Annotated in this window: 55 protein-coding genes (2 of these 55 only partly in view); 36 read left to right on the top strand and 19 right to left on the bottom strand. The window is 69.0% G+C overall.

Annotated features, from left to right (window positions below; translation table 11 throughout):
- Both AB0I15_RS17130 and AB0I15_RS17125 read right to left on the bottom strand, forming a co-directional pair.
- Nucleotides 1–303, bottom strand: partial view of an alpha/beta hydrolase gene (locus AB0I15_RS17130; RefSeq protein ID WP_358095719.1) — the start only. It extends 927 nt beyond the left edge of the window; only the first 303 of its 1,230 coding nucleotides appear in the window; it begins with the start codon at nt 301–303; the stop codon falls past the left edge of the window.
- 426 nt (nt 304–729) lie between these two features.
- On the bottom strand, nt 730–1,764 hold the full coding sequence (locus tag AB0I15_RS17125) for a LuxR C-terminal-related transcriptional regulator (protein ID WP_358095717.1): 1,035 nt from the start codon (nt 1,762–1,764) through the stop codon (nt 730–732).
- A 142-nt stretch (nt 1,765–1,906) separates the two neighbouring features.
- On the opposite strand from AB0I15_RS17125, the gene AB0I15_RS17120 reads away from it, so the two are divergent.
- From AB0I15_RS17120 to AB0I15_RS17095, 6 genes are all read left to right on the top strand, one after another.
- Nucleotides 1,907–2,248 carry a hypothetical protein gene (locus AB0I15_RS17120; RefSeq protein WP_358095715.1) on the top strand — a complete coding sequence of 114 codons (342 nt, stop codon included), beginning with the start codon at nt 1,907–1,909 and terminating at the stop codon, nt 2,246–2,248.
- Nucleotides 2,249–2,407: 159 nt separating this feature from the next.
- The gene (locus AB0I15_RS17115) at nt 2,408–2,569 is read left to right on the top strand and encodes a hypothetical protein (RefSeq protein WP_358095713.1); all 162 of its coding nucleotides are present in this window, start codon (nt 2,408–2,410) and stop codon (nt 2,567–2,569) included.
- Between the two features lie 217 nt (nt 2,570–2,786).
- Complete coding sequence (locus tag AB0I15_RS17110; RefSeq protein WP_358095711.1) at nt 2,787–3,494, top strand: thioesterase domain-containing protein; 708 nt, start codon at nt 2,787–2,789, stop codon at nt 3,492–3,494.
- Nucleotides 3,491–4,759 (top strand): MFS transporter, encoded by a 1,269-nt coding sequence (locus AB0I15_RS17105; protein WP_358095709.1) that lies wholly within the window; start codon nt 3,491–3,493, stop codon nt 4,757–4,759. The genes AB0I15_RS17110 and AB0I15_RS17105 overlap by 4 nt, the downstream gene beginning before the upstream one ends.
- Before the next feature lie 56 nt (nt 4,760–4,815).
- Nucleotides 4,816–6,648, top strand: a complete 1,833-nt coding sequence (locus tag AB0I15_RS17100) for a non-ribosomal peptide synthetase (protein ID WP_358095707.1) — start codon at nt 4,816–4,818, stop codon at nt 6,646–6,648.
- Entirely contained in the window at nt 6,645–7,442 is a 798-nt protein-coding gene (locus AB0I15_RS17095; RefSeq protein WP_358095705.1) for a leucyl/phenylalanyl-tRNA--protein transferase, read from the top strand. The genes AB0I15_RS17100 and AB0I15_RS17095 overlap by 4 nt, the downstream gene beginning before the upstream one ends.
- Nucleotides 7,443–7,454: 12 nt before the next feature.
- Here the strand turns inward: AB0I15_RS17095 and AB0I15_RS17090 are convergent, their stop codons facing one another.
- On the bottom strand, nt 7,455–8,198 hold the full coding sequence (locus AB0I15_RS17090) for an SDR family oxidoreductase (protein ID WP_358095703.1): 744 nt from the start codon (nt 8,196–8,198) through the stop codon (nt 7,455–7,457).
- Nucleotides 8,199–8,384: 186 nt separating this feature from the next.
- Between AB0I15_RS17090 and AB0I15_RS17085 the strand changes: the two genes are divergently transcribed.
- The 3 genes from AB0I15_RS17085 to AB0I15_RS17075 all read left to right on the top strand — a co-directional run bounded on the left by AB0I15_RS17085 (nt 8,385) and on the right by AB0I15_RS17075 (nt 12,124).
- Nucleotides 8,385–8,843, top strand: a complete 459-nt coding sequence (locus AB0I15_RS17085) for a low molecular weight protein-tyrosine-phosphatase (protein WP_358095701.1) — start codon at nt 8,385–8,387, stop codon at nt 8,841–8,843.
- 48 nt (nt 8,844–8,891) lie between these two features.
- Nucleotides 8,892–9,842, top strand: a complete 951-nt coding sequence (locus tag AB0I15_RS17080) for a tetratricopeptide repeat protein (RefSeq protein ID WP_358095699.1) — start codon at nt 8,892–8,894, stop codon at nt 9,840–9,842.
- A 218-nt stretch (nt 9,843–10,060) separates the two neighbouring features.
- On the top strand, nt 10,061–12,124 hold the full coding sequence (locus tag AB0I15_RS17075) for a right-handed parallel beta-helix repeat-containing protein (protein WP_358095697.1): 2,064 nt from the start codon (nt 10,061–10,063) through the stop codon (nt 12,122–12,124).
- A gap of 522 nt (nt 12,125–12,646) precedes the next feature.
- Here AB0I15_RS17075 and AB0I15_RS17070 read toward each other — a convergent pair.
- The 4 genes from AB0I15_RS17070 to AB0I15_RS17055 form a co-directional block, all read right to left on the bottom strand.
- Nucleotides 12,647–13,342 (bottom strand): hypothetical protein, encoded by a 696-nt coding sequence (locus AB0I15_RS17070; protein ID WP_358095695.1) that lies wholly within the window; start codon nt 13,340–13,342, stop codon nt 12,647–12,649.
- A 48-nt stretch (nt 13,343–13,390) separates the two neighbouring features.
- A complete protein-coding gene (locus tag AB0I15_RS17065; protein ID WP_358095693.1) occupies nt 13,391–13,834 on the bottom strand; it encodes an NUDIX hydrolase in 444 nt (147 codons plus the stop codon).
- A gap of 22 nt (nt 13,835–13,856) precedes the next feature.
- Nucleotides 13,857–14,879 carry a hypothetical protein gene (locus tag AB0I15_RS17060; RefSeq protein ID WP_358095692.1) on the bottom strand — a complete coding sequence of 341 codons (1,023 nt, stop codon included), beginning with the start codon at nt 14,877–14,879 and terminating at the stop codon, nt 13,857–13,859.
- 1,308 nt (nt 14,880–16,187) lie between these two features.
- Nucleotides 16,188–17,258 carry an alkene reductase gene (locus AB0I15_RS17055; RefSeq protein WP_358095690.1) on the bottom strand — a complete coding sequence of 357 codons (1,071 nt, stop codon included), beginning with the start codon at nt 17,256–17,258 and terminating at the stop codon, nt 16,188–16,190.
- Nucleotides 17,259–17,375: 117 nt separating this feature from the next.
- Between AB0I15_RS17055 and AB0I15_RS17050 the strand changes: the two genes are divergently transcribed.
- Entirely contained in the window at nt 17,376–17,759 is a 384-nt protein-coding gene (locus AB0I15_RS17050) for a MerR family transcriptional regulator (protein ID WP_358095688.1), read from the top strand.
- A 76-nt stretch (nt 17,760–17,835) separates the two neighbouring features.
- On the opposite strand, the gene AB0I15_RS17045 is transcribed toward AB0I15_RS17050, so the two are convergent.
- Complete coding sequence (locus AB0I15_RS17045; protein WP_358095686.1) at nt 17,836–18,750, bottom strand: alpha/beta fold hydrolase; 915 nt, start codon at nt 18,748–18,750, stop codon at nt 17,836–17,838.
- 422 nt (nt 18,751–19,172) lie between these two features.
- On the opposite strand from AB0I15_RS17045, the gene AB0I15_RS17040 reads away from it, so the two are divergent.
- From AB0I15_RS17040 to AB0I15_RS17015, 6 genes are all read left to right on the top strand, one after another.
- Nucleotides 19,173–20,327 carry a histidine kinase gene (locus AB0I15_RS17040; protein ID WP_358095684.1) on the top strand — a complete coding sequence of 385 codons (1,155 nt, stop codon included), beginning with the start codon at nt 19,173–19,175 and terminating at the stop codon, nt 20,325–20,327.
- Entirely contained in the window at nt 20,324–20,983 is a 660-nt protein-coding gene (locus AB0I15_RS17035) for a response regulator transcription factor (RefSeq protein WP_358095682.1), read from the top strand. The genes AB0I15_RS17040 and AB0I15_RS17035 overlap by 4 nt, the downstream gene beginning before the upstream one ends.
- A gap of 72 nt (nt 20,984–21,055) precedes the next feature.
- On the top strand, nt 21,056–21,187 hold the full coding sequence (locus AB0I15_RS17030) for a hypothetical protein (protein ID WP_358095680.1): 132 nt from the start codon (nt 21,056–21,058) through the stop codon (nt 21,185–21,187).
- Between the two features lie 62 nt (nt 21,188–21,249).
- Nucleotides 21,250–22,707: an alpha/beta hydrolase gene (locus AB0I15_RS17025; RefSeq protein ID WP_358095678.1), complete on the top strand. Its 1,458-nt coding sequence runs from the start codon at nt 21,250–21,252 to the stop codon at nt 22,705–22,707.
- A 67-nt stretch (nt 22,708–22,774) separates the two neighbouring features.
- On the top strand, nt 22,775–23,488 hold the full coding sequence (locus AB0I15_RS17020; protein ID WP_358095676.1) for a hypothetical protein: 714 nt from the start codon (nt 22,775–22,777) through the stop codon (nt 23,486–23,488).
- Nucleotides 23,485–24,600 carry an XRE family transcriptional regulator gene (locus AB0I15_RS17015; RefSeq protein ID WP_358095674.1) on the top strand — a complete coding sequence of 372 codons (1,116 nt, stop codon included), beginning with the start codon at nt 23,485–23,487 and terminating at the stop codon, nt 24,598–24,600. The genes AB0I15_RS17020 and AB0I15_RS17015 overlap by 4 nt, the downstream gene beginning before the upstream one ends.
- Here AB0I15_RS17015 and AB0I15_RS17010 read toward each other — a convergent pair.
- A complete protein-coding gene (locus tag AB0I15_RS17010) occupies nt 24,579–25,034 on the bottom strand; it encodes a DUF6223 family protein (protein WP_358095672.1) in 456 nt (151 codons plus the stop codon). The two genes, AB0I15_RS17015 and AB0I15_RS17010, sit on opposite strands and share 22 nt — an antisense overlap.
- Nucleotides 25,035–25,248: 214 nt before the next feature.
- On the opposite strand from AB0I15_RS17010, the gene AB0I15_RS17005 reads away from it, so the two are divergent.
- The 3 genes from AB0I15_RS17005 to chrA all read left to right on the top strand — a co-directional run bounded on the left by AB0I15_RS17005 (nt 25,249) and on the right by chrA (nt 28,311).
- Nucleotides 25,249–26,364 carry a histidine kinase gene (locus AB0I15_RS17005; RefSeq protein ID WP_358095670.1) on the top strand — a complete coding sequence of 372 codons (1,116 nt, stop codon included), beginning with the start codon at nt 25,249–25,251 and terminating at the stop codon, nt 26,362–26,364.
- A complete protein-coding gene (locus tag AB0I15_RS17000) occupies nt 26,361–27,023 on the top strand; it encodes a response regulator transcription factor (protein ID WP_358095668.1) in 663 nt (220 codons plus the stop codon). The genes AB0I15_RS17005 and AB0I15_RS17000 overlap by 4 nt, the downstream gene beginning before the upstream one ends.
- Nucleotides 27,024–27,120: 97 nt before the next feature.
- Nucleotides 27,121–28,311, top strand: coding sequence for a chromate efflux transporter (gene chrA, locus AB0I15_RS16995; protein WP_358095667.1), 1,191 nt, complete (start codon nt 27,121–27,123; stop codon nt 28,309–28,311).
- A 26-nt stretch (nt 28,312–28,337) separates the two neighbouring features.
- Here the strand turns inward: chrA and AB0I15_RS16990 are convergent, their stop codons facing one another.
- Nucleotides 28,338–29,246 carry a hypothetical protein gene (locus AB0I15_RS16990; protein ID WP_358095665.1) on the bottom strand — a complete coding sequence of 303 codons (909 nt, stop codon included), beginning with the start codon at nt 29,244–29,246 and terminating at the stop codon, nt 28,338–28,340.
- 109 nt (nt 29,247–29,355) lie between these two features.
- Nucleotides 29,356–30,231, bottom strand: coding sequence for a hypothetical protein (locus AB0I15_RS16985; protein ID WP_358095663.1), 876 nt, complete (start codon nt 30,229–30,231; stop codon nt 29,356–29,358).
- Nucleotides 30,232–30,475: 244 nt separating this feature from the next.
- Here AB0I15_RS16985 and AB0I15_RS16980 point away from each other — a divergent pair, with 244 nt between their 5' ends.
- From AB0I15_RS16980 to AB0I15_RS16960, 5 genes are all read left to right on the top strand, one after another.
- The gene (locus tag AB0I15_RS16980) at nt 30,476–30,607 is read left to right on the top strand and encodes a hypothetical protein (RefSeq protein ID WP_358095661.1); all 132 of its coding nucleotides are present in this window, start codon (nt 30,476–30,478) and stop codon (nt 30,605–30,607) included.
- A complete protein-coding gene (locus AB0I15_RS16975) occupies nt 30,585–31,859 on the top strand; it encodes a YcaO-like family protein (RefSeq protein WP_358095659.1) in 1,275 nt (424 codons plus the stop codon). Before AB0I15_RS16980 ends, AB0I15_RS16975 begins: the two co-directional genes overlap by 23 nt.
- 409 nt (nt 31,860–32,268) lie before the next feature.
- Nucleotides 32,269–32,523, top strand: a complete 255-nt coding sequence (locus AB0I15_RS16970) for a DUF6355 family natural product biosynthesis protein (RefSeq protein WP_358095657.1) — start codon at nt 32,269–32,271, stop codon at nt 32,521–32,523.
- 123 nt (nt 32,524–32,646) lie between these two features.
- Nucleotides 32,647–32,859: a hypothetical protein gene (locus tag AB0I15_RS16965; RefSeq protein WP_358095655.1), complete on the top strand. Its 213-nt coding sequence runs from the start codon at nt 32,647–32,649 to the stop codon at nt 32,857–32,859.
- Nucleotides 32,823–33,386 (top strand): S26 family signal peptidase, encoded by a 564-nt coding sequence (locus AB0I15_RS16960; protein WP_358095653.1) that lies wholly within the window; start codon nt 32,823–32,825, stop codon nt 33,384–33,386. The genes AB0I15_RS16965 and AB0I15_RS16960 overlap by 37 nt, the downstream gene beginning before the upstream one ends.
- 81 nt (nt 33,387–33,467) lie before the next feature.
- Here the strand turns inward: AB0I15_RS16960 and AB0I15_RS16955 are convergent, their stop codons facing one another.
- On the bottom strand, nt 33,468–33,761 hold the full coding sequence (locus tag AB0I15_RS16955; protein WP_358095651.1) for a hypothetical protein: 294 nt from the start codon (nt 33,759–33,761) through the stop codon (nt 33,468–33,470).
- Nucleotides 33,762–33,947: 186 nt separating this feature from the next.
- Here AB0I15_RS16955 and AB0I15_RS16950 point away from each other — a divergent pair, with 186 nt between their 5' ends.
- The gene (locus AB0I15_RS16950; RefSeq protein WP_358095649.1) at nt 33,948–34,700 is read left to right on the top strand and encodes a helix-turn-helix transcriptional regulator; all 753 of its coding nucleotides are present in this window, start codon (nt 33,948–33,950) and stop codon (nt 34,698–34,700) included.
- A 115-nt stretch (nt 34,701–34,815) separates the two neighbouring features.
- Nucleotides 34,816–36,351 (top strand): long-chain fatty acid--CoA ligase, encoded by a 1,536-nt coding sequence (locus AB0I15_RS16945; RefSeq protein ID WP_358095647.1) that lies wholly within the window; start codon nt 34,816–34,818, stop codon nt 36,349–36,351.
- A gap of 46 nt (nt 36,352–36,397) precedes the next feature.
- Here the strand turns inward: AB0I15_RS16945 and AB0I15_RS16940 are convergent, their stop codons facing one another.
- Entirely contained in the window at nt 36,398–36,931 is a 534-nt protein-coding gene (locus AB0I15_RS16940; protein ID WP_358095645.1) for an N-acetyltransferase family protein, read from the bottom strand.
- A 36-nt stretch (nt 36,932–36,967) separates the two neighbouring features.
- On the opposite strand from AB0I15_RS16940, the gene AB0I15_RS16935 reads away from it, so the two are divergent.
- The gene (locus AB0I15_RS16935; RefSeq protein WP_358095643.1) at nt 36,968–37,576 is read left to right on the top strand and encodes an XRE family transcriptional regulator; all 609 of its coding nucleotides are present in this window, start codon (nt 36,968–36,970) and stop codon (nt 37,574–37,576) included.
- Nucleotides 37,577–37,735: 159 nt separating this feature from the next.
- On the top strand, nt 37,736–39,028 hold the full coding sequence (locus AB0I15_RS16930) for an FG-GAP-like repeat-containing protein (protein WP_358095641.1): 1,293 nt from the start codon (nt 37,736–37,738) through the stop codon (nt 39,026–39,028).
- A gap of 80 nt (nt 39,029–39,108) precedes the next feature.
- On the opposite strand, the gene AB0I15_RS16925 is transcribed toward AB0I15_RS16930, so the two are convergent.
- The 5 genes from AB0I15_RS16925 to AB0I15_RS16905 form a co-directional block, all read right to left on the bottom strand.
- A complete protein-coding gene (locus tag AB0I15_RS16925; protein ID WP_358095639.1) occupies nt 39,109–39,948 on the bottom strand; it encodes an ATP-binding cassette domain-containing protein in 840 nt (279 codons plus the stop codon).
- Nucleotides 39,941–41,731 (bottom strand): dipeptide/oligopeptide/nickel ABC transporter permease/ATP-binding protein, encoded by a 1,791-nt coding sequence (locus tag AB0I15_RS16920; RefSeq protein ID WP_358095637.1) that lies wholly within the window; start codon nt 41,729–41,731, stop codon nt 39,941–39,943. Before AB0I15_RS16920 ends, AB0I15_RS16925 begins: the two co-directional genes overlap by 8 nt.
- Entirely contained in the window at nt 41,728–42,663 is a 936-nt protein-coding gene (locus AB0I15_RS16915; protein WP_358095635.1) for an ABC transporter permease, read from the bottom strand. Before AB0I15_RS16915 ends, AB0I15_RS16920 begins: the two co-directional genes overlap by 4 nt.
- Before the next feature lie 69 nt (nt 42,664–42,732).
- Nucleotides 42,733–44,277, bottom strand: a complete 1,545-nt coding sequence (locus AB0I15_RS16910) for an ABC transporter substrate-binding protein (protein WP_358095633.1) — start codon at nt 44,275–44,277, stop codon at nt 42,733–42,735.
- Between the two features lie 118 nt (nt 44,278–44,395).
- The gene (locus AB0I15_RS16905) at nt 44,396–45,541 is read right to left on the bottom strand and encodes a serine hydrolase domain-containing protein (protein WP_358095631.1); all 1,146 of its coding nucleotides are present in this window, start codon (nt 45,539–45,541) and stop codon (nt 44,396–44,398) included.
- Between the two features lie 129 nt (nt 45,542–45,670).
- On the opposite strand from AB0I15_RS16905, the gene AB0I15_RS16900 reads away from it, so the two are divergent.
- From AB0I15_RS16900 to AB0I15_RS16890, 3 genes are read left to right on the top strand one after another with little or no spacing between them, the layout of a single operon-like run.
- Nucleotides 45,671–47,542 (top strand): glycoside hydrolase family 3 N-terminal domain-containing protein, encoded by a 1,872-nt coding sequence (locus AB0I15_RS16900; RefSeq protein WP_358095628.1) that lies wholly within the window; start codon nt 45,671–45,673, stop codon nt 47,540–47,542.
- 16 nt (nt 47,543–47,558) lie between these two features.
- Nucleotides 47,559–48,224, top strand: a complete 666-nt coding sequence (locus AB0I15_RS16895) for a TetR/AcrR family transcriptional regulator (RefSeq protein WP_358095626.1) — start codon at nt 47,559–47,561, stop codon at nt 48,222–48,224.
- Entirely contained in the window at nt 48,221–49,984 is a 1,764-nt protein-coding gene (locus tag AB0I15_RS16890) for a DUF5605 domain-containing protein (protein WP_358095624.1), read from the top strand. Before AB0I15_RS16895 ends, AB0I15_RS16890 begins: the two co-directional genes overlap by 4 nt.
- Before the next feature lie 41 nt (nt 49,985–50,025).
- Here AB0I15_RS16890 and AB0I15_RS16885 read toward each other — a convergent pair whose 3' ends face one another.
- On the bottom strand, nt 50,026–50,916 hold the full coding sequence (locus tag AB0I15_RS16885; RefSeq protein ID WP_358095622.1) for a LysR family transcriptional regulator: 891 nt from the start codon (nt 50,914–50,916) through the stop codon (nt 50,026–50,028).
- Between the two features lie 115 nt (nt 50,917–51,031).
- Here AB0I15_RS16885 and AB0I15_RS16880 point away from each other — a divergent pair, with 115 nt between their 5' ends.
- The 5 genes in view from AB0I15_RS16880 to AB0I15_RS16860 are tightly spaced (at most 40 nt apart) and all read left to right on the top strand, a layout consistent with a single transcriptional unit that may run on beyond the window.
- Nucleotides 51,032–51,823 (top strand): ABC transporter ATP-binding protein, encoded by a 792-nt coding sequence (locus AB0I15_RS16880; RefSeq protein WP_358095620.1) that lies wholly within the window; start codon nt 51,032–51,034, stop codon nt 51,821–51,823.
- A gap of 39 nt (nt 51,824–51,862) precedes the next feature.
- A complete protein-coding gene (locus AB0I15_RS16875) occupies nt 51,863–52,891 on the top strand; it encodes an ABC transporter substrate-binding protein (RefSeq protein ID WP_358095618.1) in 1,029 nt (342 codons plus the stop codon).
- 10 nt (nt 52,892–52,901) lie between these two features.
- Complete coding sequence (locus AB0I15_RS16870; RefSeq protein WP_358095789.1) at nt 52,902–53,732, top strand: ABC transporter permease; 831 nt, start codon at nt 52,902–52,904, stop codon at nt 53,730–53,732.
- Nucleotides 53,733–53,760: 28 nt separating this feature from the next.
- The gene (locus AB0I15_RS16865; protein ID WP_358095616.1) at nt 53,761–54,699 is read left to right on the top strand and encodes a dihydrodipicolinate synthase family protein; all 939 of its coding nucleotides are present in this window, start codon (nt 53,761–53,763) and stop codon (nt 54,697–54,699) included.
- 40 nt (nt 54,700–54,739) lie between these two features.
- Nucleotides 54,740–55,547 carry the 5' portion of an alpha-hydroxy acid oxidase gene (locus AB0I15_RS16860; RefSeq protein WP_358095614.1) on the top strand. 242 nt of this gene lie beyond the right edge of the window, so only the first 808 of its 1,050 coding nucleotides appear in the window; it begins with the start codon at nt 54,740–54,742; its stop codon lies beyond the right edge, outside the window.

Raw genomic sequence — 55,547 nt, 5'->3', positions numbered from 1 at the left:
CGATTTGGCCGGGTACCACAGCGAGACCATGAGTTCGCGGTACTTGACGGTGGGGACCCAGGGGTCGGGGCGCGAGGTGTCCTTCATGTAGAGGGATGTGACGCCGACGGGGTGGGAGCCGGTCGGTGCGGGCAGGTACGGCGTGGCCGTTCGGGACGCGGAGGCGGGCTGGGCCGGGGCGAGTCCGGTGGTGGCCAAGAGGGCGACGAGTCCGGTGATGATGGCCAGCCGTCCACGCTTGCAAGGTTTGCGCAGCTCGCCATGGCCGTTGCCCGGCGCGATCCGGTTCGGGGATTCGATCATGCTGAGTGAATATACACTCAAGATATATACGCGGTGTACACTTCGGCGAATCTGGCAGGCGATGGATCGACGACTCTCCGTGGTTTTCCGGTCTTGTCGAAGGCGAAGTCCTGGTCCGGGCAGTGTTCCGGCAGGGGCGATCGCCGGTACGCCCACGTCGTTCGATGCGGCGATACGTTGGCCGGCACTCCTGGGAAAGCCCGTGCCCGGTAAGCGGCGATCACTTACCGTTTCCCGTTATGCGGACTCCTGCGCTCACAACCGATGTGCTCGTTGGCAGGCACGAGTTGCGGCGACGCGTCGACGAGCTGACCGGCGCCGCGCGTACGGGACATGCGAACGGTGAGAAGCGTGACCGCCGGGCGGGTGAAGCCCGCCTGGCGGGGTCGCCGTCATCAGGTCCAACAGCCAAGAAGGTGACGGGGGTCAGGCACCATCGAGAGCGCGATGGCCCGGCCCTGGCCGGTGCTCGGGGCGGAGCGGGATCCAGCCTCGCTGGATGGCATGGACACCCGCCTGGAATCGGCTGCGGGCGCCGAGGCGGTCCATCAGTTCTGCCGCGATACGGCGGGCGGTGCGCGGCGATACGCCGAACCGTTTGGCGATGGCCTCGTCCGTGAGGCCCGTGGCCAGGAGTTTCAGCATTTCGGCCTGCTGGGGCGTCAGGTCTTCCGCGTCCGAGGGCGGGCCGGCGCCGAGAGGGGTCGCGGCGGACCAGGCGGTTTCAAAGAGGGCGCACAGCGCGGTGAGGATTCCCTCGCCGGTGAGGAGGACGGCACCGGCGCGAGCGTCGGCGGTGTCGATGGGTAAGACCGCCCTGCGCCGGTCGAAGATGATCATCCGTACGGGGAGGGTCACGGCCGTGCGGACCGAGGCTCCCTGCCGGGTGAGCCAGTTGACGTGATCGAGCGTCGGCTGGTGGTTGCGGACGCTGTCCAGATAGATGCTCCGGCTGAGCACACCCCTGCCGAGCAGCTCCTCGTTCGGGCCCCGGCTGGCCCGCAGATCGGCCGCCGTGTGCGCGCCGCCCGGCGCCAGGGTCATGATCTCGGACTCGGTCTCAGCGGCCAGCCGACCGAGCCTGTCCCGGATCGCTTCCGGGCCGATGACCAGTTGGTCGTCCTCTCTGTCCGCGCGTACGCCCGAACACTCCGCGATCAGCCGTGCCGCGGCGGCCCGCGACGCTTCCACGCGGAGTTGCTGGGCGGCCAGTTCGGTCTGCTGGCGCGCCAGCAGCTTCTCCATGGCCGTTTCGGGATCCATGGCCCGGAAACCCCGGCTCTCCTGCTGCAGGGGCTGGATGATGGCCAGCGCGCTGAGCTGGTCGAGGCTGTCCCGGATCTCTCCCTGCGTCGCCCCCAGGCGAGCGGCCAGTTGCGTGACGCCCTCGCCGGGGTGGGCGAGCATCGCGCGGTACACCCGTTCCGCCGCCGGCGAGAGCCCCAGAATCTCCAGCACCATTACTCCTTCATGATCGGGTGACTGGGCAGCTTAGAGCTTGCGGGCGCGGAGTGTGGCCCTCATCGACCTCTTTATGCAATGACCTATTGGTGCCTGCGCGGCTTGCTTGTGCAGAGAAATCGGGCACGCGGATGCTCAAGGCATGTATCTGGTTCACGCTGAGCTGCGGCCGAAAGACGGTGGGATTCCACCCGAGCACACAGGTCAGTTGATCTTCGGGTGCCGGCGCCCGGCCGACGGGATCGAGCACGTGGTGCTCCACGCCGACGGATCGGACGGCGGGCTGGTCGGGCTGTTCGTCCTCGCCCCGTCCGTGGAGGAGGCGGAGCACACGGCGGCGGCGGTGTGCCGGCGAGCGCTGGACAGCTCGCCGGAGCTGGCCGGCTTCCTTCTGGGGCGGTGCGGCGTGCGGATCGTGCCCGAGTATTACGACCAGCGGTTTCGCGACGGCGACCATGGACGAGATATGCCACGGCAGGATTAGGACAAGAATTTCGCCTTCCCTGCCCATGGCCGGTGCGCCAGGTTAGCAATGCGCCGAGGCGAGAGTGAATGGCCGGCACCAGTGCCGCATCACCCGCATCACCCGGATCGCCAGGCGCGACGTCGTTGCTTGGACTTTCATCTCGAAAGGGACGTCACCATGGCCGCGTTTCGCACTGCGTTCTTCCTGACGATCGGCGTCGCTCTCGCGGGGGCGGCGGCGGTGACCGTTCAGCAGCCGGCGGAAATGACGCCGCGCTCGCTGATGGCCGCCGACCAGGACGTACCCGTCACGACACATGACGTGACCTGGGGCGGCTGACGACGGCATGAGCCTGCTCCCCCTCATGAACTCGACCACTTCCGGCTGACGAATCGGAGGACCCCGCCCGATGAGCGTCATGCAAGTCTCTCCGGCACAGCAATCTTCCGGAGACACCGACTTCGACTCCCTCTGGAGATCGACCGGTTCTCCGGCCCCGGCACGTCAGCGGCAGCTGATCCGGCTCTCCGAGGGCACGGGGACTCCGGTCTTCTTCGTGCACTGGGGTTCCGGCAACATCGCGTTCGCCCGCGAGGCCGCCGCCGCGTTCCTCCCGGGCCACCCCGTCTTCGGGTTCGAGGCAGTGGGCCTGTGGAAGGAGGCCCGTCCGCTGTTGTCGGTCGACGACATGGCGGAGCGCTATCTGCGCGAGATCAAGGAAGTGCGGCCGACAGGCCCCTATCTGATCGGCGGTCTGTGCTCGGGCTCCCAGATCGCCTACGAGATCGCCTGCCGGCTCGCGGAGTCGGGCGCGGAAGTCGGCCCGCTCACCCTGGTCAACGCGGCCCGCGGCGAACTGTCCGCCGCGCCGGCCCTGGACCTGGAGGACCTGTACGACCTGCGCCTGGCCACGCTGCGCAGGCAGTTCGCGGTCGCCGATCTGGCAGCCGACCTGCCGTACGTGATGAACGCCATGCGCGCGTCGCGATGGATCGACGATGACATGCCGGCCGGGCACTTCTTCTGGCGGCAACTCGTCTCCGCCGCCGACGCCTACGCGTTCACGCGGTGCGAGCTGCGCCGCTACCAGGGCCCGGTCAACGTCTTCCTGTCCCGCTCCGTGGCCACGGCGGCCGAGGCGCGGTGGAAGGACATCGCTCCCCACAGCGTCATCGAGGCGCTCGACGCCGAGACGAGCGTCGACATCCTCACTCACCCCGGCTTCGTGCACGCCATGCGCCGTACGGCGGAGGCGGTCGCGTGAGCGGCACGGTGACGTCGGAAAGGCGCGCTCCGACGCCTGCCGCGGAGTTCGCCACGGCGGGTTCGCTGTTCGCGCAGAAGAACTTCCTGCTGTTCTGGGGCGGGCAGACCATCTCGAAGGTCGGCAACGGCGCCTACAAGGTCACACTCGGCTGGTCGGTCTACGAGCTCACCGGGTCGACCGCGGCCATGGGCCTGCTCCTGGCCCTGAACGTCGTACCCGAGATCGTGTTCCTGCTCGTCGGCGGCGCGATCGCGGATCGCTTCCCGCGACGTGGCGTCATCCTCGTCGCCGATGGCCTGGCCTGCGTGGTGCTGCTCGGCCTGGCTCTGGCGGCCGCCGCGGGTCACCTGACCCTCGGGCTCCTCGCGACGACGGGTTTCGCGCTGGGCGTGATCAGTGCCTTCTACGGTCCCGCCTACGCGGCGATGAACCGCGACCTCATCAGCGACGGGCAGTTCCGCAAGGCCAACGCGTTCTTCACGGCCACCGACAACCTGGCCCGGCTGGCCGGGCCCGTCCTCGGCGGCGCCCTGTACGCCATGGGCGGCGCCGCGACCGTCTTCACCGTCAACGCGGTCTCCTTCGCCGTCGCCGTGGCCGCCATGCTGCTCACCAGAACAGCGCGCGGACCGGCACCGGTCACCCGGCAGAACCTGCGCCGCGACCTCGCCGAAGGGATCGGCTGCGTACGGCGGACGCGTTCCCTGCTCCTGCTCCTCCTGATCTCGGTGGTGGCCAACTGCGTGTGCCTGGCGCCCTATCTCGTCCTGCTGCCGGACCTGGTACGCGCCGGCGGCAACGGCCTCGGCGTTCTCGGGCTCCTCAACACGGCGGAGATCGCGGCCGTCCTGCTGTCGGCGCTCCTGATCGGCCGTCTGGGCGGCCGTGGCGGCGCGGGGAAGGTCCTGCTGATGCTCACGTCTGCGCTCGGGCTGGCATGCGTCGTGCTGGGCATGTCCGGGAACCACCTTGCGGCCCTGTTCGCCGGTGCCGTACTGGTGGGGGCCGGGCTCTCCTCCAACATCGTCGAGCACACGCTCCTCCAGACGCTCGTGCCGCCCGACCTGCTGTCCCGGGTCTACAGCGTCAACATGGTGTTCTCCTTCTCGTTCCTCCCCGTCGCCTATGCGGTGTCAGGCGTGCTGGCCCGCCACTTCGGCACCCACGCCGTCCTCCTCGTCGGCGGGCTCGCCCTGATCGCGCTGTGCGCGTACGCGTTCTTCCGCCAGGAGACCAAGAGCTTGAACGCCGTCGGCTGGTGATATGACGCCCGGCCGGCGGATCCGTCCATCCTTCGCCATCGCAGGAAGCAGAACTCATGCGCTCCGACATCGAATTCTCGCCGTCTCATGACCCCCGGCGGCCATCGCTCGCACCGCGACGTCCATGTCTGCCGGAGGGGATAGGGCGACAGGCGCTGCGGCACCCTGATCGTCCCGCGTTACTCCAGGACCAGGAGGTGGTGACCTATGGGGAGTTGATGGAACGGGCGTCCGCGCTGGCCGCCCGCCTCCAGGAGGTGGGTGTACGCCGGGAGTCGCCGGTGGCCGTGTGCCTGCCGCGCGGTGCCGACCTGGTGACCTCCGTGCTCGGGATCTGGCTGGCCGCCGGAGCCTGCCTGCTGATCGATCCGGACACACCCCGGTCCCGCCGGGATCACCTCCTGCGGGACAGTGAGAGCCGCGTCGTCGTGACGACCCCTGAACTCGCCGTCGGCTTCCCCTCGGCCCGCACCCTCACACCCGCGGCCGACGGGCATCGGCCGGAGCGCGGAACGCCGGTGGCGGCACGACCAGGCGTGCACGACGACGATCTCGCCTACCTCGTCTACACCTCCGGCACCACGGGCGCTCCCAAGGGCGTGCTGGTCGAGCACGGCAGCCTCGCCGCCGTGGCGGCCGCGCACGAAGACGTGCTCGATTCCCGGCCCGCTCGCCTCCTGTCGAGAGTCGCGCTGAACAGCAGCACCGCCTCGGACGTCTTCTACTCCGACCTGGCCCACCTGGCCTCCGGCCGGACCCTGGTCATCCTGGACGAAGCCACCAGGCGCGATCCGGACCGCCTCGCCCACGGCATTCGCGCGTTCGGGATCGACGTACTGAACGGCACGCCCACCCAGATCCGGGCCATGCTGCTGGCCGGCCACGCGGACGCCCTGGCCGCGCTGAAGACCCTGATCCTCGGTGGCGAACCGATCGACCGGAACCTGTGGGACCGGCTGCGCTCCCTGCCACACGTCAGGGTCCACAACTTCTACGGTCCCTCCGAGTGCACCATCGACGTGACCACCGCCGAACTGGCACGTCACCGGCATCCCGTCATCGGGAGCGAACGGCCCGGCACCAGCGTCTGGATACTGGACGAAGACCTACGTCCCGTTCCTGACGGCCAGAGCGGGGAGATCTGCGTCACGGGTACGAGTCTCGCCCGTGGATACACCCACCCCGGCCCCGCCGAATCGGCCCGGTTCACCCACCTCCACCTTCCCGGCGGGTCCGGCCCGGTTCGCGTCTACCGGACCGGCGACATGGGACGCCGTGACACGGCCGGCGTGCTGGAGTTCCTCGGCCGGACGGACGACCAGGTGTCCATCTCCGGCTATCGCGTCGAGCTCGGTGAGGTCGAAGCCGCCCTGCGCGGTTGCGACGGCGTCCGCGACACCGCCGTCGGCCTGGAGGACGACGGCTCCGGTGAGCGCCGTCTCGAGGCGTGGGTGGTCCTCGCAGAGCACTCAACGCTCGACCAGATCCGGCAGGCGCTCGCGGACCGGCTGCCGCGCCACATGCTGCCGCGCCTCCACGGCGCCGGCGCCATTCCCATGGGCCCCACGGGCAAGGCCGACACCACTGCCCTGCGCGCGGCGGTGACCCAACCTCCCACGACGCCCGCGACGCCTGAGACGACCGAGACGATGACCGAGGAAGCCGTGCACGGCATCGTCGAGTCCATCTGGTGCGACACCCTCGGCGTCGCCGCCGTCACGCCGTCGGACGACTTCTTCGATCTGGGGGGCGATTCCGTCCGGGCGACCCAGATGGTGGTCCTCGCGCGCGAGCGCCTGACGCTCGGGATCCCTATCCGGACGATATTCGACCATTCCGGTTTCGCCGTGTTCTGCAAGGAGATCGACGCCGCAATGAGGGCCCGATGACGGTGCTGACAGCTCCCTCGTTCACCGACCCCTGGACCGATGTCGAGCTCGGTACGTGCCTCGGCGTGCCTCTCGCCATCGGCGGAGAGCTGACACCGGAGACCCTGCTCGGCGCCTACCGCAGGGGGATCTTCTGCCAGCCTCGATCCGACCGCGACATCATCGCGCGCAACGAAGCCACCTACGCTCCTGACGTACGGGCCGGCCACATCCCCGTGCTGCCCGGTCCGGGCAACCCGTACGCCACGCTCTGGTGGTCTCCCGCCAGTCGCTACGCCATCCCGGTCCGGGAGATCAGAGTCAGCCGCTCGCTGCGCAGGCAGATGCGCGAGGCAGGGTGGACCAGCACGGTCAACGCCGACTTCGACGCCGTCATCGCGGGCTGCCGTACCGATCGGGAACCGCGCTGGATCACTGACGAGCTCGTCGAGGCGCTCCGGGCGCTGCATACCGAGGGCTGGATCAGGACCGTGGAGATCTGGCACGGCGAAACACTGGTCGGCGGGCTGTACGGATGCGCGATGAGCAGCGTCTTCACCATGGACTCCGCCTTCCACACCATGTCCGGCGCGGCGAAGACGGCCATCGCCGATCTGGCGGACCGGGTGGCGCCGAGCGGTGTCGAACTGCTCGACGCCCAGGTCCGTACGGAGTACACGGTCCAGATGGGCTCTCGTGCGTTTCCACGTGACACCTATCTTGATTGCCTGCGCCGTGGGGCGTACGAGCAAGGCGACATGGCGATGGAAAGGCGCCCCGCGCATCTCCTCGGCCTCCCTCGCCGGAGCCGGTGACGCGGCCAAGAGTCAGCCGGGATATTGGCGCGAGGAAATGACGGCCAGCTCCACGAGATGCACGTCCGGCGGAGCCGACAGGATGTACCGCACCTGAGCGGCCACGTCTTCCGGACTCAACCCCTGTTCCCGCTGGCTCCGGCCGACATCCGATCGGAGCTTTCCGTCTCGCACCGTCGCGCCGAGATTCGTCCGTACGATGCCCGGCGACACCGTCGTCACCCGGATCCCATCGGCGTGCAACTCTTGGCGCAGCGCGTCACTGAGCGCATGGACCGCATGCTTCGTCCCCGAATACACCCCGTGTACGGCTCCCGCGACGCGACGGCCGCTCATGGAGCTGATGTTGACGATCTGGGGGTGCCGGCCGAGCCGCAGAAAGGGAATCGCGGCTCGGGTGACGGCCAGCAGCCCCAGGACGTTGACCTCCAGCATGTCCCGCCAGTCCGCGATCTCCCCATCGGCCACCCTGCCCAGGCGGAAGACACCGGCGTTGTTCACCAAGACGTCAAGGCCGCCCATCTCACGTGCCGCGTCCTCGACGGCATGCGTGACCGAGGGCGGGTCGGTCAGGTCGGCCGTGATCGCCAGTCCACCGCTGCGTCTCGCCACACCCTCCAGCCGCGCCGTGTCGCGAGCGAGCAGCGCCACCCGCGCACCGTCACGGGCGAGGTGGTCGGCCACCGCCGCCCCGATGCCTTCGGAGGCCCCCGTGATCAGGACGCGCCTGCCTCGCAGATCCGCCACGATCAGCATCTCCTTTCCGCCCGCCAAGAGCGCCATCGGTCATGTCCGCGGCATCAGGGTCATCTCGTGCGAACGCGATCATCTTCCCAAAACGACACAACGCTGGGTAAGATCCGCGAGGAACATGATCATCAGAGACAGAGACGTGACCAGCGAGAAGATCAGATCGCACTCCGAGGAGAGTGAACGACCAGGATGCGCCTCTGCTTCATCTGCAAGGGAAACATCTGCCGGTCCCCGGTGGCGGCGAACATGTTCGTCCGGCAACTGAGCGACCTGGGCATGACCGGGATCATCGTCACCAGCGCGGGTCTGATCGATTACCACGCCGGAAAGCCCATGGACCCGCGGTCCGCGCGCCTCCTCGAAGAGCGCGGCATTTCAACCGAGCACATCGCCAGACAGGTCACCGGCGATGATCTCACCGCGGATCTCCTGATAGCCATGGATTCGAGCCATCTCAGCGCTCTGGCGGAGAGAGGTGCCGACCGCGATCGCGTGCGCACCCTCAGATCGTTCGACCCGCAGGCCGCCGGTCAGTTGGACATCCCCGACCCCTATTACGGGACGCCCGACGACTTCGCGGAGATGTTCAGGCTGATCGAGCGCGCCACGCCCGGCCTGATGCGATGGGTGACCAACGCCGCCCGTTGAATTCGAACTCCGCCGGCGGGAGTGTCAACAGTGAGGGATTCAGATCATATGACAAATTCCGATCTCATCCGAAGCAGGGACGAAGCAAAAGAAATCGCGGCACGCGGCGATCACCAGCGCGCCGTCGACATTCTGACGAAGCTTCTTCCGGATTTCGAGAAGCACATGGGCGTCGAGCACCTGGAGACGCTCCGGCTGCGCGACCAGATCGGACTATGGACCGGCGACGCGGGCGACCCGCGCAAAGCAGTGTCACTGCTCCGTGAGTTGCTGGCGGAAAGAAATCGAATCTGCGGGCCGGAGCACCCCGACACGCTCTACACGAAGGGAAGCCTGGCGTATTTCATCGGCGAATCCGGATCCTACGCCGACGGTGCTCGCCTGCGGAAAGAAGTACTCCTGGCCGAGCAACGCGTGCTGGGCCCCACCCACCCCCAGGTGTTCGTCACCCGCAACGGCGTGGCCGCGCTCATCGGCCATGCCGGAGACCCCGCCCAAGCCGTCGCGCTGCTCGGCGCGCTGCTGCGCGAGCGCGAGGAACGGTTCGGCCCCACGGACTCCGGAACGCTGAGAACCCGCCACGAACTGGCCCGCTGGACCGGCGTGAACGGCGACGCGGAAACCGCACGGACCTCGTTGGCGAAGCTTCTCCCGATCCGGTCCGAGACCCTGGGCGAGGAGCATCCACACACCCTCACCACGCGCCACGAACTGGCCCGCTGGACCGGAGAGGCCGGCGCACCGGCCGAGGCGGAGTCGATGCTGCGCGAACTGCTGCCGGTCCGCGAGAGAATCCAAGGTCCGACGCACCCACGAACCTTGGCGACCCGCTACGAACTCGCCCGTTGGGCGGGGGCGAACGGAAACAGCGCCGAAGCCCGAGAGATGCTCGCCGATCTACTCCGGCTGCGCCACGCGGTCCTCGGAGCCGAACATCCCCACACCGTAGCCACCGAGCGGTTGCTGGCGCGGCAGTCGGCGGTGACCGGGCGCTCGTAAGCGGTGGCCGGCCAGCGCGGTGCCGCACCCTTCGTGCTGTGCGGCGACTCGGCCCGCCCCGGCCAGGGTGTGCACTTCCCGTCACGGCCAAGCCGGATCCCCAGGTCAAGGTGGCCATCGCCGTCATCGACCCAGGCGCTTGTCGAAGATCGCCTGACCGCAGGTGATCTTCGACGCTACTCTACGCGGGCAACGTCACCGGTAGAATCGGGGAATCCATGCGACGTTCCGTCGTCGTGAGCGCGTTACTCGCCGTGGTCACCATCGTCAACATGTTGGTCGGGCAGGCCGCCAGTGCCGCCGTACCGGCAGAGAGCGCAGCCGGCGGATGGTACACCGAATTACCGGCCGCTTTACAAGTCTGTGAAAACGCTCCATGGAACGGTGGACCGTCCAGCGCGCCGTCAGGCGCCATAGTGGTCCCGGCGGGCGACAACACGGGCTTCGACTTCGACCAGGTCGGCAAGACTTACTGGTTCGCCCCGGGCACGCACACTCTGGGCGCGGAAAAATACAGTCAGATAACCCCTGGTAGCAACAGCGTCTATATAGGGGCTCCAGGCGCCGTCCTGGACGGCATGAACGCCAATCTTTACGCCTTCTCCGGCACCGCTTCCAACGTGCGCATCGCCTACCTCGAGATCCGCAATTTCGGCCGCGGCAAGGACAACAACAACGAAGGCGTCATCAACCACAACTCAGGTAGTGGCTGGCTGATGGAGTACCTCTACGCGCACCACAACGACGGCGCGGCGGTGTTCCTCGGAGACACCAACACGATCCGCCACAGTTGCCTGAAGGACAACGGCCAGTACGGCGTCAGCATGTACAAGGACCAGGTCGAGGGCGACTCGGCGATCAAGGACATCGTCGTGCACAACAACGAGATCGCCGGCAACAACCAGGACGACTGGGAAGCCGAGATCGAAGGGTGCGGCTGCACCGGCGGCGTGAAGTTCTGGGACGTCGAAGGCGCCACCGTCACGGAGAACTACGTACACGACAACCTGAGCGTCGGTCTCTGGGCCGACACCAACAACATCGACTTCCTCTTCGACCGCAACTGGATCGAGCACAACGAGAGCATCGGCCTCTGGTACGAGATCAGCTACAACGCCACCATCAGCCGCAACGTCTTCAAGCGGAACGCCTGGGTCAGCGGCAACGAGAACCTGGGCTCGCCTGCGCCGGCGATCTACATCTCGGAATCAGGCGGTGACGCCCGGCTCGCACACGACACGAGCGGCAGCCCGGATCTCAACATCAACGACAACTACTTCGAGGACAACTTCTCCGGCATCTCGATCTTCGAGAACACCAATCGCTTCTGCAACTCCAACGGGAACACCAGCAAGAGCTACTGCACGCCGTTCGTCGCTCCCACGGTGATCCCGCCGCCGTACGACTACGACTATCTCGACCCCATCAACGCCACCCACCCCTGCTACACGTCCATCGCGAATGAGCCTTACCGCAGCGACTGCCGCTGGCACTCGCGCAACGTCAAGGTGTTCGACAACGAGTTCCGGTTCAACAAGTCGAACGTGCCCTGCGCCGGAACCTACTGCGGTGCGCAGGCCCTGTACGCCCAGGGCGAGAACAACCTGCCGTGGATGCCGTACACGGTCGCGGAGATCCAGCAAAGCGTCATGCTCACCGGCGGCAACAGCTTCCACGACAACACCTACGTCGGTGATTGGAAGTTCGCCAAGGGATGGGGCGAGACGATCTCATGGAACGCCTGGCGCTCGGCACCCTACAACCAGGACGCGGGCAGCACCCTCAATGGCGTGACGGAACCGCCTCCCGTACCCAATGCCCTCGACGTCGACACCGCGACGCTCGAAGGTTCGGTCGGCCAATGGAACGCCTGGTACCGAAGCTCTGTGCAAAGAGTCGCCAACGCGGCCCATGCGGGCGCCTACGGGTTGCAGATCGATGTCACCGAGGGCGGAGGTTGGGGTGTGAACCTCGGCAACTGGCCCGGATTCACGGCCACCCCGGGTGCCAAGCGGCTCAGCCTGTGGGCCAAACAGGGCACTCCCGGGATCACTGCCGCGACTCTCAGCGTGCTGTGGCTCGACGCCGACCAGCAGCTTCTGCGGACCGATCAAGTTCCGCTCAGTGGGCTGAGCACGAGCTGGCAGGAGTTCACCGCACAGCTCACCGCGCCCTCGGCGACCGCCACCGTCACGCTGGAGGTGAGGAGCGCCAGCGGCAGCGTCGGCAACTCACTCCACCTCGACGACGTCGTGGTGGCCGACCAGCAGTCACAGTCCTGACATTCACGCCCCGGCCCGCCCCCCTGAACGCTTGGCCCGAGCCCATGGACCAGGGCTAACGCCGATATCGGTTGGTTAGAGCCGAGGCGGGGATTTCAGGGCTTTCGAGAGAGCAGAACGGAGATCCGGTTGAACGGATGATCTTCCACGACCATCCGCCACATCTACCGGATCTCCGTTGGGTGCGGCTCCTCCGTGGCGCTTCGTTCAGGCAATGCGAACGAGTAGCCGTGTGAAGCACTCCGATGACCATCCTCCGTGAGTTCGTGAATTTCTAAGGGCCGTTGAGCGCGAACCGAAGGGTAGAGACCGACGGAGGGCGCTGCGGGGACTGGGTTCACCTCAATGCTGTGCGGACTTTTGCGAAGAAGGCGGATCCGTCGCCGTTCGTACAAGAAACTGCTGGTGCGCATCGCTACACCGGTTACCATGACCGATCCTACGAAATCAACCGGTTTACCTCGCCGAGGTCAGCCTCCTGATCGCCATCTGAACCTTGCGCGCCCTGGTCGGCTGATGCCGTCAGGTGTTATTCGCTCGGGGGAGCAGGGATGTGCTGTGCTTGCCATAGGCAACAGAACCGTAGCTCTCCACCAGATGGGCAAAAGTTCTGGGAAGGTGGCTTCTCAGATCGTATATGCGGTGCGATACGCCAGTCTCGGGGTCATAGCAAATGCTGTAGTCCCGAGCCGGTGGCCCTTGGATGAGGACGGTGTAGGTGTGTGAGTCGACGTGGTCGATTCGGTGGATGTCCTCATGCTCGAGGAACATCGTCTGGCCTTGCTCGATCCTCGACTGTCCAGTGAGCACCAATGGGTGATCGTCATTGAGGTAGGCCATGAACGCCGACACGTTGAGCGCCCCCGATATGACTCGGGAAATAAAGCTGTACCGATGATTGTGAACGGAGGTTGCGAACCCGATGGCGTACGCAAACACCTCCGGCGGCTTGTACTCGTGAAGCCACACGGTGTAGCCGTGCGGCTGGCGTCCAAGAAACCATTTGTAATGGGTGCTTCGCTCCACCGAAAAGTCGATTATTCGGTCCATCTGCTCGGCGGTCAATGAAGTCAGCCAGACGGCGAGCTCTTCGGCCAGGGACGCCGGTTGCAGCAGCACTCGCGCATCGCACAATGCGACTTCTGGCTCCTTGCGCCAGGGGAGTGAGTCGAGTATGGGGAAACCCTTGATGGGACATGCGTCCTTGAAGAGATTCATTCCTTCGACCCCCTGACTGGAGAGCGGCTCCCGGACCCCTGGTCCGCCCTAACTTCGCATGTGGCGAATGGCTTTAAGAAGCACGCTGCGAGTGAATTCGTCCAGAGGGACTGGCGGTCGATTGACCTGCTGGATGGGCATCCACAGATAGTCCATATTCGATTTATCCAGCAGTCTGACGTTCGAGTTGTGGGCCATCACAATGAAATCGAATTGTATATGGTGGACGAGTTGCTCATAGTATGTGCTCTCGAACCAGCGCATCCCTATGTTTTCTCGTACATCTCCATGGATTCCTGCTTCTTCGTACAACTCGCGTCTGACCGCCTCTTCCAGGCTCGCCTCTCTGGGAAGTATCTTGCCGGCCGGGATGGACCATGACCCGGGCTTGAACCTCTCCTCCAGGCTTCGACGAAGCAGGAGAACCCGATTGTTGTGGAAGGTGCTGGCACTGACGAGGACTCCGAAAACCTTGTCCAGTAGCGGAGCCATCACGCTTTGTTCTGGATCCCTGTCAGGGGGATCGTGGGTTGCCGAGGAAGTCTTCGAACGGTTCCGAGAAGGTGGCATGGGTGCTCCTCCAATGTTGCAGGTCATGGAGAGTGCAGGGCCGACCCGCGAGTACGGCGACTTGGTCACACAGTTCACTCTCGCTCGTGTCTGAATTAAAGCGAATCTTCAGGTCTGCCAGATTGTGGCGACGATGGAATTCCTGCGCCAGTACGTCGCAGAAAAAAGTTCCCCTGGCGAACTTCAAGGTCTCGGGGAAGCGCCTTTTCGTCGATTCTGGGCCTTGATACCAGGACACGTACACGGCATCGTCGAGGAGCTCTATACGCGTTGCCGCAGTTTCCTGGACGAAGGCTATGTCCGGCGAACAGAAGAGTCGGCAATCATAGAGGGCGACCACCGACATCAGTATCTCCTGCCTGATGTCTGCGGAAATATCCTCAACAGAGAGCCGGGATCCGCTCTCCTGATCCATCCGCTCCGCTGCCCGTGCGTTCAAGACGCGGCTCGATCGTGGATCGAGCATGATTATCTTGACGTCCCGCAGATTACCTCTTGGCGCCTTCTTCAAGCGTGTCGGAACATACTTCCCACTGGTTCCCCGGAAGGCGTAGGACGCTGTTCGCTGGAGGCTAGCGCTTACATCCTCGTTGAACTCTCTGATCAGTTCATTGCTGGCAGGATAGGTAGTGGTGGGCATGTACCGCTTCTCGTATCCTGCTAACTTGTCTAACATTCCTGCGGAAAGTTCGGAAATGCTTTTCTGGATTGCCGCCGAAGCATCGTGTTGCTCCGACCTGAGATTCTCTATGAGGATGCGTTGTTGTAGGTTTCCGCTCAGCCATGAGAAGATGAAGGCGAATATGACAGCCGCGATCAGGTTGAGGCCGATGGACGAAAGGATCGATCCCTTTCGCAATTCATCATCGAGAAATGCCATAATGATGCCGGCGGACAGGCATACGACAAGAGCGAGCCAGAACGCATAAAGCTGTAGTTTTCGGTGCTCCCAGTTCGCTTTCACCATGAGGCTCCCTGGGTACTACGCTCGTCGTCGGTGGCTTGGATCGAGCTGGCCGCTGATCCATCGCGTTCAGTGGCACTTCAACGTGTGACCATTATGCATGCAGCGCGCGGTGTGTGGAAGTAGCTTCTGGTGGCTGGACGTGAATAGCTAGAATGCGCCAGGTGGCGGGTTCTGCGATGCTTGGCACAATACTGCTCACCTCTGCCCCGCGCCGCCCCCGTTTGTGCGCTCTGCGAACGGTTCATGAGGGGTGGACGCCGGCCAAGTGGTAAGTCGATCATGACACATTGCATAGTGATTATTTCCCAGGTGGACAGGCTTGGGCTCGTTGACCTGCGGCTGCATCTCACAATAGGGGCATGACGAAAACACGTTCGATGGTGGAAGGGCTTTGCGTCGGCCCGAATTGTCACATTTGTCGATCCAGCGCTTGAGGTGCCGCGTGGATCTGTCGTTGTGCTCCTTTATGCACGGTGCCGAGTACGCATACAGGCTGGCAGGCGGTTTCGCGCCCCGCCGAGCGTGTCACGCCATCGACTGGTGCTTGCCAGGAGCAACTCGTCGTCGATCGGGATGGAAGGGCCTCGAGAATAGTCGCGCGACGTGATGGTCTCCAGCCAACAGCCGAGGCACCATCCGGCACCGCGGACGGGCAAAAATCACCGCCACGAGCGCGAATGCGGCGACGAAGGTTTTCTGGTGCGATCGGGGACGTCTGATACTCCAGCCGTACATGGTGATCTTGCTGCTGTGCTTGGGCAGGGCTTCGGCGTAGTGGAGATTTGCCCGTTTCAGACGAGGCCGAGAATGGCGAGGTTGCGAGCGGCGTCCCGGAATAGGCGGCGGGCGGCTCCGGCGAGGGTTCGGCTTTAATCAGGTACAAGGCATCGATGGCCAGGTTGCGCAGAGTGGCCTGTACCGCGTCAGAACCGGTGCTTATGGCCTGAGCTGAGGGTATCCGACCGCACTATGATACTCGTTGATCGCTCCACTGAGGATCTTGCGGCGGTCGATCCAGCCTTCGATCGGTGCCGTCGCCTGTCCGTGCTGATCGGATGGTTGTTGCCCGCGCTTGGTGAGTCGATGGCGGCCGTAGTGATCGATGTACTCCTCCAGGGCCGTGCGCAGGTGGCGACACCAAGCTGTACATCGGCTTCGCAACACATAGGGACGCTGACGGTGACAATGTCGTCCTGCGACGGCGCCACGGTGTTCTGGTCGCGAAGCTTACCCTCGGCGGCGCGAGTGTGCCGCGCGTACTGGGTGTCCCCCGGCACGCCGAACTCTGGATAGTTCTCGACGACCTTCTCAGGCTGTGTACTGGTACGTCGAGTAGGTCAGGTAGCCCGTGTCGCCGCCTTGGTAGTACGTGGTCTCGTCGGCGGGGGCGATCGGGAGGTCGTTGCGCAGTCGTTCGACCAGGTCGGGGTTGGCGAGGAAGGCGCGTCCGAAGCTGATGAGGTCGGCCCCGAGCCCGAGCCAGTGGTCGGCGTCGGCCCGTGCGGCCTGCTTGGGTCCGATTCCGGGCACCGGGTTCATGATGAGGGTGCCGGGCCAGGCGCGGCGTAGGCCGATCAGCGTCTCTTCGTCGGTCGTGGCTTCGAGGTGGACGTAGGCGACCCCTAAACGGGCCAGCTCGGTCAGCAGCGCAGTGTAGAGCTCGGGGACGTCGGTCTCCTCCACGCCCCAGAACGTCGCGCCCGGGGAGAGGCGGATGCCGGTCCTGGCGCCGCCGACGGCCTCGACGGTTGCGGATGCCGCCTCCACGGCGAACCGGATCCGGTTGGTCACCGAACCTCCGTAGAGGTCCGTGCGCAGGTTGGCGTTGGAGGAGAGGAACTGCGAGATCAGGTAACCGTTGGCACCGTGGAGTTCGACGCCGTCGAAGCCGGCGTCGATGGCGCGGCGGGCGGCATCGGCGTAGGACTGGGCGTGCTCAGGGACTTCGGCGGTGTCCAGAGCGCGCGGGGTGGGCGCCGGCTGGGGTCCGGTCGGGGTGAACACGTGGCCGGCGGCGGGGACGGCCGAAGGGCCGATCGGCCGCGTACCGGTGGTGTCGGGATGCGAGACCCGTCCGCCGTGCATGAGCTGGGCGAAGATCCGGCCGCCGTTGGCGTGCACGGCGGCGGTCGCCCGGCGCCACGCGGTGACCTGCTCGTCGGTGTGCAGCCCCGGCGTACCCGGGTTGGACTGGCCGATCGAGCTTGGCTGTACGCCCTCGCTCACGATCAGGCCGGCCGTCGCCCGCTGGGCGTAGTACGTCGCCATCGACGGTGTCGCCAGACCTCCGGCGGCGGCTCGGATCCGCGTCATCGGGGCCATCACCACCCGGTTGGGCAGCGTCAGGTCGCCGAGCTGATAGCTGGTGAGAAGGGTCATCGCGTCAGGACTCCTCGTTCCGTGGCGCCCAGGTCTCGGGCACGACGGTTACGCTAGAACCTCACATCCATGTCAGAGGCAAGACGCTGTGTCGCAGGTCACAACCCGGAGGACGATGTGCGCATCGGGGAGCTCGCGTCTCGGACCGGAGCCAGCGTCCGGTCCCTGCGCTATTACGAGGAGCAGGGACTGCTCGCCAGCACCCGCAGCTCCAGTGGGCAACGGCACTACACCGACGGCGAGGTCGAGCGGGTCGTGTTCATCCAGCGGCTGTATGCGGCGGGCCTGTCCAGCCGGACCATCGCCGAGCTGCTGCCCTGTGTCGAAACGCCCAGCGTGGAGAATTCCGACGCCGCGCTGGAGCGGATGGTGCAGGAGCGCGATCGGCTCTCCGAGTACATCACCGATCTCGTCCACACGCGGGACGCGCTCGATGGGCTGATCGCCGCGAATCGAGCACATCGCAAGGGTCTGCGGACGCGGACGGCCATGGCCGGTTGACCCGGGCTCACGCATCTCAGCAGGGCGAACAAGGCTGTGGGCAGCGGTATGGGCTTGGCCCGGGTGCGGTGGCTGCTCAGCCGCCACTCGACTGGCGGGCGGCCTGTGCGGTGACGCGTTCGATGGCCTGGACGGCGACGGCAGGCTCATCGACGTAGACGTAGTGTCCGCTGTTCCTGGCCGTGCTCAGCCTGCTGTCGCCGGACAGCGCGAGCCACTTGCGCTGGCCCGCGGTCCACGCCTGCTCCAGGCTCGGGCCGTAAGTGGGGACGGCCTCGAGGTACGGCTTGCCGTGCTTGACCACCTCCACCGGGATGTTCCCGGCGGAACGGACCTCCCCATCCGTGATGACGAGCTTCTCGGGGTTCTCACCCTGGAAGACCGCGAGGTTCTGGGCGCGCAGGTCGGCCGCCGGACCCGTGGCGGACTCAGGGATCGACTTCTTGATGTCGGCGATCATCGTGGGTGATGTGGTGTCCAACAGGACCAGCCCCTTGACCCTGTCCTGATGGTCGGGGGCGTACCTGGCGGCGATCAGTCCGCCCAGCGAGTGCCCCGCCAGGACGACCGGGCCGTCACCGGCGACGCGGTCGAGCACCCCGGTCAGGACCTTCCCGGTGCTGGTGAAACTCTGCGGGCCGTCCGGTCGGTCACTCGCGCCCGCGCCGAGCCGGTCGTAGGAGCAGACCCGGTGCTGTTTGCTCAGCGTCTTCTGGAGGGCGGCCAGCTTGTCCAGCCCGTCGCCGCCTCCGTGCATCAGGATGACGACCGGCCTGCCCTGCACCGGGTCGCCTGAGCAGGACACGTTCACCGACCGGCCCGCGACGTCGATCTTCTTGGTTCCGGAGATCAGGTCGGCATCGGCTTTGCGCGTGGTGGGAGCGAAGGGGTCCCAGTCCTCCATCGAGTCGTTCCCGCAGCCGGCGAGTCCCGTGCCGAGCACGGCGCCGCACAGTGCGACCACAACGGATGACTTGATCTTGCGGAGCATGATGTCCCCCAGTGAGAGGAGTGACGCCGGGATGGTTCACCCGGCGGTGTGGTGGGAGGGCGGCCGAAGCGCCGTGACCACGCAGCAACGCTAGGGAACCGACCGCCCCCGAAGCGTCACCGCACGGTGGACATTCGCCGGTAGCTCGCACAGGGGACAAGCGCGCCGCGACGAGTTCGGATCCTCCGCGTTCGGGATGGTGGGGGACAGGGGCGCGTCCCCCGTGCGAGCCACCGGTGAGTGTCCACTGAGGGGTGACGATGGCGGACCGTCGATTCCCTAGTGTTTCTGGGTATCCGCGGCATTCCGGTCGGCGGCCGTTTGTGAAGGACGCTCGTGAAGGACGCTGCAAAGGGAATCGTCATGCGACTGGTGAAGCGGCTCGTGGCCGGGCCGCGCGGCGAGGCCGTTAGGCTCGCCCGATGATCGATCTCCGCCGGGTCCAGGATCTGTGGCGGCGGTGTGACGTCACGGTCCGGGATTTCCCGTTCGCCTTGTTCCTGACCGTCGTGTCACTCCTGCCGGGGTTCCAGGGCAACGGGACGCAGATCGGCGAGCTGCCGACCCGCCCCTACGACGCGCTGGCCGTCGTGGTGGTCGCCCTCGAGTGCCTCCCGCTCACCGTGCGCCGGCGGTGGCCGGCCGCCTGTCTGGTCCTGGTGTCGCTCGGTTTCGCCCTCGATCAGCTCCTCGCGTACCACGCGCTGGCGGGCACCGCGCTTCCCATCGCGCTCATCAGCGCGGGCGCCCATCTGGAACGTCATCGGCGCGTCACCGTGATCCTCCTGTCCGCCGCGTACGTGCCGCTGATGGTCGCGCTCGCCCGGCTCGGCTCGAACGAGGGGCCCGCGGACATCGCGCTGCTCTACCTGACCCTGGTCCTCGCTTGGGGCATCGGGACCTGGCTGCGCTCCACCCGGGCCGCCGAGGCCGAACGACGCCGCCACATCGCCGAGGCCACCCGCGCCGCCGAACGCACCCGCATCGCCCGCGAACTCCACGACGTCGTGACCCACCACGTGACGGCGATGGTCGTCCAGGCCGAGGCCGCCCGCTACCTGACCGCCGCGCCCGAACGCCTCGACACGGCCCTGAGCGCCGTCACCGACACCGGCCGGCGGGCCATCGCCGACCTGCGCCACCTGCTCGACCTGCTCAATCCCGACCACGACACCGACGTCAGGACGCCGTCCGCCGGCGACGTGCGCACGCTCGTGGAACAGACGCGCCAGGCGGGGCAGCCGGTGGAGTTCGCCGAGGAGGGCGACCCTGCGGAGTCGGCCGGCAGCGCAGAGTTCGTGGCCTATAGGGTCGTGCAGGAAGCTCTGACGAATGCCCTCAAACACGCCCATGGCAGTCGCACCGTGGTCCGCGTGCGCTACGGCGAAAAGGAGATCCTCGTGGAGGTCGGCACCGCTGGTTCGGGCTCGCGGACCCGCTCTCCCGGCGGGAGCGGGCGGGGCCTGGCCGGGCTCCGCGAGCGGGTCGGCGCCTTGGGCGGCGAGTTCAGCGCCGACCGGCAGGCGGACGGCGGCTTCCTCGTACGAGCCCTCATCCCCGCCGGGAGCCCGTCGTGAACGCACCGATCCGGGTCCTGGTCTGCGACGACCAGGCGCTGATCCGCACCGGGTTCGCCACGATCATCGACGCCCAGCCCGACCTCGAGGTCGTGGGCGAGTGCGGCGACGGTCTCGCCGCGGTCGAACTCGCCCCCCGGCTGCGCCCGGACGTCGTGGTGATGGACGTGCGCATGCCGGTCCTCGACGGCATCGAGGCGACCCGCCGGCTGGCCGGCGCCGGGGTGGAGCCCTCGGTCAAGGTGCTCGTGGTGACGACGTTCAACCTGGACGAGTACGTGTACGAGGCGCTGCGCGCGGGGGCGAGCGGGTTCCTGCTGAAGGACGCCCCACCGGCGCAACTGCTGCACGGCATCCGCACCGTCGCGTCGGGCGCCGCGCTGCTGGCCCCCGAGGTGACGCGGCAGCTCGTCGGCCGGTACGCGTCCCGGATCCGCCCCACCGGGGGCACGCCGGACGACGCCGCGCTGACCCCGCGCGAGCTGGAGGTGCTGCGCCTCATCGCCGACGGCCGGTCCAACAGCGAGATCGCCGCCACGCTGGTGATCAGCCCGGAGACCGTCAAGACGTACGTGTCGCGCATCCTCGCCAAGCTCGGCCTGCGTGACCGCGTGCAGGCGGTGGTGTACGCCTACCGCAACGGCCTGGTCACCTGAGACCCACCTCCCCGAAGGTGGCGCCTCACCAGTGACGCCATGTCATGACTTCACCTGCGGGAATGTCATGGCGTGGTCGTGACGTGGCCGCACTGGCAGACGCGCCCGGCGACGGCTGAGATGGACGGCATGTCCTCTGACGACCTGCCCGTTCTGGAGAAGCACATGAAGCGCTCCCGTACGGCCGCCTCGGCCGCGACGTGACGGTCCTCGCTGTTGCCCAGGCCGCTCGACGCGGTCACCCCTCGGTAAGGAGAAAACGTCACATGCGGAGAATCCTGTCAGGCGCCCTCGCCGTCGCCACGGCGGCGACGACCCTGATTCCGGGGGCGGCGACCGCGGCCACACCGGACACGCCGCGGTGGGGCGCGTGCCCGGCGGACGCCGCCCTGTCGGGCCTGGAGTGCTCGACGCTCCAGGTGCCGCTGGACCACCGGAATCCGGACGGGCGGAAGATCGAGATCGCGATGTCCCGTCTGGCGAGCAAGGACCCGTCGAAACGCCGCGGCGTGCTGCTGCTCAACCAGGGCGGACCCGGCGGCGCGGGACTGGGCTTCGTGAACGACCTCGTGTCCGCAGGGCTGCCGCGAAGCGTGCTGGACGCCTATGACGTGATCGGGTTCGATCCGCGCGGCGTCGGCCGCAGCACGCCGGTGACGTGCGGCCTGACGCCGGAGCAGCAGGCGCGGGGCAACGTCCCGCCGTACGCGGCCACCGCGGCCGACGTCACGAAGCGGGCCGCGGAGGTGAAGGTCATCGCCCGGCAGTGCGCCACGTCGGAGACGGCGTGGATGCTGCCGTACGTCACCACCGCCAACACCGCCCGCGACATGGACCGCATCCGGCAGGCCCTGGGCGAGTCGAAGATCTCCTTCCTCGGCTACTCGTACGGCAGCTACCTCGGCGCCGTGTACGCGACGCTGTTCCCGCAGCGCGGCGACCGGATCGTGATCGACGGCAACCTGCCCCCGAGCGGCCTGTCCTTCCAGGACAACGACGTGTTCGCCCGGGGCCTCGAGGACCGGTTCCCGGACTTCGCCGCGTACGCCGCCGCCCACCCCGCGTACGGGCTGGGCGACACGCCGGAGGAGGTGACCGCCAAGTACTTCGACCTTGCCGGACGGCTGGACAAGGCGCCGGCCGAGGGAGTGGACGGCGCGTTGTTCCGCATGGTCACGTTCGGCTACCTCTTCCGCGACGCGCAGATGCCCACGCTGGCCGGGCTCTGGCAGTCGCTCGACACCGGACAGGCGCCGCCGTCCGGGGCGGCGGATGATCCCGTCCCGGACGCGGACAACGCGCTGTCCAGCCACCAGTACGTGGTCTCCGGCGACTCGCGCTGGCCCAGGTCCGTCCGTGCCTACCAGCGTGCCGTCGAGGCCGACCGGAAGCGCTATCCGATGTTCGGCGCGGCCGCGGCCAACATCCGGCCGTGCGCGTACTGGCCGTCCGACCCCGTCGAGCCGCCGGTGCGCATCGGCGACCTGGGCCCGTCCAACGTGCTCATGATGCAGAACCTCCGCGACCCGGGGACGCCGCTGACCGGCGCGCGGAAGTTGCGGCGGGCGTTCGGCGACCGGGCCCGGATGGTGACGGTCGACCAGGGCGGCCACGGCGCCTACCTGTTCGGCGGGAACACGTGTGCGAACACCGCGGCGACGACATTCCTCACCACCGGGCAGCGCCCGGCGCGAGACCTCACCTGCGCGGCACAGCCCTCCTGAACCATTCCGATCTCCTCGGCACTTCATTTTCAAACATCAAGTACTTACCTCTGCTAGATTTGGATCCATGGAGGCCGAGGAGGTTTGGGATTTCCTGCACGAGACGGGATTCCTGCACGCCCTGCACCAAGCGCACGAAGAGGCCACGCTGGCGGTGCTCGGAGCGCTGAGCCGAAACGCCGGCTTCAAGGAACGCTCCTACGGGACATCGTCGTTCGACGTTTTCGAGTCACGGCTCGACCGGGTCTTCCACATCGGCGAGGACCCCGCTCCCGGTGACCCGCTGAGGGGCCAGGTCGTCCGCGACGATCTCAACGGCTCACCGGGATGGCGGCTCGGCAAATACCGGGTCCTGCTCAAGCGCCACCGGTTCGGGGAGGTCCACGTCCTTCGGTGGGATCGCGACAGCCCCACCAAGCAGGACGTCGCACGCCAGACCTACACCGAAAACCCGCAGATGGCCTTCGACTTCGGAGACTCCTTCCCCCTCCCTCCCGAGGCGTCCGAGGTCGTGACCCTCGTCGCCGCCCACAGCGCGGCGGAGGCTCCCCTGGAGCTGGAGTTGTTCGTCGGCCGGCCGCGGTTCAACTCCGACGGGGGCGAGGCCTGGTGGTGGGTCCGGAAGATCACGCCGGAGGCGTTGGGCCCGGATCCGCGCAAGTCCACCTTCCCCGAGCAGCAACCCTTGTGGGCCGACCCCGCCGAAGACGTGCCGGTGCTGCTTCGCGATCACAAGGTCGCCGGACAGCGGCAGCACACCCTCAGCGAGAGCGGACAGTGAACGATCGACGCCCTTCGTCGGCGAGCCGTCGGCTCGCCGACGCCCGCGCCTTCTTCGACCCGCAACGCCTCGCCATCGGCCGGCGGCTGCGGGGGCTGCGCAAGAACCAGCTCGCGGCCCTCGTCGGAACGACCCCGACGGCGGTGGGGCAGTATGAGGCGGGAACGCATCGACCGTCCGAGCGCACGCTGTCACAGCTCGCCCTGGCGCTCGGCGTTCCCGTCGAGTTCTTCACCGTCGGTCACGGCGCACGGGCGGTCGACAGCGCGCACGCGCACTTCCGTTCGCTCCGGTCCACCAGCCAGATCGAACGAGACCAGGCCCTGTCCCATGGCCACCTGGCGGCCGGCATCGTCGCCCTCCTCGAACACTACGTGGAGCTGCCCGACGTCTCGATCCCCGAATATCCGGTGTGGCCCGAAGAGATCGCCGGAGAGGGTCCCATCAAGGCGGCGCGTCTCGCCCGCCAACTGCTGAACGTTCCGCGAGGGCCGATCAGGCACGTCGTACGTCTGCTGGAGCAGCATGGTGTCGTCGCCCTCCATCTCCCGCCCGTCAGCCGGCGGCTGGACGCCTTCAGTGTGAGCGCTCACCCTCGCCCCCTCGTGCTGCTCAATCCGGCGAAGGGCGACTACTACCGCAATCGGTTCGACGGCGGCCACGAGCTCGGCCATCTGATCATGCACGCCGACGCCGAACCCGGCAGCCGCATCGTCGAGGACCAGGCTCACCGCTTCGCGGCCGAGTTCCTCATGCCGGAGGAGGAGATCGCCGAGCAGCTTCCGGCCATGGCCCAGTGGGACCGCCTCGCCGCGCTCAAGGCGCAATGGGGGGTCAGCATGGCCGCGCTACTCTACCGAGGGCGAACGCTGGGAATCATGCGTGACGTCACCTATCGGAACGCGATGAGCACCATGAGCAGCCGCGGCTGGCGGCAGCAGGAGCCCGGCGTTCGGCCCCCGCTCGAACAACCGACCCTGCTGACCAAAGCGGTGGAGCTGCTCACCGAGGCGGGCATCGGTCGTGACGCCCTGGCGGAGCAGGCGCATGTCAGCAGAGGCGACTTCGACCTGCTGGTTCCCGAACGGCCCTACCCGCCACCCGCACTGTGATCCGAGGGCCGCGGGCGTGCCCGGCGGGAGCGGCCCAGAGTCAGCCCGCCGACGGCCACGCTGATCAGCCCCACCGCCAAGGCCAGGTAGCCCCCGACTATTCCGTAACCGGTGCCGGGCCCGCCGTCGGCGGCGGCCACGACCAGCCCGCCGATGACCGCGCCGGCCAGTCCCGCGGCCAGGGCCACGATGGCCCCGTTCCGTCCGGTGCCGGGGCCGCCCCGGCGGGCGGAGCGGGTCAGGGTGAGCCCGCCGATGACCACGCCGGCCAGCCCCAGCAGCGCGGCCACCACTGACCAGAGCCGCCCGGCGGTCAGGGTGTAGGCGCTGACGGGGTCCGGCTGGACCAGGACGTCCGCGGTCGCCGGCGCGGCGAGCCCGAGGGCGCCGATCAGAGCGGCCCCGGCCACGGTAAGCACGAATCGGACTGGCATGAGGTGCCCTCCTCCTACGACGGGGTGTCACCTGATCATGTCCGCCGGGTCCGCCGCCGGTCGTCCGGCGGACGCGGACACTTCGCGCTGCCGCCGCTGCCGCAGCCGGCTACCGCCGCTGCCGCAGGAGCCGCGAAGCTACCGCGGGTGCGGTAGCCGGCCGATCGTCCGCGCGCAGGAGTCGTCCGCGCGGGCATCGGGTTAAGGTGCGCGCATGAGCACAGGACGACCCGGGGTCACGGATTGGGCGATCGCCGTCGGTGTGGCGGCGACGCTGCTGGTCACCGGCCTGTCCGGGGGGCACTCCGGCACGTACCTCGATCTGCTCGGCCACGCGCTGCTGCTGGCCGGCGGCCTGGCGCTGGTCGTGCGCCGCCGGGCTCCGGTTCCCGTCCTGGCCGTCACCGGGCTGTGCGCCGTGGGATACCAGGCGGCCGGTTTCGACGTGCCGGCCATCGCGTACCTCTTCGCGGTGTACGCCGCCGTACGGGCGGGACACCGCACCGTCACGGTGGTGGCGAGCGTGACCATGCTGGCCGCCCTGCCCCTCGCGGCCCTGGCCTCGGGCCTGCACGACACGGGCGAGGCGTTCGCCCAGGCCCGGGGCGCCCTCGAACTGGCCTGGCTGATCGCGGCCGGTGCCGCGGGTGAGGCGCTGCGGCAGGCCGAGCGGCGGGCGGACGAAGCCGAGCGTACCCGGGAGGAGACCGCGCGGCGCCGGGCCGACGAGGAGCGGCTGCACATCGCGCGGGAGCTGCACGATTCGCTCACCCACCAGATCTCGATCATCAAGGTGCAGGCCGAAGTCGCCGTCCACGTGGCCCGCAAGCGGGGCGAACAGGTGCCGGAGGCGCTGCTGGTGATCCAGGAGGCCGGCCGCGAGGCGACCCGGGAGCTGCGCGCGACCCTGGAGGCGCTGCGCGACGACGACACGGCCCCACCGCGTGGGCTCGACCACGTCGCGGAGCTGGTGGAACGGGCCCGGACGAACGGCCTGGACGCGACGCTGACCATCGAGGGACAGCGCCCCGACGTGCCGGCGGCGGTGGACCGGACCGTCTACCGGATCGTTCAGGAGTCCCTCACCAACATCGCCCGTCACGCCGCCGCCGCGACGGCGTCGGTCCGGATCGACTACCGTCCCGACACCCTGGAGGTACGCGTCGACGACGACGGCAAGGCCACCCCGGGCGCCGCACTGGTGCCCGGCGTCGGACTGCTCGGGATGCGCGAACGCGTCACCGCCCTCGGCGGCCGGCTGCGGGCGGCGCCGCGCGGCGAGGGCGGCTTCACCGTCCAGGCCGAACTTCCCGTGGACCGGACGTCATGATCCGTGTCCTGCTGGTCGACGACCAGCCGCTGCTGCGCGGCGGATTCCGCGCGCTGCTCGACCTCGAGGACGACATCGAGGTGGTGGCCGAGGCCGGCGACGGGGAGCAGGGACTGGCGCTGGCCAGGGAGCACCTGCCCGACATCGCGCTCATCGACATCCAGATGCCGGTCGTCGACGGCATCGAGGCGACCCGGCGCATCGCCGCGGACCCGGCCCTGGCCGGGGTGCACGTCGTCATCCTGACCAACTACGGCTTGGACGAGTACGTCTTCAACGCGCTGCGCGCCGGCGCGGCCGGCTTCCTGGTCAAGGACATCGTGCCGGAGGACTTCCTGCACGCCGTACGCGTCGCCGCGCGCGGTGACGCCCTGCTCGCACCGTCGATCACCCGCAAACTGATCAACCGGTACGTCACCCAGCCGCTCCCCACGGGCTCCGGCACGGGGCTGAAAGAGCTGACCAACCGCGAACGCGAGGCGGTCGCCCTGGTCGCGCAGGGCCTGTCCAACGACCAGATAGCCGACCGCATGGTGATCAGCTCGCTGACCGCGAAGACCCACGTCAACCGGGCCATGACCAAGCTCCATGCCCGTGACCGCGCCCAGCTCGTGGTCTTCGCCTACGAATCCGGCCTGGTGGTCCCACGCGGCTGCTGACGCCGCCTGCCCAGGAGAATGGGCTTGCCGATCGCCCGAAGGACACGCACAGGGCATCAGCTCAATGTCGAGCCCACGTCAGAGGACGGCCACAGTGATGGACGAACATCCCCCCGATGATCCCGGCGGGGGCAGGCCGGACGGGACCGATGCGTCCTGGCGCGCGGTCCGGGAGGTGGCGCTGGTGTTCCTCAAGCTGGGCGCCATCGCCTTCGGCGGCCCGGCCGCGCACACCGCGATGATGCGCGACGAGCTGGTACGCCGCCGCCGCTGGGTCAGCGACGAGCGCTTCGTCGACCTGATGGGCGCCACCAACCTGATCCCCGGCCCCAACTCCACCGAACTGGCCATCCACCTGGGCTTCGACCGGGCCCGCGGGCGTGGCCTGCTCGCCGCCGGGCTGTGCTTCATCCTTCCGGCCGCGCTCATGGTCACCGCGCTGGCCTGGGCGTACGTCACCTACGGCAGCACGCCGGCCGCCGAGGGTCTGCTGTACGGCATCGTCCCGGTGGTGATCGCCGTCATCGCCCATGCCCTGTTCGGCCTGCTGCGCACCGTCCTCACGACCGTGTGGCTGGGCGTCCTGACCGTCGCCGCGCTGGCCGCCTACCTGCTCGGGGTCAACGAACTGCTGATCCTCGCGTCCGGCGCGCTGCTGGCCGCCGCCGTCCACCTGCTGCGCCGGAGCGCCGGCCTGCACGGCCTGCTCGCCGCCCCGCTGCTCATGGCCGGCGGCCAGCCGCTGTTCGGCGATCCGACGGGCGGCCAGCTAGCCCAGTTGTTCCTCACCATGCTCAAGATCGGCTCAGTGCTGTACGGCAGCGGGTACGTCCTGCTGGCCTTCCTCCAGGGAGACTTCGTCGACCGGCTCGGCTGGATCACCTCCGGCCAGCTCATCGACGCCGTCTCCATCGGCCAGGTCACCCCCGGCCCGGTCTTCACCACCGCCACCTTCATCGGCTACCTGATCGCCGGCCCCATCGGGGCGTTCCTGGCCACCGTGGCCATCTTCCTGCCGTCCTTCGTCTTCGTCGGCCTGCTCACCAAGATCACCGACAGGCTGCGTTCCACCGCATGGACCTCCGCCCTGCTCGACGGCCTGAACGCCACCGCGCTGGCGCTCATGGCCGGAGTCTCCTACCAGCTCGCCCGTACCGCGATCGTCGACCCGCTGACCACGGCCATCGCCGTCATCGCCCTGGTGCTGCTGTGGAAGACCACCATCAACAACGCCTGGCTCATCGCGGGCGGCGCGGCCGTCGGCCTGGCCCACACCCTGCTCACGTGATCCTGGGTCCTTGAGGGGATGCCGGGTCACGACGCGAGCAGATCCAGGCCGAAGCCGATGACGAACAGCACCACGGCGATCTTGCGGAAGGCGTGCAGCGGGCGGGTGCGGTCGAGCAGGTGTGTGGCGAGGTATCCGGCCAGCAGCGCGGGCACTTCACGGGCCAGGCCTGGAAGTGCCGCGAGGTAGGCGCCTGCCGACGACATGAGCGTGAGGAGGCCCACCACGAGCACGCCATGGAGGAATATCCATTCCAGCGAGAACCCCACGGTCACGTAGGAGACGATGCTGCCCAGCAGGGCCACACCGACCACCGCGGCCAATCTCCCCAATTTCCTTTGGCCCAGCTCGTACAGGGCTTTCTCCCGCGCCGACAGATGCTCGTTGAAGAACGCGTCGACCTGCTCGCCGATCTTCTCGGTCTGTACGTTGGACAGCCGGCCATCCGTGCGGACGTCCAACCCGGCCAGCACCCGCTCACGGAAGTCGAGGTAATCCTCGAGGGTGAAGGGCGCGTCCTGGCCGAAACCGCTCGGCAGTCGGGTGTTGAGGGACACGGCGCCATCCCCGGCCCCGCCCCCCACCACGAACCGGACGTCGACGAAACTGTCGTAGAGCTTGCCTCGCAGAGCGGACAGCCGGTACGGGCGGAGCCTCAACTGCCGCTGCGCTTCGCGTTCCCTCAGCCGCCGGCCGGCCTCCCGCCCCGTGGCGCGCAGCCTGTCGGGATCGAGTAGATCGATGATGACGGCCAGCCCCGCCGCGAACTGCAGCACTTTGCCGATCCGGCCCCAGATGAGAACCGGCACGTCCCAGAACAGCGGCAGCGCGTCGACCTGCTTGCCCGCCAGCCACAGCGCCCACAGGTGACGAGCCGGCACTACGACCACGACCGCACCGGCAAGAACCGAAACGACGATGATCCCGTTGAACACACGCCCGGGAGGAGGTGACGACACCCGGCAATCTTCGGCCGTATCCGTCGTCCGTGTCCATTGCGGGCGGAGCGCCGGACACGACCTGACCTGGGCACGGGGGCATGCTCTAGGAAGCGAGCAGGTCGAGGGCGAAACCGTAAGTGAACAGGAACAAGCCGAACCACCGCAACGGGTGAGCGGGACGTTCGCGGTCCAGTAGCCTGGCGAGCCCCGCACGCCATCCGCGTGCCCGGTGCAGCCGCGCGGTCTCCTCGGCGGTGAGGCGCTCGGTCATGAGATCCCACACCATGTCGTACAGCCGCTTCTCGTCATTGGAGGTGATCGCCCGCCCGTCCACCTCGCCGCTGAACCGGGCATGGAGAACGTGGTAGTCGAGCAGGCTGAACGGCGCTCCGCCCGGTACGTCGGCCACGCTCCCGGCATCGACCAGGACGGGATCACCCCGCTGCAACCGCTGGATGCCTCCGATGGGCGGCCCCGGTTGCGGCGGGTGGGTGACGATGTGCTCGTACAGCCAGGCGGCCGTCCGGATGTAGGTGTCGGTGCTCCGTCGCTCGTCCATCTTCGGGTCGATGCCGCGCTGCCGGAGCCTGGCCCGCTTGCCCGCCTCCCGCAGCCTGTCCGGATCGGCCAGGTCGAGCAGGACGACCAGGCCGGCGACGAACTGCAGCCCCTTGCCGATCCGTCCCCACCACAGCATGGTGGTGAAGCCCAGCCGGGATTTCTCGGTGCTCACGCCGTTCGCCCACCGCGCCAAGACGGGTTCCAGGCCGTTGAACGCCGCCCAGCCGACGCTGATCAGGATGACCAGCGCGTACAACGTCCGCCGTCTACGCCTGCGTCCTTCAGCGGCCAGTCGCCTCCCCCATCGAGACCAGAGCACGACCACCACCACGCACACGGCGCCACCGCCGATCGTGACGAGCACGTCCACCGCAAGGCCGCGTTCCACCCTGACCAGCGTCGCCACGACGACGATCATCAGGGAGATCCATATCCCGACGACGCGCACGGTTCCCCACCAAAGCGCGTCCGCGCGGCGCCGTCCACCGGTTCGCGCGTTTTCGGGGCCGCGTTTCCCCGCAGGATGTCGTCCAATCCCGCCGATGAGGCATTTTTACCGGCTCTTCATAACGAAATATGTCATCAAAGTAGAGGCAAGCAGACTTTTCTGGGGCTTTGTCGAGGTGGAGCTAGAGTGAGCAGCAAAAGGAGGCGAATGCGTCATGGGAAATACGGTGGATTTTGTCACCCCTTCGCCCACGGAAATCCTGCAGTATCTGACCGTTGTCGAGCTCGACTGGCTGGAAGAGTTGCTGTCCGCGATGACCGATCATGATGCGCGGCCGCACTCCTGAATTCTGCGAGGTCGAGCGGGCGGTCCCGTTGGACGAGGCCCGACGGCGGGCGGTGACGGCGCTCGGCGCGCTGGGCCTGCGGGCCGATCTCGTGGACGCGGGCCCTGGGCGCGATCCGACCGCCTGGTGGTGCCGGCTGCTCGACGGTGCGGGGGAGGCCGCGCCGGTCGCGTACGGGATGGGGAAGGGGCGCCCGGAGGAGGCCCGCGTCGGCGCGTTGTTCGAGGCCGTCGAGCACTTCCTCACCGGCCCGGCCCAGTTCGATCCCGCCGTCGTGGAGCAGGCCGCGCCCGCCCGGATCGCCGGCGGGCCTCTCCAGGCGGACCCCTGCGCGCTGCTGCTGGCCGGGATGCCCGGCCGGCGGATGGCCTGCCTGCGCTACCGCGCACTCGACGGGGGCGAGGCGGCGCTGGTGCCGCTGTTCCTGTTCGCCCCGTGGTACGTCGAATCCGGTGGCGCGCGGCTGCGTGAGCTGGCCGGGGACGACTGCGACTACACCCACCTGATGCGCTACAGCTGCAACAGCGGTTCGGCCATCGGCGTGACGGCGGCCGAGGCGCTGCTGCACGCCCTCAACGAGGCCATCGAGCGGGACGCCCTGTCCCTGCTCCTGGTGCGGGCCTTCCTGAGCGGGAGGGAGTTCCGGCCCAGGGTGATCGACCCGGGGACGCTCCCGGACGGCCCCGCCCGGGCGTACGCGACGGCGCAGGAGGTGACCGGGTCACCGGTGCACCTGCTGGACATCACCACCGACGCCGGGGTGCCGACGATGCTGGCGTACACGGCTCCCACCCCCGGCCACCAGCACCGGCGCGGCGCCGGGACCTCGCTGAGCCCTGCCTACGCCGCCTGGCGCGCCCTCACCGAGCTCGTCCAGATCACGCTCGGCGAGAGCCTGCCGAGCTCCGGGCCCCCGGCGCGCGGCGACCTGTCCAAGCTGGCGGCGCACCCCGCGCTGCACGCGTGCGGGCAGTTCGATCTCACCGGCGTCCTGTCCGGGGCGCGGGTGGTCCCCTTCCAAGGGGACGCCGCGCCGGCGGGGCCTCCTGCGGTCCAGTTGCGGAAGGTGGCCGCGCTGCTCGGCGCACGGGGCCACGCCGTCTACCACCGTACGGTGTGCGCCCTTCCCGGCGAGGTCACCGCCGTGCACGTGGTCGTACCGGCCTTCGAGCGGTTCATGCTGATCACCGACGGCATCCTGGTCGTGCCGGGGCGCAGGGGCCGGGCTGTGGTGACCGGGGACGCCTGCTGATTCATGCCACATCGGCCCTCGGCACCTGTGGATGAGGACGCCGCCCTTCGACAGCGGCGTGACAGTTCGCGGGCAGGGTGCCGAAAGGGGTGATTGTGCACACTGATGCCAGGTCGCTCTTGGGAGGCGGGAGGAAACGGTGCCCGAAGGCTGACCAGACGGTGATCAACCATCCTGCGACCGGCTGCTTCAACGCCGGCACGGCTTCACGCCGGTGATGGTCGTTCCCGACGCCGCCCTACTTCCCGGCCGAAGAAGATCTGATATGGCGGCGAATTCGACATGCCCTGTGGGTGTCTTTTCGCCGGCAGTCTGGGCTTTTCTCAGGTGGAGCCCGGTAATCGAGAAAGGGTAGTAAATGTCGAGGAAAGTTCGCACTACTCTCGCCGGCCTCGCGGTGGTCGCCGGTATGTTCGCCGTCGGCTCGGCTCCGGCGCAGGCCGCGACGTCGGCGACCGCGGCCGGAGCCGCCGCGGATTCGCCGTGCGGCTGGTTCATTTCCAGCGGTCTCGCGAAGTACAACCACTGTGACTATAACAGGGTCGTCATTCGCGTGAGCCGGCTGATCGGCTCCGACTTCGACAAGTGCGTCGGTCCCGGCGTCACCACTCTGGGCATTCATCCTGCGGTCAACGGCGCGTGGTACGCCGGCCGGACCTGCTAGGCGAAGCGCGACCACAAAACTTCTGGGCCTCACGTCGTGGGTGCCCGGCCGCACGGGAATGGCTCCGCATCCGCGTGGGCCATTCCCGTACGGCGCCAAGAACGACTCGTCTCGGAGGCTCAAATGAACCTGCTCGCCGGCTTCGCCGACCGCTTCGTGCAACTCGTCGTGCCACGTACCACCGCCGCGGCCGTGGTCGTGCAGTTCTGTTACTGCGCCAAGCCCAACCCGTTCGAGCGCAAGAACTACTATCGGCCCTGTGAATGGGTGGGCCAGCCGGGCGCCGGCGGATATCTGAAGTGCGGCAACTGCTTCAACTCGGGGATCGACTGCTGACGGCGCGGAAAATCGACCGGCAATTGATCCGAGCGGTGTCGACGCCGCACCGCTCGGATCAGTTCCGCCGGTGGAGGCTGGGAAGCGCAGTGATGTTCATCGTGATCCTGGCGGGACTCTTCTACGCCCGCCGCCGCCTGCTGGTCGTGCTCGTCAACGGCCCGAGCATGGAGCCGGCCTACCGCCACGGGGATCGCCTGCTGGCCAGGAAGTGCCGGCCGGGGCGTGTCCAGGTCGGCGACGTGGTCGTCCTGAACGGGCTGCGGCATTCACGCGCCGGCCTCACGAACCAGCCCTTCACGCCGGCCTCTCCTCATATGCTGAAAAGGGTCGCGGCGGTCGGCGGCGATCCGGTGCCGCCTGAGATGCTGGGCAGATCTGACACGACCACGGGGATCGTGCCTCACGGCCATGTCGCGGTGCTCGGAGACAACGCCCAGGTGAGCGGAGACTCCCGGCACTTCGGATTCATCGATGCGCACCACATATCAGCGGTGGTGTTTCGCCGGATCAGCCGGGGACCATAGCCCGCTGCCGTCCGGTAAAGCCGCTTCCTGTTCGTCACCGAGCAAGAGAAGCGGCTGTACCGGATTGTGGTGTCGTCGGCGTCAGGACTCCCGGGCCGGCGGGCAGAAGGCGCCGGCGGGGTAGCAGTACCAGAAGTACCAGAAATTCACGAAGCTGTTGTAGTGACAGTTTCCGGAACGTGGGTCGGTTTGGTAGCCGGCCGCGCGCTTGATGCCCAGGCTGGCGTTGCACAGGAAACTGTTGGTGTAATCCTCGAAACGATTCTCCGCCATTATCCCTGACTGTGCCGACGGGGCAGCCTGGGCGGTGCCGGGAACGAGTGCGGCGGTTCCCAAAGCGATGGCGAGAGCGCTGATCTGGATGAGCTTGCGCATCGAAATCCCTTCTGGAGCGGAATAGAGGCGAAACGAGCCCTGGTCCGGTACGGAAAGCTTCGCTCGTCACCCTAGGAGAGGGGGTGCCTCGCCCCTCTGTCTTCCGCCTGTCGCTGCGGGCTACCTCGGCCGGGAATCGCCACGACGGTGAGAGCTTGCGACAATCTCATCCGGAAAGGAGGCGCGATGTCGCAGCACTGGCGCGGCTGGTGTGTACTCCGCCCCGGCGTCCTGCTGTACGGCGGAACCATCGGCACGAACCAGTTGCACGCGCACCACGCGGTCCACCTGATCGTCTCCGCGGAGCCCTTCACCATGGCCGACGCCTTCGGCCGGCGACTGACCACCCGTAGCGCGGTCATTCCCCCCGACACCGGCCACACCATCGTCACGGGAGCTCGCGGGGCCCTGCTGGCTCAACTCGAACCGGACAGCGCGCCAGGCCGTTCCCTGCTCGCCCGTTCAGGCGCGGGAGCCGCCGCCTCGACCTGGAGGCCGCCCTTCCCCCACCTGGCGCACGCCGGCACCACGGAGCCTCCCATGGAAGCCGCGGCCGCCCTGAAGCTGGTCGAGGACTGGACGGGCCGGCGTGACGCCGAAGAGGTCCCGATGCACCCGGCGGTGGAGATGGCGATGGCCGTGATTCCCACGCTCCTGGCCGGAGGGCCGGTACGGCTGGGCATGGTCGCGGACGCGGTGCACATGTCCCCGAGCCGGCTGGCGCACCTGTTCAGCGCGCAGGTGGGGATTCCCCTGCGGCCCTACGTGCGCTGGCAGCGCCTTCAGCATGCGATCAGGCTGGTGGCCGCCGGAGAGTCGTTGACGATGGCCGCCCACGGCGCCGGATTCACCGACGGGTCACATTTCACCCGGGTCTTCAGGCACAACTTCGGCACCGCGCCCTCCACGCTGGCCGCCGCCATTGACTGGCTGCCCTGAATCGGCACGTTCGTACAAGCGCCGACCGCATCGGTGCCGCATCCTGTGGGGCGTACGAACGTCCTCCGCGACACAGCCAGGGTGGGTGTTCGAACCCCCCGAGGAAAGGGCCGCGATGCTCAATCTGTCGATCATTCTGGAAGACAGCGCCCGCCATGTTCCGGACCGCACCGCACTGGTCTTCGGCGACCTGCGCCTGCCGTACTCCATGGTGGACTCCGTCGCGAACCAGGTGGCCAACCTCCTGGTGGCCCGGGGGATCGGCAGGGGTGACAAGGTCGCGCTGCTCTGCCCGAACCTGCCCTACTTCCCCTTCGTCTACTTCGGCATCCTCAAGGCCGGGGCGACCGTGGTCCCGCTCAACGTGCTGCTCCAGCCGCGTGAGATCACCTACCATCTGACCGACAGCGACACCAAGGCGTTCTTCTGCTTCGAGGGCTCCGCCGAGTTGCCCATGGGGGCGCGCGGGCGGGAGGCCTTCGACGCCGCCGAGGGCTGCGAGCTCTTCTTCGTCCTGCCCGCCACGCCGCTGGCCACCGAGTCGGAGCACGGCGAATCGTTCTGGGCGGCGCTGGGCGGTATGTCCGAGGAGTTCGAGACGGTGCAGACCGCGCCGGACGACACCGCGGCCATCCTCTACACCTCCGGCACCACCGGTCAGCCCAAGGGCGCCGAGCTGACCCACATGAACATCCTGACCAACACCATTGTCAGCGACGAGATGTTCCCCGCCGACCCCGACGGCGACGTCGCGCTCACCGTGCTGCCGCTCTTCCACTCCTTCGGCCAGATCGCGGTCATGAACGTGAGCCTGCGCCGCCGCGCCACCCTCGTACTCCAGCCGCGCTTCGAGCCCGGCGAGGCGCTGGAGCTCATGCGCAGGGAGAAGGTGACGATGTTCGCCGGGGTGCCGACGATGTTCTGGGCGCTGCTGTCGAAGATCCACGCCGACGGGGCCGAGGCGCCCTCGACGCTGCGGGTGGCGGTGGCGGGCGGGGCCTCCTCCCCGGTCGAGGTGCTCAAGGACTTCGAGGCCACCTTCGGCATCCCGATCCTGGAGGGGTACGGCCTGTCGGAGACCTCCCCGGTGGCCAGCTTCAACCAGCTCGGGCGGCCCACCAAGCCCGGCACCGTCGGCTACCCCGTCTGGGGCGTGCAGATGCGGCTGGTGGACGACGACTGGAACACCATCGAGGGCGAGGGCCCCGGCGAGATCGCCGTCCGCGGGCACAACGTGATGAAGGGCTACTACAGGCGGCCCGAGGCCACCGAGGAGGTCCTGCGGGACGGCTGGTTCCGCACCGGCGACATCGCCACCCGCGACGAGGACGGCTACTACGCCATCATCGACCGTACGAAAGACATGATCATCCGGGGCGGCTTCAACGTCTACCCGCGCGAGCTGGAGGAGGTGCTCATGACGCACCCGGCGGTCTCGCTGGCGGCTGTGGTCGGCGTGCCCCACGGCTCGCACGGCGAGGAGGTCAAGGCCTACGTCATCCCGGCGCTCGGGGCGACGGCGAGCGAGGACGAGCTCGTCGCCTGGTGCCGGGAGAACATGGCGGCCTACAAGTACCCGCGGATCGTCGAGTTCCGCGAGAACCTGCCGATGACGGCGACCGGCAAGATCCTCAAGCGCGACCTGCGCTGACGGCGACCTGCCGGTGCCGGGAGCGTCTCACACCGCGGGCCCCGGTCTAGGCGGGCGCCGGCCGCAGGGGGCGTTGCATCAGCGTGGTGTCGATCGAGCGGCCGTGCTTGAATCCGACGCCGGTCAGGCGGCCTGTCTCGACGAAGCCGAAGCGGCTGTGCAGCGTCGCCGAGCCGGGGTCGCCGGTGTCGGCGATGACCGCGATCATCTGCCGCATCCCGGCCTCGGTGGACCGGGTCACCAGCGTGCCGAGCAGGGCGGTGCCCAACCCCTGGCCGATGTGGTCGGGGGCGACGTAGATGGTGTCCTCGACGGTGTAACGGTAGGCCGGTTTGGGACGCCAGGGGCCGGCGTAGGCGTAGCCGGCCACGCCGCCGGGCATGTCGGCGACCAGGAAGGGCAGGCCACGCCCGGTAAGCTCGTCCAGCCACCGCTGCCAGTCCGTCATCGCCCGGGGTGTCTCGTCGAAGGTGGCCACGCTGTGGGTGACGTAGTGCGCGCTGATCTCGGCGACGGCCTTCAAGTCTTCGGGAGTCGCCGGGCGGATGACGGCCGAGGGCTTCACCACGGTCTTTCTCATTTCTCTATAGCGAAATTCCGTGTTATTATAGCGTAAATGGTGGATCTTGTGGCTCTGGGCGGCCGGCTCCAGGAGCTTCGGCACAGCCGGGCCCTGACCCTTCAAGAGCTGGCCGAGGCGGCCGACGTCAGCGTGAGCATGCTGAGCTCGGTCGAGCGCGGCCGGAAGGCCCCCACGATCGTCATCCTCGGCCGCATCGCCGACGGCCTGGGCGTGCCGCTCGCCGAACTGGTCGCCCGGCTCGAGGACAATCGCGTCATCGTACGTCGTGCCGCCGACCAGGACACCGTCGACGAGCCCGGCGGGTGGCGCCGGACGATCGTCACGCCCGTGGTCCCCGGCGTGAATTTCGAATGGATCCGCACCCTGCTGCCCGTGGGCTGCGACGCCGGGCGGTTCGCGGCGTACGCTCCGGGCTCGCACGAGTACGTCGTCGTCGAATCCGGCACCCTCCGGCTGACCATCGGCGACCGGGCCATCGAGCTGAACCAAGGCGACTCGGTCTACTTCGCCGCCGACGTCGACCATGCCTACGCCAATGCCGGCCCGATTCCCTGCTCGTACCATGTCGCCGCGCTCATCATGCGCCCACGAGCCGCCCAGCCGGGCCGCGCCGCCACTGCTCCCGCTCGTCCTTCGTCGTAAGAGGGCTGGTCGCGACATACCCGGCGCATACCCACGGTACCTACTGTCGGGTAACGTCTCGACACGCGCGACGGAGCCTGCTCCCGAGTGTCGGGCCTTCTCCGCAAATCCCTTTGCGAAAGGTACGACGTGCTGAAAAGACGCTTAGCCGGCGCAGCCATGTTCCTCGCGGTCGTCGCCGGTGGCCTGGTCACGGCATCGACCCCCGCCGCCGCGGCCCCCGACTTCCAGTTGCCCTTCCCCTGCGGCCAGAAGTGGCGCCTGAACACCTGGGACTCGACACACGCCCCCTCACTGGACATGGTCCGTGAGCCACAGTCGGCAACCGAGGGCTCGCAACTGGTCGCGCCCGCCGCCGGCAGGGTGAACCAGTCCTTCTACCACTCCAACGCCGGCAACGTGATCCAGATCGATCACGGCGGCGGCCACTTCACCACCTACCTCCACCTGCAGTCGCGCTCCGTGGACGTGGGCGACCAGGTCACGCGGGGCCAGAACATCGGCCGGGTCGGGCACACCGGGCCGACCTCGAACGGCAGCCCGCACCTGCACTACGAGCAGGGCTACGACGCCAACGGCGACGGGTCCGCGAGCTGGGGCTTCGAGGGTGCCGAGCGCGTCACGGCCAGGTTCGACGGCAGAGCGTACGGACCCGCCCCGGGCGGCGAGTGGCGCAACGTCGAGAGCCTCAACGGCTGCCGGAAGCCCAGCCTGTCCGGCGCGGACTTCAACTCCGACGGCATCGGCGACATCTTCTCCGCCGCCACCGGAACGCTGAACGTGTGGAACGGCAGGGGCGCCAACAACTTCACCGCCCGCGGCGAGATCGGCGCCAACTGGGGGCAGTACAGCAGGCCGATCGCCGGCGACTTCAACGGCGACGGGATCAGCGACCTGATGGCCGTCAAGGACGGCACCCTGCACGTGTGGAACGGCAGGGGCGCCAACAACTTCTCCGGCGCGATCGCCCTGGGCCCGGGCTGGACGCCGTACGCGGGCACGCTCATGAACCTGGGCGACGTCAACGGCGACGGTCACACCGACATCGGCGCGATCGCCGACGACCACCTGCACCTGTGGAACGGCAGAGGCGCCAACAACTTCTCCAGCCGCATCGAGGTCGGCGCCAACTGGTCGGTCTACAGCCGGCCCATCGGCGGCGATTTCAACAGCGACGGCATCGGCGACATCGCGGCGGTCAGGGACGGCACCCTGCACGTGTGGAACGGCAGGGGCGCCAACAACTTCTCCGGCGCGATCGCCCTGGGCCCGGGCTGGACGCCGTACGCGGGCACGCTCATGAACCTGGGCGACGTCAACGGCGACGGCCACACCGACATGGCGGCCGTCCTCAACGACCACCTCCAGGTCTGGAACGGCAGGGGCGCCAACAACTTCGCCAGCCGGATCGAGCTCGGCCCCGGCTGGACGCAGTACTTCCCCGGCGCCTGAGGGCTCCACGCCGGGAACGCGCAGGCGTCTTCCAGGCCGTCACGAGGTTCGCGACGGCCTGGAAGACGCAGGTGCCGGCCCTAAAGCTCCGCCTGCTGCGCGAGCAGCCGGTGGCGGTCGGCCCGGTTGGCGGCCTGCCGGCTCGGATCCGGGACGGGGGCCGCGAGCAGCAGGCGCCGGGTGTACGGATGCTCGGGGCTCGACGTCACGACGTCCCCGTCCCCCTCCTCGACCAGCCGGCCCTGATACATGACGGCCACCCGATGGCTGATGTAGCGCACCACGCCCAGGTCGTGCGACACGAACAGGTAGGCCACACCGAGCGACTCCTGCAGCTCGATCAGCAGGTCGAGCACGGTCGCCTGGGTCGACAGGTCGAGTGCCGACACGGGCTCGTCGCAGACGACGAGCTTCGGCCGCAGCGCGAGGGCCCGGGCGATGGCGACCCGCTGGCGCTGGCCGCCGCTGAACTCCCGCGCGTAACGGTCCACGGCGTCCTTCGGCAGCCGGACCTTGTCGAGGAGCTCGCGTACCTGGGTCTGGGCGGCCTGACGCCTGACGCCCGTGACCCAGAGCGGCTCGGTGAGGATGTCGCCGACCGTCATGCTCGGATTGAGCGAGGTGTAGGGGTCCTGGAAGATCACTTGCAGGTCGCGGGCGAGCCCGCGACGGTCGCGGCGCGAGGCGTGCCCGATCTCGCGGTCCTCGAACCGGATCGAGCCCTCGGTCACCGGAGCGAGGCCGAGGATGGCGCGGCCGAGTGTGGTCTTGCCGGAGCCCGACTCGCCGACCAGACCGACGGTCTCGCCGGGCCGCACGTCGATCGAGACCCCGTGCAGGGCGCGGAACGGTTTCGAGCGGAGCCCCTTCGACGGGTACTCGACGACGAGGTCCCGGACCTCGAGCAGTGATTCAGGCACGACCGTCCCCCGTAGCCGCCGCGCGGGCGAGCCGAGCCGGCCGCCCGTCGAGCATCGAGCCGAGCAGCAACCGGGTGTAGTCGTGCCGTGGCGTGTCGAAGATCTCCTGGGCGGGCCGGTCCTCGACGATCTCGCCCTGCCGCATCACGAGGACGCGGTCGCAGACGTCGGCCACGACACCGAAGTTGTGCGTCACGAACAGCACGCCAAGACCTTTCTCCTGCTGCAGGTCACGGAGCAGGTCGAGGATGTCGGCCTGCACGGTGACGTCGAGTGCCGTGGTCGGCTCGTCGGCGATGAGCAGTTCGGGGTCGCAGGACACGGCCCCGGCGATCAGGACCCGTTGCGCCATACCGCCGGAGATCTCGTGCGGGAAGGCGCGGTACGTGCGCGCCGGGTCCGGGATGCCGACCCGGGCGAGCAGGTCGAGCACGCGGTCACGCGCCGCCGCGCGGGAGAGACCGAGGTGCACCCGGACGACCTCGCTGAGCTGGTTGCCGACCCGGAACGACGGGTCGAGGTTGCTCATCGGCTCCTGCGGGATGTAGCCGATCCGCCGCCCGCGCACGGTGCGCAGGAACGACGCCGGGCGGCCGAGCAGCGGCTCGCCGGCGAGCGCGATCGCCCCGGAGGTGACCTCGCCGCCGGTGGGCAGCAGGCCGAGCACCGAGAGCGCGACCTGGGTCTTACCCGATCCGGACTCGCCGACCAGGCCGACGACCTCGCCGCGTGCGACATCGAGCGAAACCCCGTGCACGACCTCGACCGAGCCGCCGCCGTAGGCGACGCGCAGGCCGCGGATCGACAGCAGCGCGTCCGGCGGGCTCTCCCCGTTCCCGGCCGGCGGGCCGGAGGGCGGCGCGTCCGGTGCGGTCCCCGCCGGGGGAGCGGCGACGCGGCGGCGCCGGGCCGGTTTCGCGGTGCCCGCCTGCAGGGCGTCCCGCAGGCTGCCGGCGAACAGCGCGAGGGCGGCCGAGGTCAGGAAGAGGGCGAGGCCGGGCCACGACAGCATCTGCGGAGCCTGGAAGATGTTGAGGAAGCCCTCGTTGAGCATGGAGCCCCAGCTCGCGGTCTGCGGGTCGCCGAAGCCGAGGAACTCGAGTCCGGCCTGGATGTTGATGCAGATCGCCAGCACCATCGCGCTGTGCATGATGAGCGGGCCTCGTACGACGCGGAGCATGTGCCGGGCGATGATCCTGGTGTCGCTCAGACCGGACACCAGGGCGGCGTCGATGTAGAGCTCGTTGCGCACCCCGCTCGCCGTGGCGCGTACCAGGCGGTAGGCGCCGGGCGCGAGCATGACGCCGAAGATGACCATCGACGTCCAGATGGAGGGGCCGAACACCGTGCGCAGCGCCAGCAGGACGATGATCGCGGGCAGCGCCTGGAGCAGGTTGGCGGCCCACGAGGAGACCGAGTCGAACGTCCGTCCGTAGTAGCCGGCGATGAGTCCCGCCGGCAGGCCGATGACGAGCGAGGTGAGCAGGGCGATGCTCGCGCCGAGCAGGCTGACCTGGGCGCCGTACAGCAGCCGGGAGAGCAGGTCGCGGCCGGCGCTGTCGCCGCCGAGCGGGTGCGCGGCGGAGATCGGCGCGAAGATGTCGTCGAGCGACGACCGGCCCGGGTCCTGCGGGGCGAGCACGGGCGCCAGCACGGTCGCGAGCAGGATGAGCAGCAGGACCACCAGCGAGATGATCCCGAGGGGGTCGTGCAGCACCTTGCCGATGACACCACGCCGCGCCGGGGCCGCGGGGAGGGCCGGGATCGAGACGATCTGGCTCATGAAAGGCGCACCTTCGGGTTGAGAAGACCGATGGCGAGGTCGACGACGAGGTTGACCAGCACGACGATGGCGGTCATCACCAGGACCACGCCCATGATGACCGGCACGTCGCCGTTGACCGCCGCGTTCGTGGCGGCCAGGCCAAGCCCGGGGAGCGCGAAGATGCGCTCGACGAAGACGGCACCGCTGAGCGTGCCGATGAAGGTGAGCGCGACGACCGTCAGCGCCGGCGCGCTCGCGTTGCGCAGGACGTGCGCGACGACCCGCCAGGACGGCAGGCCGCGCGCACGGAGCGTCCGTACGTAGTCCTGCTCGAGGACGTCGATCACGGCGCCGCGCACCTGCTGCGCCACCCCGGCGACGGCGCCGACCATGAGTGCGACGACGGGCAGGGTGATCGACGCCAGCCACTGGCCGGGCGAGGCGGTGAAGGGGACGAATCCCGTCGCGGGAAAGAGCCGCAGTTGCAGCGCGAGACCCGACACGAGCAGCAGCGCGAGCCAGAAGCCCGGCACCGCGAAGCCGACGATCGCGAGCACCTGGAGCGCGATGTCGACGGCGCCCCGGCGGAGCGCGGCGGTGACGCCCAGGGCGAAGGCGAGCAGCGTCGAGACCAGGATCGAGCCGATCACGACCGTGAGGGTGACGGTGGCCCGGCTGGTGAGCAGGGAGCCCACGGGCTCCGCCGTGAACCAGGAGCGGCCGAGGTCACCCACGGACAACTGCCCCACATAGTCGATGAACTGCACGAACAGCGGTCTGTCGACACCGAGGGCGGCCGACTTGGCGGCGATCTGTTCGGGCGTCGCGTTCTCACCCAGGATCTGCCGTGCGGCGTTGGCCGCGTTGCCGTACATGAGCAGGAACGTGAGGGATGGGACCACCAGGAGCACCGACAGACCCGCGCCGGTTCTCTTCGCGAGGAACGCCAACAACTTGACTGCCTTTCCGGCGCCGTCTCCGGGCGGACCGAGGCCGGCCCGTCCGGAGACGGCGCGTTCCTACTCGCCGGCGGGCGCGTAGTTGTAGATCGACGGAATGTTCTGGTCCTTCTGCAGCGTCACGCTGACAGGGCCGGCCACGAAGTACTGCTCCTCGAGGAACAGCCAGGGGTCGAACCAGACGTTGTCGACGAGGAACCTGTTGATCTCGCCGATGATCTTGGCATGGTCCTTCTCGGCCGCGGCCGGGTAGGACTTGATCAGCTTGGCCAGCTCGGGGTCGGTCGTGTGCAGCGGGTTCCAGGTGGCCTTCTCGACGAGGTAGTTGTTGATCACTTTCCAGTCGGTCGGGCCCGCGCCGAAGATGGCAGGGGACATCGCGTACTTGCCGCTCTGCAGGCCGGCGAAGTACTGCGGGATCGTGCCGAGGTTGTCGAACTTCACGCGAATGCCGAGCGCGCCGAGGCTGTTCTTGTAGTTCTCCATCGCGGCGGGCGTGGTGTTCGCGTTGATCGGCAGGGTCAGGTCGAAGCCGGCCGCGTGACCCGCCTCCGCCATGAGCTTCTTCGCGGCGGCGACGTCGTAGGCGTACGCGCTGTTGAGGGCTTCGTCGTACCCGGGGGAGGACTGCCGGAAGACCTGGGCGTTGGGCACGCCGGTGTCCGCCATCAGGGCCCTGCGGATCTGTGGCACGTTGAACGACATGGCGATCGCGCGGCGGACCCGCTTGTCCCCGAGGGCCGGGACGATCGAACCGGTGCGGTCGTAGAAGATCGTGCCCGTCCACGAGATGCCGGTGTCCGGAGTCAGATGCTTGATGCCCGCGGCGGTGGCGGCCTTGCGGTTGTCGGCGCCGGTGAGGTTGGCGGCGTCCACCTGGCGGCTCTGGAGCGCGTTCAGCAGCGACACCTCGTCAGGGAAGATCTTGAACACGACCTTGCCGAACTTCTGCAGCCCGGAGTTCCAGTACTGCTGACGCGCGGTGAAGGTGTAGGTCGAGCCCTGCACGGTCGCGGCGGTGTCGAGCACATAGGGGCCCGAGCCGACCGGGTTCGTGGCCAGGCTCTGCGGGTTCTTGAGCGCGGCGGGGCTGGCCATGCGACCGGCCGCGTCCGAGAGGTTGTAGAGGATGTCGGGATCGGGCGAGGCGTAGGTCAGCGTGACCGTGTCGGCGTCGACGACCTTGACCGAGTCGAGCAGGCCCAGCTCGCTGGAGAGCGGGCCGGTGCCCTCGTGGAAGTGCTCGAGGTTCGCCTTCGCCGCCTCGGCGTCGAAGGGGGTGCCGTCGCTGAACGTGACGTTGGGGCGCAGGTTGAGCGTGATCGAGGTGTTGTCGGCGGCGAGCTTCCAGTCGGTCGCCAGCATGGGGGCATAGGTGCCGTCCGGCTTGCGCAGGATGAGCGAGTCGTAGGCGGCCTGGGCGTAGGGGACGAAGTTGGCGTCGCCGACGCCGGCGGGGTCGAACGTCTGCGGCGCGATGATGCTGCCGAGGGTCAGCGTGCTGGTGGCGGCGCCGCCGGCGCTCTGCGGCTCGGTGCCGGCACAGCCGCCGACACTCATGGTGACGCCGGCGGCGAGGGCCACCGCGACGGTACGGATGTGCATGAATTCTCCCTTGTAGGCCACGTCAGCCCGTGGCGCGGCGGCGACGGCGTGGCCGGTCCTTGCTCGGCGGCCGAGCGGTCATGCGTGGAGGAGGGCGGTCATGCGTGCAGGACGGTGGTCATGCGTGCAGGACGATCGACCGCATCGCCTGGGCGATGCGGAGGGCCCGGGCGTCGCAGCCGCCGGGCGATGGCATGCGGCGGACGATGTAGCCGAAGCTGATTCCGGTGTCCGGATCGTGGAAGCCGAGCGCGCCGCCCATGCCGTCGTGGCCGAACGCGCGGAACCCGCCGAAGTGGAGCCCCGGGACGGGCTTCTGGAAGACGATGCCGTAGCGCCGCTCGATCCCGATCACCTCGTCGATGCCGGCCACCTGGGGCTGGGCCAGTTGCGCGATGGTGCCGGCGGACAGCAGCGGCGCGCCGGTGAGGCCCACCGTGCTCTCCGCGAACAGGGCCGCGATGCCGCGCGCGGACGCGCTCGCGCCGGCGGCCGGCATGCCGACGGCGCGGTCGCGCCGGGCCTGGCGGCGGCGCTCGTCCTCGCTCGCGGGTGCCGCGCCGCCCGCCATCACGTAGCCGCCGAGCTGGCCGGGCGTACGGGGAAAGGGCGGGCCGGCAGCGGGCGGGCCGGAGATCGCCGGGCGCATCGGCAGCAGGTCGAGAGCGCGCGGTTCGAGCTCCTCGGGAAGCCCTAGATAGAAGTCGAGGCCACGCGGCCCGCGGATCTCCTGCTCGTAGAACTCGGCGAGGGTACGCCCGGTGATGCGGCGCACGATCTCGGAGCCGAGGACGCCGATGGTCACGGCGTGGTAGCCGAAGGCGGAGCCGGGATGCCAGAGCGGGCGCTGCGCGGCGAGCAGCTCGGCGCCGCGCACCGTGTCGGCGAGCTCGTCGTAGGTCAGGCGGGGCACGGCCTGCGGCAGGCCGGCCTGGTGGGAGAGCACCTGGCGGACGGTGATCGCGGCCTTGCCGGCGGCGGCGAACTCGGGCCAGTACCGCGCCACGGGGGCGTCGAGGTCGATCCGGCCGCGTTCGAGGAGGAGCCCGATGCTCACGGCGATCGTGTTCTTCGACACGGAGTAGGGGACGAGCAGGCTCTCCCGGGTGATCTCAGGGCCCATCGCGACGTCGAGCACGAGCTCCGTGTCCACGTACGCGGCGATCTGGACGTCGTCGTCGCGGAACTCCTCGGCGACGCCGTCGATGAGCGGGCGGAACGGGGCGGCGACGTACCCGTCGAAGCTCGTCGTGGGGACTGTCATGCGAGGGCTCCCAACGTTGTCACCGTGGCGTGTGACCAACAGTTAGGGAAAAATACTGACCAATGGTAAGTATGTCAACGATGCCCGGACATGCCGGGCTTCGCGTGACCAACGAAGCTGGAGTCGCACATGCCACCTGCCTCGCCGGCAACCCCCGCTGACGCACTGACCGCACGGAACGGCACCCGCTTCAGAGACCTGAACGGCAACGGCACGATGGAGCCCTACGAGGACCCGCGGCTCCCCACGGCCGAGCGGGTCGCCGACCTCGTCGCCCGCCTCTCGCTCGCCGAGAAGGCCGGCCTCATGTTCCACACCCAGGTGGTCGCGACCGCCGACGGCCAGGTCTCGGACGTGCCGATCCGGCCGGGCCGGGCGGGGGCCGCCGGCCTCGTCGGCGGCAAGCTCATCACCCACCTGAACGTCACCGAGATGCCCGGGTCACGCGAGATGGCGCGCTGGCAGAACGCGCTGCAGGAGCTCGCCGCGCGGAGCCCGCACGGCATCCCGGTCACCCTGTCGACCGACCCGCGCCACGGTTTCGAGCACAACGCCGCCGCCTCCTTCGCGGCGGCCGAGCTCTCCGCCTGGCCCGACCAGATCGGCTTCGCCGCCATCGGCGACGCCGATCTCGTCCGCCGCTTCGGCGACGTCGCACGACGGGAGTACCTCGCCCTCGGCATCCGGGCGGCACTGCATCCCTCGATCGACCTGGCGACCGAGCCGCGCTGGGCGCGCCAGTACACGACCTTCGGCCAGGACGGCGAACTCGCCGGCCGCCTCGTCGTGGCGTACCTGGAGGGGTTCCAGGGCGCGGCCCTCGGCCCCGGCAGCGTCGCCTGCGTCACGAAGCACTTTCCCGGCGGCGGGCCGCAGCGCGACGGCGAGGACCCCCACTTTCCCTACGGGCGCGAGCAGGTCTACCCCGGCGGACGCTTCGACGAGCACCTCGCGCCCTTCCGCGCGGCGATCGCCGCCGGCACCGCCGGGCTCATGCCGTACTACGGGATACCGGTGGGCCTGGAGCTGGCGGGCGAGCCGGTCGAGGAGATCGGCTTCGGTTTCAACCGGCAGATCATCACCGGTCTCCTGCGCGAGCGTCTCGGCTACGACGGCGTGGTGTGCAGCGACTGGGGCCTGGTCACCGACGCGCTGTCACGCGACGGGAGCCGTGGCCTGCCCGCACGGGCCTGGGGCGCCGAGGAGCTCACGGCTCGCGAGCGCGTACGCCGCATCGTGGCGGCGGGCTGCGACCAGCTCGGCGGTGAGGAGTGCGTCGAGATCCTCATCGACCTCGTCGAAAGCGGCGACATCCCCGAGTCGCGGATCGACGAGTCCGCGCGCCGGCTGCTCGCGGTAAAGTTCGATCTCGGCCTGTTCGACGACCCGTTCGTCTCGGAGGACGAGGCCGCCGCCGTGGTGGGCGCGCCCCGGTTCGTCGCCGAGGGGCTGGCGGCCCAGGCCCGCGCCATGGTCGCGCTCACCCCGCTCGACGCGTTGCCGGCGCGGCGGGCACGGCTCCACCTCGACGGTCTCGACCCGGCGGCCGCGACGGGGGGCACCGAGATCGTCGCGGACCCGCGCGCCGCCGACCTGGTCGTGGTCCGGATCGCGGCGCCGTGGGAGGAGCGGGACGCGTACATGCTGGAGAGCGGCTTTCACGCCGGCAGCCTCGAGTTCGCCGCCGCCGACGTCGCCCGGATCCTCGCCCTCGCGGAGATGGCGCCGACGGCTCTCGTGGTGCGGCTCGACCGGCCCGCGATCCTCACGCCGTTCCTCGACGCCGGGATCACGGTGCTGGCCGAGTTCGGCGCCTGCGATCGCGCGGTGCTCGACGTCGTCCTCGGCGTGGCGAAGCCGGAGGGGCGGTTGCCGTTCGACGTGCCGCGCTCGATGGCCGCGGTCGAGACGAGCCTTCCGGACGTCCCCGGTGACACCGCCGACGCACTGTTCCGCGCCGGATACGCTGCCAGCAGCATCGCCGGGACCCCACGGACCTGAGATGAAGGGAACACCGTTGCTCGAAAGGGAAGCGCCCACGCCGTCGCGCCCCCGTCCCTACGACAGCCCCGGCCCCTACGAGAAGGGGCGGGCGAAACGCCGGGAGATCCTCGACGCCGCGCTGGAACTGATCGCCGCGAACGGCTACGGCAACACGAGCATCCAGCAGATCGCGGACGCGGCGAACATCACCAAGGCAGGGCTGCTCCACCACTTCGGCTCGAAGGAGAACCTCCTGACCGAAGTGCTCCGCCGCCGCGACGAACGCGACACCGCCTCCTTCGCGAGCGGCGACGACGCAGGTCCGCGCATCACCCGCATCGTCCGGCACAACAGCGAGGTGCCCGGCCTCGTGGAGCTGTACTCGGCGCTGGTCCAGGAAGGAGTCAACCCGGAGCACCCCGCCCACGACTACTTCGGCGAGCGCTTCCGCCGGGTCGCCGGAAACGTGCGCGCCGACATCGAACACGCCGCCGGCGCGGGCGAGCTGCGCCCCGGGCTCGACGCCGGGACGTTGTCCCGCATCCTGATCGCGGTCGCGGACGGCCTCCAGCAGCAGTGGCAGTACGACCGCTCGATCGACATGGCCGAGCACCTCGACTACCTGTGGTCGCTCCTCGGTACGGCCCCGCCACCGCCACCGCACGCCGGCGGTTCCGTCACCCCGGGCGGCCCGGCATGAACGAGCGGAGATTCGGGCCGCACACCCCGCTCGCCGACCTCCTCGACCACGCCGAGGCCCGCGGCATCGTCCGGCGCGTGCTGCCCGGGGTCGTGAACTCGCCGCTGCTCGTGCAGTTGAGCCGGCGCGCCCTCGGCGACATCACGGCCGCCGGCCCGCACGCCCGGCTCACCCCCGCGCAGCTCGACGACCTGTGGCGCGAGCTGGCCGCACTCGACGCCGGCGCCCCGCGTGTACGCACCGACCCGCCGGCGATCGCGCCCGACCCCCACCACGAGCCGGCCGGCACGCCGCGCGGTTCGGCCCAGGTGATCTCCGCACCCGCCACGGGCGAGGTGTGGGCGACCTGGGAGCTCGCACTCGCCGGGCCGGGCCACGGCAATCCGTTCGTCGACGTCGACGTGCGCGCACGCGCGACCGCCCCCGATGGGTCGGCCCGGCGGCTCGGAGGCTTCTACGACGGCGACGGGCTCTGGCGCATCCGGCTGCTGCCCGACCAGGCCGGACACTGGACCGTCACGACGGAGGCGACCACGCCCTCCCTCGACGGCGTCACGGTGGAGCTCACCGTGGCGGCCGGCGCCGGGCGGGGACCGGTCCGGGTGGCCGACCGGCATCACTTCTCGTACGCGGACGGCACCCGTCATCTGCCGCTCGGCACGACCGCGTACGCCTGGACCCACCAGAGCGAGGAGCTGCAGGAACAGACCCTGCGCACGCTGGCCGGCTCGCCCTTCACCAAGATCCGGATGGGCGTCTTCCCGAAGTCGTACCTCTTCAACGCCAATGAGCCCCCGCTCTACCCGTACGAGCGCGACGGCGACGGCGACTGGGACTTCACGCGCTTCGACCCCGCCTGTTTCCGCGCCTTCGAGCGCCGGATCGAGGAGCTCGCGGCGATCGGCGTCGAAGCCGATGTCATCCTGTTCCACGCCTACGACCGCTGGGGCTTCTCGGACATGGGCGCCGCCGCGGACGACCGGTACCTGCGCTACCTGGTCCGGCGGCTGTCGGCGCTGCCGAACGTCTGGTGGTCGCTCGCGAACGAGTACGACCTGCTGTTCTCGAAGACCGTCGCCGACTGGGAGCGGCTGGCCACGATCGTCGTCGAGGAGGACCCGGTCGGTCACCTGCTCTCGATCCACAACTGCTTCGGCTTCTACGACTACGGCCGGCCGTGGATCACGCACGCGAGCGTGCAGCGCATCGACGTGTACCGCACCGCCGAGAACACCGACCAGTGGCGCGAGCAGTGGGGCAAACCGGTCGTCATCGACGAGTGCGCCTACGAGGGCGACATCGACCAGGGATGGGGCAACATCACGGGCGAGGAGATGACCCGGCGGTTCTGGGAAGGCGCGGTGCGCGGCGGCTACGTGGGCCATGGGGAGACCTACCTCAACGACCGCGAAGAGCTGTGGTGGTCGAAAGGCGGCGAACTCGTCGGCTCCAGCCCGGATCGGATCGCCTTCCTCAAGCGGATCATCGAGGAGTCACCGACCGGTGTGCTCGACCCGCTGCCGGGCGACTGGGACACCCCCTGGGGCGGCGTGGCCTCGCGCTACCTGGTCGCCTACTTCGGCTTCAACCGGCCGTCCTTCCGTGACCTCACGGTGGAGCCCGGCACGGTCTGGACGGTCGACGTGATCGACACCTGGAACATGACCGTCGAAACGCTGCCCGGCACCTACTCGGGCGGCTTCCGGGTGCCGCTTCCGGCGCGCCAGTACATGGCGATCCGGCTGGTCGCCGCCGCGTAGCCGCTCGCCGGGCCCGGGCGTCCCGCAGAGAGTCCCGGCGGTCAGGGGGCGTGGTGTTCGATGATCGCGCGTAGCTCCCGGTAGGTCGCCCTGTCGTCGTCGTCGCGGCGGGCCAGGGCGACGAAGCTGCGGGCCTCCGGGTCGGTGAGGGCGGCGAAGCGTACCCCCGGGCGCGGCGCCATCGTGAACGGCTGGGGCACCAGGCCGACGCCCTGGCCCGCGGCGACCAGGCTCATGAGCATGGGCGTGCTGCTGGCGAGGTGGGCGATCGTGGGGGAGAACCCGCCGGCCGCGCAGGCCTGCAGCGCGGCGGCGTGCACCCCGGCGCCCTGCTTGGTCGAGTAGCTCACGAACGACTCGTCGGCCAGCTCGCTCAGGGCGATGGTACGGCCGGCGAGCGGATGGTCCTCGGGGAGCGCGGCGACGAGCCGGTCGGCGTAGACGATGTCCAGGTGGAGGCCGTCCTGGTCGACCGGGGGGCGTAGCAGGGCCACCTCGATGGCGCGCCGGCGCAGTTGGCGTACCGACTCGTAGGAGTGCATCTCGTGCAGTTCCAGGTCGATCTTGGGGAAGCGGGCGCGGAAGCGGGGGAGCACGAGGGGGAGCAGCCCGTAGGCGGCCGGTTCGAGGTAGCCGAAGCGGATCACGCCGCGCTCCCCGCTGACCGTCTCGCCGACGGCGCGGCGGGCGCTCTCGAGGTTGCTGAGCAGCCGCCCGGCCTCCGGAAGGAACGCCTGCCCGGCGGCGGTGAGGCTGACCCGCCGGGTGCCGCGCTCGAAGAGCGGGGCGCGCAGGGTGTGCTCCAGCGCCTTGATCTGCCTGGACAGCGCGGGCTGGGTGGTGTGCAGGCGTTCGGCGGCACGCCTGAAGTTGAGTTCGTCGGCGACCGCCAGGAAGGCGCGCAGTTGCTGGAAGGTGAAGTCTGATGACATTGAGGGCATCAATCCGCTGAAAGTTTGTATTAGACGAGTATCACCCCTGGCACCTAGCTTGGGCTGACACCCAACGAGCCCGATGACGGGGCATTCGTGGCAGGGAGGTACGCGCGTGGCGGAAATCGTGCTGGATGGGGTGGACGTCCAGTTTCGTCAGCCGGGCAAGCGAGCGGAGCCGGTCCGCGTCCTCGACGGCATCGGTCTGGAGATCGCCGACGAGGAGTTCGTCTGCCTGCTCGGACCGAGCGGCTGCGGCAAGTCGACGGCGCTCAACATCATCGCCGGGTTCGTGGAGCCCACCGCCGGCCGGGTCACCGTGGACGGGCGGGCGGTCGACGGCCCCGGCCCCGACCGCGGCGTGGTCTTCCAGGACGCGAACATCTTTCCCTGGATGTCCGTGGCCAGGAACGTCGCCTTCGGCCCCTCGGTGCAGGGCAGGCTGGCCGGCAAGGAGCTCGACGACCGGGTGGCGCACTATCTCGGCCGGGTCGGCCTCGACGGGTTCGGCGACCACCTGCCGCGCGAGCTGTCCGGCGGCATGCGGCAGCGGGTCGGCCTCGCCCGGGTGCTGATCAACGATCCGCCGGTGCTGCTGATGGACGAGCCGTTCGGCGCACTGGACGCCCAGACCCGGATCACCATGCAGGAACTCCTGCTCGAACTCTGGGACCGCGACCGCAAGACCGTCCTGTTCGTCACGCATGACATCGACGAGGCGCTGCTCCTCGGCGATCGCGTGCTGGTCATGTCGGCGCGGCCCGGCCGGATCAAGACCGTGGTGGACGTGCCGCTGCCGCGCCCGAGGAGCTACGACGTGATGCGCGAGCCGGCCTTCGTGGAGTTGAAGAACCGGCTGTTCCATGAGCTCAGGGACGAGGAAGAGCGCGCCGCCGTGACCCACTGATCCGCAGCCCGTAGCAGGAAGCCGGAAAAGGAAACGCGTATGTCGAAAAGCTGGATCTGGCGGCTGGGCGTCGCGGTCGCGCTGCTGACCGGGATCGTGGTGAGCGCCTCCGCCTTCGGCCGCCCGGGTGCGGGCGGCGGGGCCCAGGGCGCGTCGGGTCCCACCGTGCGCATCGGGTGGGTGCCCGCCGCCTCGTGGACGCCATGGGCGAGCCTCAAGGCGGAGGGCGTCAACGTGGAGCTCGTCCCGTTCAAGAGCTCCAATGACAGCCTGACCGCGCTCGCCAACGGTTCGATCCAGATGGCCCCGGTCGGCTACAACAACGTGGCCGCGCTGCTCACCGACAGCGACCCCAAGATCAGGTTCGTCTCCGGGATCAGCGAGCACGGCTCGGTGTTCATCGCCCGCAGGGGCAGCGGGATCACCACGTGGGCCGACCTCAAGGGCAAGCGGATCGCCTCGGTGCGCGGCTCCACGCAGTACGTCAACCTGGCGACCGCGATGCAGAACCACGGCGTCGACCTCAACAAGGACGCGACGTTCGTGAACATGCAGGGCTTCAGCGACCTCAACTTCGCGCTCCAGCGCGGCGACGTGGACGCCATCTCGACCTTCCCGCCGCTGTCCGGCCAGGCCGTGGCGGGCGGGCAGGGCGTCGAGGTGCCGGAGATCCAGGCCGGCATGTACGACGGCTCGTTCACCGTGGCCAGTGGCATCCTGGCCGCCGACGACTTCCTCACCGACCATCCCGACCAGGCCGAGCGGGTGCTGCGCGCCTTCACCACCCGCTTCGAGGAGCTCTCCGCCGACCCGGAGAAGTGGGCGCGGACCTACTCCGCGCTGACCGGCGTCGCGGAGGAGAAGAGCCTGGTCGACGCGCTGCGCAAGCAGTACATCAAGCCGGCGCTCCGCATGGACGAGAAGGCGATCAGGTCGGTGCCCGAGGTGCTCACCCGGCTCGACATCATCAAGCGCGACACCGGGGACGAGCTGGCGGGCCGGCTCGACTACACCCTGCTGTCCAAGGTGACCGGCAGGTCCGCCGCCGAGCTCGGAAAGGGGAAGTGACGTGAGCGTGATGGCCACCGAACTCCGGACCGCCGGGCTCGCCCGCAAGGTCGTGCTCCCGCTCGTGGTCCCGCTGATCGTGATCGCGATCTGGGAGTACGTCGGCCGGCAGCGACTGCTCGCCGACGGCCTGTTCCCGCCGGCGTCGTCCTGCCTGGCCGCGCTGCTCGACTGGCTGTTCGGCTGGCGGATCACGGACGGGTTCACCCCGTCGTCCGTCTACTCGGGCACCTGGCTGGCGCACATGGGCGCCTCGGTCTTCCGCATCCTGCTCGGTTACGGCATCGGCTCCGCCCTGGCCATCGGGCTCGGGCTGCTGAGCGGTGCCAGCGCGACCGGCCGCCGCCTGGTCGACCCGACGGTCAGCGCGATCAGGCCGATCTCGGTCACCGGCTGGATCCCCCTCGCGCTGCTGCTGTTCGGCATCGGCGACAGCCCGGCCGTCTTCCTGACCGCGCTGGCGACGTTCTTCCCCGTCTACGTCAACACCCTCAGCGGGGTACGGCTGGCCGACGGCAACCTGGTGCGCGCGGCCGCGATGCTCGGCGCGTCCAAGCGCCGCATCCTGGTCAGGGTGACGCTGCCGGCCGCGGCGCCGAACATCGTCACCGGCCTGCGCGTCGCCTCCGGCATCGCCTGGACCACGGTCGTCGTCGCGGAAATCCTGGGCGCCAAGTCCGGCCTGGGATACGTGCTGATCGACTCCTACAACCAGTTCAGGCTCGACTACGTGATCGCCGCGATGGTCAGCCTCGGCGCCTGCGGATTCCTCACCGACCGGCTCGTGCAGTGGGTCTTCGCGGAATCGCTGCGCTGGTCCCGCGGCACCGATTCCCAGTAACGCTGTTCTTCTTCTTGGGGGGGTTCTCATGGATCGCAATGACGTCGGCTGGAGGGGCTACTGGACCGCTCCCGTCACCCCGTTCACGGCCGGCGGCGCCGTGGACGAGGGCGCCTTCGCCCGGGTTCTCGAGCACGCGGTCGAGCAGGGCGTGCACGGCATCCTGGTCAACGGCAGCACGGGGGAGTGGTTCGCGCAGACCGCCGACGAGCGCAGGCGGCTGGCCGAGATCGCGGTGTCGACCGTGGCGGGCCGCGTGCCCCTCGCCATCGGGGTGTCGTGCTCCCGCGCCGCCGACGCCGCCGCGCTCGCCGCGCACGCCGCCGGAGCCGGTGCGACGTCGGTGATGGCGTCGCCGCCGCCGATGGCCAGGCCCACGGACGCCGAGCTCACGGCGTACTACGAGGAGGTCGCCGCGGCCACCGACCTGCCGATGTGGCTCTACAACTTCCCGCAGGACAACGCGCACAACATCCGGGTGGACCTGATCGCCCGCCTCGCCGACATCCCCACCGTGGTCGCCATCAAGCAGAGCACCCCCGACACCAGGGAGCTGCTGGCCACCATCGAGGCGGTCGGCGACCGGCTGATCGTCTTCGGCCATCTGCTGAGCAGGCTCGGCCTGGCGCTGATCACCTCGGGTTACGGTGGCGACGGGCACTTCGGCAGCGGGCTCCTGCTGGGCCGGCAGATGCCGGAGTTCTTCGAGCGTGCCTGGGCCGGTGACATCAAGGAGGCGGGGGAGATCGCCGATCGCTTCGAACGGCTCATGACCGGCATGCTGGGTGCCCGGGTGGACGGCTACAACTGGGCCTTCGGCGGCATGCAGCCCACGCTGAAGGCCGCGATGAACCTGCTCGGCCAGCCGGGCGGCTATCCGCGCAGGCCCAAGCTGCCGGTCGAGGACCCGCGTGACCTGGCCGCCATCCGCGTCATCCTCGAAGAGGCCGGGCTCACCTGTGTCTGACCCACGTCCACCCGATCCGCCTCCCACCGATCCGCGGACGTTGCGGACGCTGCGTGACTACGAGCGGGCCGCGATGGCGTCGCTCGGCACCGACGTGGCCGGCTATCTCGCAGGCGGCGCGGCGGATGAGCACTCCGTACGCTGGAACGCCGATCGCTTCGCCGAGATCAGGCTCGCCCCGCGCGTCCTCGCCGACGTGCGCGCCCTGGACACCACGGCCGACCTGCTCGGCTCGCGCCTGGACCATCCGATCCTGTTCGGACCGACCGGGGCGCACCGGCTGTTCCACCCCGGCGGCGAACGAGCCACCGCCGCCGGCGCGGCGGGCACGGTCTACGTGGTCAGCAGCTACAGCACCACCGCCTTCGCCGACCTCGCCGCGGACGCGGCAGGCCCGCTGTGGTTCCAGCTCAACCCGCTGCCCGACGCCGGCTTCGTCCGCGAAACCGTGCGCGGCGCGGTCGCCGCCGGGGCACGCGCGATCGTCGTCACCCTCGACACCCCGGTCGCCGGCATCCGCGACCGCCAGTCCTGGAACGGCCTCGACCTGCCGGACGGCATGAGCTACCCCATGCTCGGCAGGTACGCCGGGCTCCGGCCCGACCCGGCGCTCCGCTCGATCCACCGCCCGGCCCTCGACGCCGGGTTCACCGCGCCCGACCTCGCCCGCATCGTGGCCGACGCCGGGGTGCCGGTCGTCGCCAAGGGGGTGCTGCGCGCCGACGACGCGACGCGGCTGGTGGAACTCGGGGTGGCCGGGATCGTCGTCTCCAACCACGGCGGGCGCAACCTCGACACCGTCCCCGCCACGATCGACGCCCTGCCGGGAGTGGTCCGCGCGGTCGGCG

Origin of the sequence: Nonomuraea sp. NPDC050643, from assembly GCF_040654715.1 — a bacterium.
In the GTDB taxonomy this organism is placed as follows: Bacteria; Actinomycetota; Actinomycetes; order Streptosporangiales; family Streptosporangiaceae; genus Nonomuraea.
Note: the sequence above shows the minus strand (reverse complement) of the source record. Positions and strands in the feature narration are given on the sequence as shown.

What these genes read in the sequence shown, in the direction of transcription:
- AB0I15_RS17125 (WP_358095717.1), bottom strand. Translation starts at nt 1,764, where the DNA reads ATGGTGCTGGAGATTCTGGGGCTCTCGCCGGCGGCGGAACGGGTGTAC.
- AB0I15_RS17120 (WP_358095715.1), top strand. Translation starts at nt 1,907, where the DNA reads ATGTATCTGGTTCACGCTGAGCTGCGGCCGAAAGACGGTGGGATTCCA.
- AB0I15_RS17115 (WP_358095713.1), top strand. Translation starts at nt 2,408, where the DNA reads ATGGCCGCGTTTCGCACTGCGTTCTTCCTGACGATCGGCGTCGCTCTC.
- AB0I15_RS17100 (WP_358095707.1), top strand. Translation starts at nt 4,816, where the DNA reads ATGCGCTCCGACATCGAATTCTCGCCGTCTCATGACCCCCGGCGGCCA.
- AB0I15_RS17095 (WP_358095705.1), top strand. Translation starts at nt 6,645, where the DNA reads ATGACGGTGCTGACAGCTCCCTCGTTCACCGACCCCTGGACCGATGTC.
- AB0I15_RS17090 (WP_358095703.1), bottom strand. Translation starts at nt 8,198, where the DNA reads ATGCTGATCGTGGCGGATCTGCGAGGCAGGCGCGTCCTGATCACGGGG.
- AB0I15_RS17085 (WP_358095701.1), top strand. Translation starts at nt 8,385, where the DNA reads ATGCGCCTCTGCTTCATCTGCAAGGGAAACATCTGCCGGTCCCCGGTG.
- AB0I15_RS17080 (WP_358095699.1), top strand. Translation starts at nt 8,892, where the DNA reads ATGACAAATTCCGATCTCATCCGAAGCAGGGACGAAGCAAAAGAAATC.
- AB0I15_RS17075 (WP_358095697.1), top strand. Translation starts at nt 10,061, where the DNA reads ATGCGACGTTCCGTCGTCGTGAGCGCGTTACTCGCCGTGGTCACCATC.
- AB0I15_RS17070 (WP_358095695.1), bottom strand. Translation starts at nt 13,342, where the DNA reads ATGAATCTCTTCAAGGACGCATGTCCCATCAAGGGTTTCCCCATACTC.
- AB0I15_RS17065 (WP_358095693.1), bottom strand. Translation starts at nt 13,834, where the DNA reads ATGGCTCCGCTACTGGACAAGGTTTTCGGAGTCCTCGTCAGTGCCAGC.
- AB0I15_RS17060 (WP_358095692.1), bottom strand. Translation starts at nt 14,879, where the DNA reads ATGGTGAAAGCGAACTGGGAGCACCGAAAACTACAGCTTTATGCGTTC.
- AB0I15_RS17055 (WP_358095690.1), bottom strand. Translation starts at nt 17,258, where the DNA reads ATGACCCTTCTCACCAGCTATCAGCTCGGCGACCTGACGCTGCCCAAC.
- AB0I15_RS17045 (WP_358095686.1), bottom strand. Translation starts at nt 18,750, where the DNA reads ATGCTCCGCAAGATCAAGTCATCCGTTGTGGTCGCACTGTGCGGCGCC.
- AB0I15_RS17040 (WP_358095684.1), top strand. Translation starts at nt 19,173, where the DNA reads ATGATCGATCTCCGCCGGGTCCAGGATCTGTGGCGGCGGTGTGACGTC.
- AB0I15_RS17025 (WP_358095678.1), top strand. Translation starts at nt 21,250, where the DNA reads ATGCGGAGAATCCTGTCAGGCGCCCTCGCCGTCGCCACGGCGGCGACG.
- AB0I15_RS17020 (WP_358095676.1), top strand. Translation starts at nt 22,775, where the DNA reads ATGGAGGCCGAGGAGGTTTGGGATTTCCTGCACGAGACGGGATTCCTG.
- AB0I15_RS17010 (WP_358095672.1), bottom strand. Translation starts at nt 25,034, where the DNA reads ATGCCAGTCCGATTCGTGCTTACCGTGGCCGGGGCCGCTCTGATCGGC.
- AB0I15_RS17005 (WP_358095670.1), top strand. Translation starts at nt 25,249, where the DNA reads ATGAGCACAGGACGACCCGGGGTCACGGATTGGGCGATCGCCGTCGGT.
- AB0I15_RS17000 (WP_358095668.1), top strand. Translation starts at nt 26,361, where the DNA reads ATGATCCGTGTCCTGCTGGTCGACGACCAGCCGCTGCTGCGCGGCGGA.
- chrA (WP_358095667.1), top strand. Translation starts at nt 27,121, where the DNA reads ATGGACGAACATCCCCCCGATGATCCCGGCGGGGGCAGGCCGGACGGG.
- AB0I15_RS16985 (WP_358095663.1), bottom strand. Translation starts at nt 30,231, where the DNA reads ATGATCGTCGTCGTGGCGACGCTGGTCAGGGTGGAACGCGGCCTTGCG.
- AB0I15_RS16980 (WP_358095661.1), top strand. Translation starts at nt 30,476, where the DNA reads ATGGGAAATACGGTGGATTTTGTCACCCCTTCGCCCACGGAAATCCTG.
- AB0I15_RS16975 (WP_358095659.1), top strand. Translation starts at nt 30,585, where the DNA reads ATGATGCGCGGCCGCACTCCTGAATTCTGCGAGGTCGAGCGGGCGGTC.
- AB0I15_RS16970 (WP_358095657.1), top strand. Translation starts at nt 32,269, where the DNA reads ATGTTCGCCGTCGGCTCGGCTCCGGCGCAGGCCGCGACGTCGGCGACC.
- AB0I15_RS16965 (WP_358095655.1), top strand. Translation starts at nt 32,647, where the DNA reads ATGAACCTGCTCGCCGGCTTCGCCGACCGCTTCGTGCAACTCGTCGTG.
- AB0I15_RS16955 (WP_358095651.1), bottom strand. Translation starts at nt 33,761, where the DNA reads ATGCGCAAGCTCATCCAGATCAGCGCTCTCGCCATCGCTTTGGGAACC.
- AB0I15_RS16950 (WP_358095649.1), top strand. Translation starts at nt 33,948, where the DNA reads ATGTCGCAGCACTGGCGCGGCTGGTGTGTACTCCGCCCCGGCGTCCTG.
- AB0I15_RS16945 (WP_358095647.1), top strand. Translation starts at nt 34,816, where the DNA reads ATGCTCAATCTGTCGATCATTCTGGAAGACAGCGCCCGCCATGTTCCG.
- AB0I15_RS16940 (WP_358095645.1), bottom strand. Translation starts at nt 36,931, where the DNA reads ATGAGAAAGACCGTGGTGAAGCCCTCGGCCGTCATCCGCCCGGCGACT.
- AB0I15_RS16935 (WP_358095643.1), top strand. Translation starts at nt 36,968, where the DNA reads ATGGTGGATCTTGTGGCTCTGGGCGGCCGGCTCCAGGAGCTTCGGCAC.
- AB0I15_RS16930 (WP_358095641.1), top strand. Translation starts at nt 37,736, where the DNA reads ATGTTCCTCGCGGTCGTCGCCGGTGGCCTGGTCACGGCATCGACCCCC.
- AB0I15_RS16920 (WP_358095637.1), bottom strand. Translation starts at nt 41,731, where the DNA reads ATGAGCCAGATCGTCTCGATCCCGGCCCTCCCCGCGGCCCCGGCGCGG.
- AB0I15_RS16910 (WP_358095633.1), bottom strand. Translation starts at nt 44,277, where the DNA reads ATGCACATCCGTACCGTCGCGGTGGCCCTCGCCGCCGGCGTCACCATG.
- AB0I15_RS16905 (WP_358095631.1), bottom strand. Translation starts at nt 45,541, where the DNA reads ATGACAGTCCCCACGACGAGCTTCGACGGGTACGTCGCCGCCCCGTTC.
- AB0I15_RS16900 (WP_358095628.1), top strand. Translation starts at nt 45,671, where the DNA reads ATGCCACCTGCCTCGCCGGCAACCCCCGCTGACGCACTGACCGCACGG.
- AB0I15_RS16890 (WP_358095624.1), top strand. Translation starts at nt 48,221, where the DNA reads ATGAACGAGCGGAGATTCGGGCCGCACACCCCGCTCGCCGACCTCCTC.
- AB0I15_RS16885 (WP_358095622.1), bottom strand. Translation starts at nt 50,916, where the DNA reads ATGTCATCAGACTTCACCTTCCAGCAACTGCGCGCCTTCCTGGCGGTC.
- AB0I15_RS16875 (WP_358095618.1), top strand. Translation starts at nt 51,863, where the DNA reads ATGTCGAAAAGCTGGATCTGGCGGCTGGGCGTCGCGGTCGCGCTGCTG.
- AB0I15_RS16870 (WP_358095789.1), top strand. Translation starts at nt 52,902, where the DNA reads ATGGCCACCGAACTCCGGACCGCCGGGCTCGCCCGCAAGGTCGTGCTC.
- AB0I15_RS16865 (WP_358095616.1), top strand. Translation starts at nt 53,761, where the DNA reads ATGGATCGCAATGACGTCGGCTGGAGGGGCTACTGGACCGCTCCCGTC.